The organism is Pseudomonas vanderleydeniana, from assembly GCF_014268755.2.
In the GTDB taxonomy this organism is placed as follows: domain Bacteria; phylum Pseudomonadota; class Gammaproteobacteria; order Pseudomonadales; family Pseudomonadaceae; genus Aquipseudomonas; species Aquipseudomonas vanderleydeniana.
Genome location: NZ_CP077093.1, coordinates 5617684 through 5674657, shown reverse-complemented (window position 1 = coordinate 5674657; position 56974 = coordinate 5617684). Strand labels below are relative to the sequence as shown.

The window sequence follows — 56974 nt, the reverse complement described above, 5'->3', positions numbered from 1 at the left end:
GCAGGCTGTTGATCAGCACCCAGGCCAGCGGGGCGATCTCGAACACGATGAAGAACAGGGCGAAAGGTGCCAGGCAGAGCAGGGCGAGCCATTTGCCACGGGTGATTGAATTCACTTCAACAGCTCCCGGCATACAGGTTTGTCGTGGTGAACGCCCAGCAGTTCGCAGATCGTGCCGCACAGCTCGGTCTGCCGGGGCGCGGCATCGGGTTTGAAACTGAAGGCGTCGCCGAGGACGAACAGCGGCACCTCGCGCTCCTCGGCCAGCAGGCCGTTGTGCGAGCGGTCGTTGTTCATGCCGTGGTCGGCGGTCACCAGCACCTGATAGCCGGCATCGAGCCAGCCTTGCAGGTAGTCGGCGAGGATGATGTCGGCCGAGCGTGCGCTGTTGCGATATTGCGGACTGTCCAGGCCGTGCTTGTGGCCGGCGTCGTCGATGTTCATCGGGTGCACCAGCAGGAAGTTCGGCGCGTGTTGCAGGCGCAGGCTTTCGGCGTCGGCGAACAGGTGGGAGTCGGGGTAGTGGTCCATCCAGTAGAAATGCCCGTGCTGGATCGGCAGGCTTTCGTTGTGGGTATGGCGATCACGGGCGGCGACGAAGGGCGAGCGGTTGTACAGCTCGCTGACCCAGTGATAGGCCGCTGCGGCGGTCCGCAGACCGGCGTCGCGGGCGTAGTGGAACACGCTGCGCTGGTTGGAAAGGCGCGTGACGTGGTTGTGCACGATGCCGCTGTGGATCGGTGCGACACCGGTCAGAATGCATTCGTAGAGCGGTCTCGAGAGCGAGGGCAACTCGCATTCCAGTTTGTACAGCGCTGCGCGTCCTGCGCCTGCGTAAGCCTGGAGATGGCCCATGGCGTGCCGGGCGACCTCGTGGTTCAGGCCATCGAGCACGACCAGGATGACGTTGTGCTGCATAAGCCAGGTCTCGGTCAGTGGGGGTATCAATCGATCCCCTGTGGAAGCGGAACTCCGTGGGCGCCGCACCGCCGGCTCCCACAAAAGCCCGCTTCCAGTGGGGCTGGAGCGTTACTGCATGTTGATGATGACTTCTTCCTGCCACTTCTGCGGCAGTGCCTTGGAGGTCTTCTCCCAGGCGTCGGCATCCTTGATCGGGGTGACGTGCTTGTACTGCTCGTTAGGCAGCAGCTTGGCCTTCACGTCTTCCGGCAGCTTCAGGTGCTCGGCGCGGATCGGACGGGCATTGCCACGGGCCAGGTTGATCTGGCCGGCATCGCTGAAGATGTACTCGCGCGCCAGCTTGGCCGCGTTCGGATGCTTGGCGTACTTGTTGATGATGGTGGTGTAGCCGGAGATCACCGAGCCGTCGGATGGGATCAGCACGACGTAGTCGTCGGGGTTGGCCATCTTGGCCTTGTAGCTCAGGCCGTTGAAATCCCAGACCACGCCGACTTCCACTTCACCCTTTTCCATGGTGGCGATGGTCGGGTTGGCGAGCGACAGGCGGCTTTGCTTGGCGATATCGGCGAACAGCAGCAGTGCCGGCTGGAGGTTCTTCTCGTCGCCACCGTTGGCCAGTGCCGCGGCGAGCACGCCGTTGGCGGCCTGGGCGGCGGTGCTCACGTCACCGATGGAAACCTTGTACTTGCCGGTCTTCAGGTCAGCCCAGCTCTTGGGAACTTCGGAACCGTGCAGCAGCTTCTTGTTGACGATGAAGGCGATGGTGCCGGTGTAGGCCAGCGCCCAGTTGCCGTCCTTGTCCTTGGCCCAGGCCGGAACCTGTTCCCAGGTGCTCGGCTTGTAGGGCTGGGTCACGCCCTGCTTGGTCGCGATCGGGCCGAAGGCCGCGCCGACGTCGCCGATATCGGCGCTGGCGTTGTCTTTCTCGGCGGCGAACTTGGCGATCTCCTGGGCCGAGCTCATGTCGGTGTCGATGTGCTTGAGGCCGTACTTGTCGCTCAGGTCCTTCCAGGTACCGGCCCAGTTGGCCCAGTCGTCGGGCATGCCCACGCTGTTGACGGCGCCTTCTTTCTTGGCGGCGGCCTCCAGGGCCTGCAAGTCGGTATCGGCGGCCATGGCGCTGGTGCACAGGGCGATGGTCGAACCTAACAGTGATGCCAGGAAAAGCTGTTTCATCCGAAGCTCCTTTGGGCGTTTTTCAACGCGAAGATCTTGATCGACAGTTTTTATATGCGTAGTGCGGCGGTTGGACGTTTGGTCTAGGTCAGCAATACCTGAGCCAATTTAAGCCTGCTGGATGACACTTTGATGTCGGCATCAGTCCTGCAAGGTTTTTTTCCGGTGGCACCCGTGACCGCCGAATTAAGCGTAGACCATTTGTAACTAGCTGATATTTAACGGCTAAATGGTTGTTGGACGGCCGTTCCAGTGCACCGTTTCGTCGCTTTGTCACATATCAGTCATGTGCATTGCCTAGGCTGGGTGCTGCAACCGGAGACCGTGGCGCTGCACGGTTTTGCCCTGAAATAGTGCTGGACTAGTCCAGATAGGTAACGTTGATGCGCGAAGAGGCACCAAAGGCGGTGACAGCCATCGGGCTGGCGCTCCATGAGCAGATCGAGCACGGGCTTTTGCCTGGGGGCAGCAAGCTGCCGGCCGAGCGCAAGCTCAGCGAACTGTTCAGCACCACCCGGATTACCGTGCGCGAGGCGCTGCTGCAGTTGGAAGCCCAGGGGTTGATCTACCGTGAGGAGCGGCGGGGCTGGTTCGTCTCGCCGCCGCGGCTGGCCTACAACCTGATGCAGCGCAGTCACTTTCACGCAATGGTCAGCGCTCAGGGGCGGGTACCGTCCACCCAGGTGCTGTCGGCGCGCTTGCAGCCGGCGTCGGCGGCGGTGTGCGACTGGTTGCAGCTGCCGGCGCTGTCGAGCGTGATCCAGATCTGCCGGGTGCGGCGGATCGATGAGCGGCAGGTACTGTATGTCGAGCATTACCTCAACCCGCAGTACTTCCCGGGGATCCTGGAGTTCGACCTGAACCAGTCGATCACCGAGCTGTATGCCCGGCACTACGACCTGCACTACGGGCGGGTGCGCTTCGAAATCGTACCGACCTCACTGCCGCAGGAGGCCGCCGCGGCGTTGCGGGTGTCTTCCGGCAGCCCGGGCTTGCGGATCGCCCGGGTCAACTACGATCAGCACCAGCGCCTGATCGACTGCGACCTGGAGTTCTGGCGGCATGATGCGATCCATGTAGGCGTGGATGTGGTTTAGCTGCCGATGACGAATGGGCTGTCGTGGCGAGCGGGCTTTTGTGAGAAACGAGCTTTTGTGGCAGACGAGCTGTTGTGGCGAGCGGGCTTGCCCGCGCTCGACTGCACAGCAGTCGCAAAACCTGACGCGCTAATCGACCTGATGTACCGGGTAGGCTGATTTGGGGGGCTTTGCCCCCAACGCGGGCAAGCCCGCTCGCCACAAAAGCCCGCAAGCCATAACAGTCTGCACGCCCTGCAGGCAGGCTTGGCATTATCTGGCTATTCCTTCTGTTCGCCACCACCGGCCGTCACCACCTGCACGCTCAGGCGTGGGGTCGCCAGGTCGAGGCCGGACTCGTCCATGGTCCGTTTCAGTGCCAGGTTGAATGCCCGCGACACTTCCCACTGCTTGATCGGCGCGGTCTTGAAGCGCGCACGCAGGATCGCGCTGCCGGACTCGAAGCTCTCCACGCCCTGGATTTCCAGGGGCGACCAGATGTTGCGCCGCTGCAACGGATCGGTACGCATCTTCTGCCCGACGTCGCGCATCAGCTTGATCGCATCGTCGATCGCCATGTTGTAGGGGATCGCGACCCGGAAGATCGCGTAGCCGAACTCCCGCGAGTAGTTCTTGATGCTCTTGATCTCGCTGAACGGGATGGTGTGGACGATGCCGTCGATGTCGCGCAGCCGAACGGTGCGGATGGTCAGGCCCTCGACGGTGCCGAGGTGGCCGCCAACGTCCACGTAGTCGTCGATGGCCAGGGAGTCCTCGATGATGATGAACAGGCCGGTGATCAGGTCCGCCACCAGCGACTGGGCACCGAAACCGATGGCCAGACCGATCACGCCGGCACCGGCCAGCAGGGGCGTGACGTTCATGCCCATGTTTGCCAGGGCGACGATCAGGGCGATGATGAAGATCGCCACGAACAGCACGTTGCGGATCAACGGCATCATGGTCTGCGCACGGGCGTTGGCCAGGCCCTTGCGCGAGCGGGTCAGGGCGTGGTGCACGGCGGTGTCGGCGAGGATCCACACCAGCCAGGCGAAAAGCAGCGTACCGCCGAGGCCGAACAGGCGGACACTGACTTCGCGGCCGTCGCCCTCGGTGAAGCGAATCAGCGACATCCCCCAGACCCGCAGGCCGAGTTCGATGAAGAACAGCCAGACCGTCAGGTGCACCAGGGTGTAGCAGAAGCCTTTCAGGCGTTCCGAGTACAGCGCATGGCGTTTGTGCCCGCGCTGCGGCTTGGCGGCATGGCGGCGGACCAGGCCATTGATCACCATGCACAGCACCACCAGCACGGTGCAGATCAGCGATTGGCGCAGGGCGGTGCTGGTATCGCCGGCGGAGAAAAAGGTCGCGAACAGCGAGATCGCCACCAGGATCAGTGCGGGGACGAACCAGAAGCTGCCGAGGATATCGATGGTGTCGCTCAGGGCACGGCGGGTCAGGCGCCGGGACAACGGCTGGTTGCGGATCAGGTGTGCGATGGGGCGGCGGAAACGCAGGATGAACAAGCCGGTGGACAGGGCGGCCATCACATTGACGAAGGTGGCGGCGGTGTGGGCCAGGTGGCTACCGAGGCTGGCGATCAGGCGCGGGTCGCTCAAGGCCTCGCCGAACGCGGCGAAGCTGCCGATCAGCCAAAGGGGCCGGAAGGCCCGGCGGCGCAGGATGTGCAGCGCTTCATGGCGATGCGGGCCGTCGAGCAGCGAGAAGGCGATCACGCAGATCGCCGAGAAGCAGGTACCGACCACCAGCGCGTAGGCCAGGGCCATCGCCAGGTCCTTGCCCAGGGACGAGGGCAGGGCATAGGTCATGTAGACGGTGATCAGCAATGCGATCATCCACGGGCCTAGCTTGCGCAAGGCGAAACGCAGCAGGTCGACGGTACGCGGGTGTTGGGGCAGTTCCTCGGTGAGCCCGAAGCGCAGGCGCACCCGGTGGCCGAGCCAGATCATCGCCCAGGCCAGGCAGCTCCAGAGCAGCAGGATCAGGGCAAAGGCGGAGATGATCGGCAGCCACTCGCTGGCCGGCAGCATCAGCGCCATCATTTCCTGCTTGGCCTGGTCGAACTCCAGCGACCAGCGATTGAGCGGACTGTCACTGCCGGTGAACTGCTTTTCGAAGTCGGCCAGGGTGCTGCCGATCAGGCCCAGTACCCCTTCCTCGGTGGTCGGCTGGGCCTTTTTCGTGCTGTCGCGGAGCTTCTTCAGGTCGCTCAGCAGCTTGCTGCGTTGCTGGTCGTTCTCCAGGTTCTTGATGACTTCGTCGAGTGACTGGGCCAGGGGTTCGGTGGGTTGTGGCTGGGTTTTCTCGGCGCTGCCCAACAGGCTGGGCAGGCCCACGGCCTGGGCGGGGGCCAGGGGCAGCAGGGCCAACAGGCAAATGAGCAGATAGCTGGGCAGGGCAAAAAGACGGGCGAACACTAGGCAGTCAACCATATGCGGAATGCGGATCGACCGAGTGTACGCCAGCCTCGGGCGGCGCGCATTTATTCAGCCAGTTTGGCGAGGATCTTGTAGACCACCGTCGCGAGGATCAACAGCATGCCGAGCCACATCAGCAGCGGACCTGCGCGGTTTTCCCGGAAGTTGAAGCCCAAGGCCAGCAGTAACATGCCTCCCAGGATCGGGATGAGCATCGAGTGGAACTCGAATGATGTGATCATGACGACGGCCTTGTCGAAGGGATGTACCTTCAGTCTAGGTCGCTTTGTTGGGGATGCGTTGATGTGTATCAGGAGTGATCAGACCGGATGATGGAGTCTGATGAAGAGGGGGGAGATCGCTGATCGTTCCCACGCTGTGCGCGGGAACGTCTCTCTGGACGCTCGGTGTCCGCTCCTGTGACGCAGAGCGTCACCGGCTGCGTTCCCACGCGGAGCGTGGGAACGATCACCAGTCCGGCTCGGGGGTTGCCTTCGGACTCAGGGCAGTTCGTGGCTGGCGTAGAACGCGCTCAACACCTTAACCAGGTGCGCCAGGTCATGGCTGCCCGCCAGTTCGCGGATCGAATGCATGGCGAAGGTCGGCAGGCCGATGTCCACGGTGCGTACGCCCAGGTGGCTGGCAGTGATCGGGCCGATGGTCGAGCCGCAACCCATGTCGCTGCGCACCACGAAGCTCTGCACCGGGACTTCCTCGGCCATGCACAGGTGGCGGAAGAAGCCGGCGGTTTCGCTGTTGGTGGCGTAGCGCTGGTTGTTGTTGACCTTGATCACCGGGCCGGCGTTGAGTTTCGGGCCGTGGTTGGCGTCGTGCTTCTCGGCGTAGTTGGGGTGTACGCCATGAGCGTTGTCCGCCGAGACCAGCAGCGATTTCTGAATCGTGCGCACATAGTCTTCGCCGTCCGGCAGCAGGCGGCGCAGGGTCTGTTCGAGCATCGGGCCGTCGGCGCCGCAGGCGGAGCAGGAGCCGACTTCCTCGTGGTCATTGCAGACCAGCACGCAGGTTTCCTCGCCGTCGGCGTTGAGCAGTGCCTGCAGGCCGGCGTAGCAGGACAGCAGGTTGTCCAGGCGGGCGCCGGCGATGAAGTCGCCATTGAGACCGATCACGGCGGCACTCTGGGTGTCGTAGAAGCTCAACTCGTAATCGAGCACCACATCGGCGCTGAGGCCGTGTTCACGGGCCAGCTGGTCGGTGAGTACGGCGCGGAAGTCGACGCGCTCGTCTCCGGCGAACTGGGCCAGGATCGGTGGCAGTTCGTTCTGCGGGTTGATCGCCCAGCCCTGGTTGGCTTCACGGTTGAGGTGAATCGCCAGGTTGGGAATGGTCGCGATCGGTGCCTTGAAGTCGATCAGCTGGCTTTCGACCTTGCCGTCGCGGCGGAAGGTCACGCGACCGGCCAGCGACAGGTCGCGGTCGAACCAGGGGGCGAGCAGGGCGCCGCCGTAGACTTCGACACCCAGTTGCCAGAAGCCCTGGCGTTGCAGTTCGGGCTGCGGCTTGACCCGCAGGCACGGGCTGTCGGTGTGGGCGCCGACCATGCGGATGCCGGCCAGCAGCGGCGAGGCGCGACCGAGCCTGATGGCGATGATTGAAGAGTCGTTGCGGGTCACGTAGTAGCGACCGTTGGCCTCGGTGTGCCAGGTCTCGCGCTCGTCGAGACGCTGATAGCCTGCCGCTTCCAGACGCTGGACCAGGCTGGCGGTGGCATGAAAGGGGGTGGGGGAGGCCTTGAGGAAGTCGATCAGGCCTTGGTTCAACTCTTCGCGCATAAGTGGCTCCAGACAGCAGTGTCGGGAGTTTACCGTATCTTGTAGGCGCCGGCTTGCCTGCGGTGAGGGCGAGGGGCAGGCAAGAAGGCTTGCTGGTGGCGAGGGGGCTTGCCCCCGCTGGGCTGCAAGGCAGCCCCAAAAAAGGCGACCGTGTTGTGTCTGGGGGACGAGTCAGCCGGGTTGCGACTGCTTCGCAGTCGCCGGCAAGCCGGGCTCCTACAGGACGTTTGTGGCGAGGGGGCTTGCCCCCGCTGGGCTGCAAGGCAGCCCCAAAACAGACGACCGTGTTGTGTCTGGGGGACGAGTCGGCCGGGTTGCGACTGCTTCGCAGTCGAGCGGGGGCGAGCCCCCTCGCCACACAGTCTGCGTATGTCGTTCAGAACGGCGCCGGGCACTCGAAGCGCAGGCGCTCGCCGCTCTGCGGATGGGTGAAGCTCAGCATGCTGGCGTGCAGGCACAGCCGCGGCCAGGCCGCCAGGGCCTGCGGATGGGCATAGAGCCCGTCGCCCAGCAGCGGATGACCGATGGACAACATGTGCACCCGCAGTTGATGCGAGCGTCCGGTGATCGGCGTCAGTTCTACCCGACACCAGTCGGCGTGGCGTTCGAGCACCTTCCAGAAGGTCAGGGCATGCTTGCCGAACTCGTGGTCGACCACGTGCCGCGGTTTGGTCGGCGGGTCGTAGCGCAGCGGCAGGTCGATGCTGCCGCTGTCCAGTTCCGGCTGGCCCCAGCACAACGCGGTGTAGGCCTTCTCGGTTTCGCGGTCATGGAACTGGCGTGACAATTCGCGATGGGTATCGGGGTCGCGGGCCAGCAGGATGATGCCCGAGGTTTCCCAGTCCAGCCGGTGGACGATCAGGGCTTCGGGGTAGCCGTTTTCCTGCAGGCGGGTGATCAGGCAGTCCTTGTTGTCATCGGCCCGGCCCGGGACGGAGAGCAGCAGGGTCGGCTTGTCCACCACCAGCACGGCGGCGTCCTGATGGATGATGCGGATATTCGACAGCGGCATTAAAACGGTCTCGTAACAAACGCCAACGGCGGCCCGATGGTGCTCACACTTCCGCTCTTGTGGGAGCCGGCTTGCTGGCGATAGGGCCAACGCGGTTCATCAGATAAACCGCGTCGAGACGATCGCCAGCAAGCCGGCTCCTGCAACTGCGTTGCGTGTGAACATCACCGGGCCGCCGTGGCTCCGGCCGGATCGATCAACGATCAGGCAGGGTGATATTGAGTTCCAGGATCGAGCAACTGCCCTGGTTTTCCAGGGCGACGTGCACGTCATCGGACCCGATATTGACGTACTTGCGGATCACTTCCACCAGCTCCTGCTGCAGGGCGGGCAAGTAGTCCGGGGTGCTGCGTTGGCCGCGTTCGTGCGCCACAATGATCTGCAGACGCTCTTTCGCGACCGACGCGGTGCTTACTTTTTTGCTGGCACGAAAGAAGTCAAAAAGGTTCATTGCTTAGTTGCCTCCAAACAGGCGCTCGAAGAATCCCTTCTTCTGTGCATCGAGGAAACGATGCTCGACGGTCTTGCCCAGCAGGCGGTCAACCGCATCGCTGTAGGCCTGGCCCGCATCGCTCTGGTCGTCGAGGATGACCGGTACACCCTGGTTGGATGCCTTGAGCACCGCCTGGGATTCCGGGATCACGCCCAACAGGGTCACGGCCAGGATTTCCTTGACGTCCTCGACGCCAAGCATTTCGCCCTTGCTCACGCGCTCCGGGTTGTAGCGGGTCAGCAGCAGGTGTTCCTTGATCGGCTCGCCGCCCTGTTCGGCACGGCGCGACTTGCTGGCCAGCAGGCCGAGCATGCGGTCGGAGTCACGGACCGAGGACACCTCAGGGTTGGTCACGACGATCGCCTCGTCGGCGAAGTACATCGCCAGGTGGGCACCGGTCTCGATACCGGCCGGGGAGTCGCAGACCACGAACTCGAAGGTTTCCTTGAGTTCCATCAGGACCTTTTCCACGCCTTCCTTGGTCAGCGCGTCCTTGTCACGGGTCTGGCTGGCTGCCAGCACGTACAGGTTTTCCAGGCGCTTGTCCTTGATCAGGGCCTGCTGCAGGTTGGCTTCGCCATTCACGACGTTGACGAAGTCGTATACCACGCGGCGCTCGCAGCCCATGATCAGGTCGAGGTTACGCAGGCCGACGTCGAAGTCGACGATCACTGTCTTGTGGCCGCGCAGCGCGAGGCCGGTACCGATGGCGGCGCTGGTGGTGGTCTTACCCACACCACCCTTGCCGGATGTAACCACGAGAATCTTGGCCAAGGTGTTTCACCCCTAAGGAAAAAGGACTCTGTTTTAGCCCCTGAAGAACGTCGCTGAAAAACAACTGTAGTCGTACGACTTGGGTCGGAAAGCGACGAAATGTGCAAAGTACCGGCGGTAATTTTTACATTTCGTGTTTTCCTAAGCCCTTTAAGCCATTTTCGCTACGAAGAAGGCGACATTTCGGAAATGGCGGCAAGTATCCGTTAAAGACGGATGATGTTCAACACATCGCCGGACAAGCTGATCTGAACGCCCGAACCCCACAGCGGATCGCGGCGCAAATCCTCGGAAACCTTGTACTGGCCGGCAATCGAGACCAGTTCGGCGCTCAGTTGCTGGCAGAAAATCCGTGCCTTGGTGTCGCCCTTGACGCCTGCCAGGGCGCGACCACGCATCGGTCCGTAAACATGGATGTTGCCATCGGCCAGAAGTTCCGCGCCGGGGCTGACGGAAGAGACCACCACCAGGTCGCCACCCTTGGCGTAGACCTGCTGGCCACCGCGCACCGGGGTGGTGATGATCCGGGTCGGCTGGACGGTTGGCTCCGGTGGTTTTTCCGGGACTTTCTTCACTTCGCCTTCGGTCGGGTCGACTGGCCGTTCGCGGGCACCGGAGGGTGGCAGCACGGGCAGGTCGATGGCGATCGCGGCAGCGATGTCTTCGATACGGTTGGCGCGGATCGCCAGGGTGCGCAGGCCGTGCTGGCGGCAGACGCGCATCAGCCCGGGCAGGTCGACGGCGCCCTGGTCGGCGGGCAGTTTGTCTAGGGCCAGCACCAGCGGGGTGTTGCTGAAGAAATTGGGCGCCTGGACGACCTTGGCCGCCAGTTGGCGATCGAGGGCTTCAAGGTTGTTCTGCGCCAGTTCCAGCACCGTGATGGCGAGCATGCTGCCCTTTAGCTGGAACACGGGATCCTGGTCTAGCGGTTCGGTTTGGCTCATGGTCGGCATTACGTGGCTTGTCGCTAAAAGTGCCGAGACTTATAACGAGAACGCCCGCGCCCCGCAAGCCGCGCCGAACCGTTGTAGAATGCGCGACCCCTGTGTCTGTCCGGAATCATTAATGGATCGCCCGCGTTTTCAAGCTGCTTTTTTTCATCCGCGTTATTGGCTGCTCTGGTTGGGGCTGGGGTTGCTCTGGCTGATCGTCCAGTTGCCCTACTGCGTCCTGCTGCGGATCGGCCGTGCGCTGGGATTGGCGATGTACCGTGTGGCCGGTGAACGCCGGCGGATTGCCGCGCGCAACCTGGAACTGTGTTTCCCGGAGAAGTCCGTCGCCGAGCGTACCCGCCTGCTCAAGGAAAACTTCGCTTCCACCGGCATCGCCTTCTTCGAGATGGCCATGAGTTGGTGGTGGGCCAAGCCGCGCCTGGCGCGCCTGGCCCATGTCGAAGGCCTCGAGCACCTGCAGCAGGCCCAGCGCGAAGGCAAGGGGGTGATCCTCATGGCGCTGCACTTCACCACGCTGGAGATCGGCGCGGCCTTGCTCGGCCAGCAGCACACCATCGATGGCATGTACCGCGAGCACGGCAATGCGCTGTTCGACTTCATTCAGCGCCGTGGGCGCGAGCGGCACAACCTCGACTCCCTGGCGGTGGAGCGTGACGATGTGCGCGGCATGCTCAAGCTGCTGCGTTCCGGGCGAGCGATCTGGTACGCCCCGGACCAGGACTACGGGATCAAGCAGAGCATTTTCGTGCCGCTGTTCGGCATCCAGGCCGCGACCGTCACCGCGACCAGCAAGTTCGCCCGGCTCGGCAAGGCTCTGGTGGTGCCGTTCACCCAGGAGCGCCTGGCCGATGGCAGCGGCTACCGGCTGGTGATCCATCCGCCGCTGACGGACTTCCCGGCCGAATCCGAGGAAGAGGACTGCCTGCGGATCAACCGCTGGGTCGAGGTGTCGCTGCGCGCCTGCCCCGAGCAATACCTATGGACCCACCGTCGTTTCAAGAGCCGGCCGGCGGGAGAGCCTCGACTCTACGACAAAAAGCGACGATAAACCGGGGACGCCTCTTGCTGTCGAGGAAGGGCCTGGTGTAATCAGATAGCTAGCTGACTGATGGAGTTGTCACGATGAGCCCAGCGGAACCGGTGACCGGCCTGATACTGTCAGGAGGGGGCGCACGAGCTGCGTATCAGGTGGGGGTACTGGCGGCGATCGCCGAATTGTTGCCGCCGGGGGCGAGCAACCCGTTTCCAGTCATCGTCGGCACCTCGGCGGGGGCGATCAATGCGGTCAGCCTCGCCAGCGGAGCGATGAACTTCACGGCTGCCGTCGAGCGCCTCAGCGCCTTCTGGCAACATTTTCGCAGTCACCGGGTGTTGCGCAGCGACTGGCCTGGCGTGATTCACCAGGCCGCCCGGTTCTTCGGACACAGCCTGCTGGGCCTCGGGTCCCAGGTGCCGGTGGCCCTGCTCAACAGTTCGCCGCTGCGCGACCTGCTCAACGAAAAAATCCATCTGCCGGGGATCGAACAGGCCATCGAGCACCAGCATCTGCGTGCGGTGGCGGTGACGGCCTTCGGCTACGAGTCGGGGCAGGCGGTGACTTTCTACCAGGGCAAGGGCGCCATCGATTCCTGGCTACGCCATCGGCGCATCGGCGTGCCGACCCAACTGACCGTCGATCACCTGCTGGCCAGTTCGGCCATTCCGTTGCTGTTCGCACCGGTCAAGCTGGATCATGAGTACTTCGGCGATGGGGCGGTGCGCCAGTCGGCGCCCATCAGCCCGGCGCTGCACCTGGGCGCCAGCCGGGTGCTGGTGGTCGGGGTCAGCGGCAACTCGCGCGGCCTCGATCCCCGGGCGGTTGTCGAGCGTACCTTCACGGGCCAGCAGCCGAGCCTGGCACAGATCAGCGGGCACATGCTCAACAGTACCTTCATCGACAGCCTGGAAAGCGACATCGAACTGTTGCAGCGACTGAACCAGTTCAGTCGGATGCTGCCTGCGCACCAGCCACGGAGCCTGGGGTTGGCGCCGGTGGATGTGCTGGTGATCGCACCCAGCCGGCCACTTGACGAGATTGCCGCACGGCACCGGCATGAATTGCCGCCGGCGTTGCGTACCTTCCTGCGTGGTCCGGGGGCGACCCGGACCAGCGGTGCAAGCGTGCTCAGCTACCTGTTGTTCGAGGCGAGTTATTGCAGCGAGCTGATCGAGCTGGGGCGTCGCGATGCCTTGGCCAAGCGCGATGAGCTATGCCGCTTCCTCGGCTTGCCGCATGCGGTGATGTTGCAGACGGCTTCAGCCAGTTGAGTCAGAGCATGGCCGGCGAGGGATCGTTGATCGTCTGCCGACGGCTCAGCCCAGCAGGTTGGTCGACAGGTAGCGGGCCACCGCCTCCTCGGTGCAGGCACCGATGGTTTCGTGCCGCGGCAGCGCCGCTGTCACCTTGTGATGGGCGGTGCCCATGACCAGGCCCTTGCCGGCCACGGTGAGCATTTCCACGTCGTTCATGCCGTCACCGAAAGCGATGCACTGGCTCAGCGGGATCTCCAGGAACCCGGCGAGCCGTTTCAGCGCATTGCCCTTGGATACCGTGCTGGCCATGAACTCCAGGCACAGTGGTGACGAGAACGTGCTGTGTACGCGTTCACCGAGCAGAGCCTTGAGTCGCTCGTCGAGCTCCACCAGGGCTTCGTGGTCACGCCCCGTGTGAATGAAGAAGACCTTCTCGACTCCCCGCAGAGGAAAGTCCCTGGCATCGAGGATCGTGGGTGGGAAGTCGGTCTGCAGATTGAAGGTGGCGAGCAGTGCGCGATCGGCATTGGTGATCCAGCGCGAGTCGCAGTAGGCGTTGATCATCAGCCCCGGGGTTTCGACCGTGGCCTCAAGCAGGCTGCGGACCACGTCCTCGTCCAGGTACTCGCAGGCGACCAGGCTCCGGCAGGCGCTGGTGATGCAGGCGCCATTGGAGGTGATCAGGTGCACTGGCAACGGGTAGTCGTGCAGGATCGCTTCGACCTCGGCGCGGCTGCGGCCGGTGGCGATCACCACGTGCCGGCCGGACTCGACCAGTTGGTCGAGCACCGAGCGGGAATACTCGCCTATACGGTCGTCCGGAAGCAGCAGGGTGCCGTCGAGGTCGGAAACGATCAGGCTGTACATGGCTTGTCCTTATGTCGGGTCCGGCCCCTTGGGCGAGCGGGCTCGCGCAAGGGGGGCTCCATGGCCTCCCGCGTTACTCGGCGATCTGCAACTTGCGGGCCTCGGTGTAGACGTAGCGCACCTTCTCGTATTCGAACGGCGAGTTCAACTGGCCATAGCGGAAACTGGTGGTGTAGCGCTTGTCGATGGCGCGCAGGGCGTAGATCTCCGGATGATTCTCGCTGGTCTGGGAGACGTTGAGGAAGTTGATCTGCGATTCTGCGGCGAAATCGAACACCAGGCCAGTGGTGTCACGCAGGTTCGATGGGCCGAAGAACGGCAGTACCAGGTAGGCTCCGCCCGGCACCCCGTAGAAGCCCAGGGTCTGGCCGAAGTCTTCGGTCTGGCGTGGCAGCCCCATCTTGGTCGCCGGGTCCCACAACCCGGCGATACCGATTGTGGTGTTGAGCAACAGGCGCCCGGTGGTTTCCAGCGAGCGCTTGCCCTTGAGCTGCAGCAGGCTGTTCAGCAGGTTGGGCACATCCCCCAGGTTGCTGAAGAAGTTGCTCACGCCACTGCGCACGAAGCCCGGGGTGATGTAGCGGTAGCCATCGACCACCGGCAGGAACACCCACTGGTCGAAGCGATAGTTGAAGTGGTAGACGCGGCGGTTCCACGATTCCAGCGGGTCGTAGACATTCAGCGCGTTGAGCGTCGAGCGCTCGAATTCACGCTGATCCAGGCCTGGGTTGAACTTGAGTTTCTTCAGCGGCTCGGTGAAACCGTCCGCATCGGGTACGACCGGGTCATGGGCCTTGCTGTTATCGGCCTGGGCATAGCCGGCGCAGAGCAGGGCGGCGATGAGCATCAGATGTTTAGCCACGGAAGAACTCCAGCATGGCGTCGGCGTTGACGCGGTAATTGAGGTTGCCGCAGTGGCCGCCGTGAGGGTAGACGGTCAGGCGATTGCCGAAGGTGCTGCGCAGGAAACCCAGGTCGCCGGGGCCGAGGATGACGTCGTCGGCGTTGTGCATCACGGCGATTTTCGGGCTGTCGTGCAGGTAGTCCTTGAGGGCGTAGAGGCTCACCTGGTCGATCAGTTGCAGCAGGCTGCCACCGTCGGTACGGGCGCGCCACATCGGGATCACCTGGTCGGTCAGGTAGCAGTCGAAGTCGCATTGCAACGCACGCTTGAGCATCGGTGTCAGGCTGGTGCCCTCGGTGATCGGGTACTTGGGCGGGGTGATCAGGCCGCGGCGGTTGATCAGGTCCGAGGTGAAGGCGATGTCCGCCGCCGAGAAACGGAAGGAGGTGCCGATCAGCATCGCCATCTGCTCGTTGGTCAGGTGCTGCTTGGACTGCTGGAAGTCGTAGAGCAGGGCGTCGTTGAGGTCGATGTAGCCCTTCTGCTGGAAGTAGCGAGTCAGCTTGGCCAGTACCAGTTCATAGAACGTGGTGCTGTTGTTGATGCCCTTGACCTCGGTCTGGACCAGCTTGTCGAGGTTGGTGACGGAGGTGTAGAGGTTGACCGGCGGATTGAGCAGCAGCACTTTCTTGAAGTTGAAACTGCGCCGGGTTTCGTCCAGCTTGCTGACGAAGGCGGCATCCAGTGCGCCGAGGCTGTAGCCGCTCAGGTAATAGTCGGTGACCGGCAGTTTCGGGTTCTGCGCGCGTACGGCCTGCATGACCCGGTACATGTCCTCGGCATCCTCCTTGGTCACCCCGGGGGTGGCGAAGCGCGAGGCGGCGCTCATGAAGTCGAAGCTGGTGGGCGACGACAGCTGGACCACGTGGTAGCCGGCCTTGTAGTAGAGCTTCTTCAGGTATTCGTTGAGGCTGCTGTCATAGCGCGCTCCGGTGCCGGCGATCAGGAAGATCAGCGGCGCGGCATGGTCCTGGCGAGCGATGCGGTAGGTGAGCTTCTTCACCGCCCAGAAGTTGTCCGGGAGGATGAACTCGCGCTCCGGGCGCAGTTTCAGGCTGTAGTCCGACTGGTCGATGTCATCGTCGTCGGGCAACTGCGGGCGCAGGTCCGGCGGGGTGGTGGCGATGGTCGCCTCGAACGGGTTGGTCAACGGGTAGCCATAGCTGGCGGCGTCGACATCCACCGCCAGCGCGGATGCACTCAGGATGAGACCGCCGACGAAAGTGGCGAGGCGCAGGGAACGGAGCATGACTACATCCTTTAAAAGGAAATGCTGAAATGGGAGTCGCAGGCTATGACCACTGGGGTACTGCCGAAGTGCCATGTCTGCAGACGAAAAAATGCAGTCTGCCGCATTCATCCAGACAATAGCTCACAGACGATACACTTTGCCTCAGTTTGCTGACCAGTTAAGCCTTGTTAAAGCTTGCAAGCGCCGCCTTGGCGATTATGCTGAGCGCCGTTTTCGCCTATCGGAGTCATTCATGTCCCGCCGTTTGCCGCTGATGTTGCTGCTTCTGATTCTGCCCCTGTGGCTGGCCGCCAGTTATGGCGTGCGTTATGGGCTGATGGAGGATGGACAGTGGGTCGGCCTGTGCGTCGATGAGGCGCTGCGTTGGCAATGCCAGGCGCGTTCGAACCTGGGCTGGCTGATTCACTTCAAGGTGCTGGGCTGGGTGGCCCTGGGAACCGCGCTGCTGGCGTTCGTGTTGCCGCGTCGCAGCGGTTGGGGGCTGGCGGTGCTGGCGCTGCTGGTCGGGTTTCCCGCACTGGCGCTGTACAACACCAGCCTGGCGGTGTTCGCGGTGGTGATCGCCGGCCTGCGGCTGGTGCGGGCGGGCTGAGGACCGGATACAAAAAAACGGGCTGTGGGAGCCGGCTTGCTGGCGATCCGCCGAAGGCGATCATCCAGCAACGGTATGTGGCGTTCATGAGAACGCTATCGCCAGCAAGCCGGCTCCCACAGGGGCTCAGGGGGCAATTCTCTGGTCAGCGGCGAACGCGCAGGCTGCGCCACAGCGCCGCGACCATCAGCAGGCTGACTGCCGCCCAGCCCCAGGCCTGTGGGTTCTGCAGCCCTTCGCGATAGAGCTGGGGGACGATACCGGCACCGATGATGAACGCCAGCAGGGCGATCTCTCCCCGTGGCGCTCGAACCGGGCGCAACAGGAACGCCAGCGCCGGCAACAGCAGCGCCGCGCTCGGGAAGCTGCGGTAGCGTGGGTCCAGCGCCAGCTCCAGCATCATCACCGCTCCCGCGAAACCGGCGGCGGCCAGCAGCCAGCCGGCACGATGCTCCAGCCATGCGAAGACGCCGTGGCGCCAGCCCGAACGATCACCCAGGGCCAGGGCCGCGTGGCTCAGTACCAACAGGTTCAGGCCCAGCAACAGGCCGGCCCAGATCCATTCGCCGGCAAAGCGGCTGGTCACCCGCGCCAGTTCGCCCCAGGCGCCGATGGAGCAGGCCGCGAGCGCGCCCAGCAGCGGCAGGAGCAGCGCGGCGCGGGGTGTGCGTACACGTCCGCCGACCAGCAGGGTGGCGCCGAACAGCACGGCGGCGAAGGCCAGCCATTGTGGCCAGAACGGCAGGTTCGATACGGGGCCGGCGAGGATGCCCTTGTCCTGGCGATCGGCATCGAACAGCCCCCAGTAGCCGCCGACCGCACCTTCGCTGCCGCGTTTCCACGGTTGGTCGAACGCCTCGATCAGGTTGTAGTGCCAGCCGTTCTGCTCGGCCAGGTTGACGAAACCACGAATGAAGCGGGCTTCGTTGACCCGGCTCGGCAGGGCGGTTTCGCGCTGGCGACCTTCGCTCGGCCAGCCGGTTTCACCGATCAGGATGTCCTTGGGGGCGAAGCGGTTGCCGAAGGTCTGGCGGATCTGCGCGACATGCTCGATGGCCGCATCGATCCCGGCCGGGTCGTCTTCCCAGTACGGCAGCAGGTGGATGGTCAGGAAGTCCACCGCTGGTGCGACCTGCGGATGGCTGAGCCAGAATTCCCAGACATCGGCGTAGGTCACCGGCTGCTTCACATGGGCCTTGACCTTGTGGATCAGCTTGACCAGTTGCGCCGCCGTCACTTCCTTGCGCAGCAGCGCCTCGTTGCCGACGATCACGGCAGTGACCACGTCGGCGTTGGCGTTGGCCGAGGCGATCAGTGCGTCGACTTCCTTTTCGGTGTCCACCGGATTGCTGTTGACCCAGGCGCCGATCATCATTTTCAGGCCATGCTTGCGCGCCAGTTCCGGCAGGGCTTCGAGCCCGGTCATGGAGTAGGTGCGGATGCACTCGAAACGGGTCGACAGAAGTGCCAGGTCGGCGTCCATGCGGGCAAGGCGAGGCTTGAACGGCTGGTCGAACGGCGATTGGTCCTTGTCGAACGGCGTATAGGACGCGCATTGCAGCTTGTGCGTTGGTGTCGCGGCATCCGGCAGGATCACCGGCTGGCCGAGGCCGTACCAGAATCCGCAAAGGGCCAGGAGACCCAGCAGGCAGGCGAGCAGATAGGGCAGTAGCGGGAAGCGGGCGGTGGCGGGCATGGTCGGGCTGTCTGGGAACAAAGCCGCGCATATTACCCGGAATTGCTCTGGCCTTGGGCTTGCGCAGCATTTTGTCATGCAAAGTCCGCTGGCGTTGGATGAGGCGCATTCCCAACCGAGTAATTGCTGGCTTTCTGATGTCGCTTCTCGCTGTCTTGATGTCGCTGTCAGATCAGGTTGGGAGGCGGGCTGGGTTGATGATCGACGTATCAGTACTCCGCTGATGATCGAACGGGTTTGGCCGTGAGGCGTGAAGGGGGCGCCGTGCACCATAACTATACGTTGATGCCGCCCGGCATCCGTCGGGCGCAGCACTTTCGGGGAAGTAACGATGAAGATGCGACGACTCTTAGGCGCAGGTGCCGCTCTGGTGCTTGCGATCAGCTCCAACCTGGCCAGTGCCGAAACCAAGACCGTGACCATCGGTTACGTCGACGGCTGGTCCGATAGCGTAGCCACCACCAACGTGGCCGCCGAGGTCATCAAGCAGAAGCTGGGTTATGACGTGAAGCTGCAGGCTGTCGCCACCGGGATCATGTGGCAGGGGGTTGCCACCGGCAAGCTCGATGCCATGCTTTCCGCCTGGCTGCCGGTGACCCATGGTGAGTACTGGGCCAAGAACAAGGACAAGGTGGTCGACTACGGCCCCAACTTCAAGGATGCCAAGATCGGCCTGATCGTGCCTGAGTACGTCAAGGCCCAGTCCATTGCCGATCTCAAGACCGACGAGAGCTTCAAGAAGAAGATCGTCGGTATCGATGCCGGCTCCGGTGTGATGCTCAAGACCGAGCAGGCGATCAAGGACTACGCGCTCGATGGCTACAAGCTGCAGGCCAGTTCGGGTGCGGCGATGATCGCCGAGCTGACCCGCGCCGAAGAGAAGAACGAGTCGATTGCGGTCACTGGCTGGGTACCGCACTGGATGTTCGCCAAGTGGAAGCTGCGTTTCCTCGAAGATCCCAAGGGCGTGTATGGCGCGGCCGAGACCGTCAACAGCATCGGCAGCAAGGAGCTGGACAAGAAGGCGCCGGAAGTGGCGGCGTTCCTGAAGAAATTCCAGTGGGCGTCGAAGGATGAAATCGGCCAGGTCATGCTGGCGATCCAGGACGGCGCCAAGCCTGAAGCGGCTGCCAAGGACTGGGTCGCCAAGCACCCGGATCGCGTAGCCGAGTGGACCAAATAATCCACCGAAGGCTCTAGCTCGCAGTACCCGAGGCCGCCCGGCGTTTTCGCCCGGCGGCCTTCGTGTTTCCGTTCGTTGAATATGGTCTCGCGCACCGGTGAAGGTCACGCAAGTGAACTAATGTCGTTCTAATACTAAGGTCGTCTGGTGTCGGTTGCAGAGCCGCCTAAAGTGAAAAATGTTTCATCTCATCTGTGCTGCGAGGATAAAAACAATGAACGACAGCATTTACCTCTCGATCCAGAACAGCCCGCGCTTCAAGGAGCTGGTCAGGAAACGGGAACGATTCGCCTGGATTCTCTCGGCGGTCATGCTTGGCTTGTATTCGGCTTTCATTCTTCTGATTGCGTATGGACCGCAGGTACTGGGCGCCAAGCTCAGTCCGACGTCATCGATCACCTGGGGCATACCGCTGGGTGTCGGCCTGATCGTCTCGGCCTTCGTCCTGACCGCCATCTACGTGCGTCGCGCCAACGGCGAATTCGACGACCTGAACAATGAGATCCTCAAGGAGGCCCAGCAATGATCCGGCGTCTATCCGCGGCATTGGGCCTGATGGCCTTCGCCCCCGCTCTCTGGGCAGCCGATGCGCTGACCGGCGAAGTGCACAAGCAACCTCTCAATATCCCGGCGATCGTGATGTTCATCGTGTTCGTCGGGGCGACCCTGTGCATCACCTACTGGGCTTCCAAGCGCAACAAGTCGGCCGCCGACTACTACGCGGCGGGTGGCAAGATCACCGGCTTCCAGAACGGCCTGGCGATCGCCGGTGACTACATGTCGGCGGCCTCGTTCCTGGGTATTTCCGCGCTGGTGTTCACCTCCGGCTACGATGGTCTGATCTACTCCATCGGCTTCCTGGTGGGCTGGCCGATCATCCTGTTCCTGATCGCCGAGCGCCTGCGCAACCTGGGCAAGTACACCTTTGCCGACGTGGCGTCCTACCGCCTCGGGCAAACCCAGATCCGCTCGCTGTCGGCCTGCGGTTCGCTGGTGGTGGTGGCGTTCTACCTGATCGCGCAGATGGTTGGTGCCGGCAAGCTGATCCAGCTGCTGTTCGGCCTGGACTACCATGTGGCGGTGATCCTGGTGGGGATCCTGATGTGCCTGTACGTGTTGTTCGGCGGCATGCTGGCAACCACCTGGGTGCAGATCATCAAGGCCGTGCTGTTGCTGTCGGGCGCTTCGTTCATGGCGCTGATGGTGATGAAGCACGTCAACTTCGACTTCAACATGCTGTTCTCCGAGGCGGTCAAGGTTCACCCCAAGGGTGAGGCGATCATGAGCCCTGGCGGCCTGGTGAAAGACCCGATCTCGGCGTTCTCGCTCGGCCTGGCGCTGATGTTCGGTACTGCTGGCCTGCCGCACATCCTGATGCGCTTCTTCACCGTGAGCGACGCCAAGGAAGCGCGCAAGAGCGTGCTGTACGCCACCGGCTTCATCGGCTACTTCTACATCCTGACCTTCATCATCGGTTTTGGCGCGATCCTGCTGGTCAGCACCAACCCGGCGTTCAAGGATGCCGCGGGCGCCCTGCTGGGCGGCAACAACATGGCTGCGGTACACCTGGCCAACGCCGTGGGTGGCAGCGTGTTCCTCGGCTTCATCTCGGCGGTGGCCTTCGCGACGATTCTCGCGGTGGTGGCCGGCCTGACCCTGGCCGGAGCCTCGGCGGTGTCCCATGACCTGTACGCCAGCGTGTTCCGCAAGGGCAAGGCCAACGAGAAGGACGAGATCCGCGTCTCGAAGATCACCACTGTCGCCCTTGGCGTGCTGGCGATCGGCCTGGGCATTCTGTTCGAGAACCAGAACATCGCGTTCATGGTCGGCCTGGCGTTCTCCATTGCCGCCAGCTGCAACTTCCCGGTGCTGCTGCTCTCGATGTACTGGAAGAAGCTGACCACTCGCGGTGCGATGGTGGGTGGCTGGATGGGGTTGGTCAGTGCGGTTGGGCTGATGGTTCTTGGTCCAACCATCTGGGTGCAGATCCTGCACCATGAAAAGGCCATTTTCCCCTACGAGTACCCGGCGCTGTTCTCGATGATCATTGCCTTCATCGGGATCTGGTTCTTCTCCATCACCGACAAGTCGACCGCGGCTGAAAACGAGCGGGCGCTGTTCTTCCCGCAGTTCGTGCGTTCGCAGACCGGCCTGGGGGCGAGCGGGGCGGTTTCCCACTGAGGGGTTGTATAGGCCTCCATATATAAGCTGCGAGCAAGCCAATGCCCTGGTCGAAAGACCGGGGCATTTTTATTCCTGACAGGTGAGCTGGCTTCTGTAGATGGGATGAGCCTTCATGGGGGCGGACTCTGTGGCGAGCAGGCTTGCCTGCGCTCGGCTGCAAGGCAGCCGTAAATCCGCTGGGCCCGTTGTGCCTGATACGACCGTGGTGGCAGGTTTTGGGGCCGCTGCGCGGCCCAGCGCGGGCAAGCCCGCTCGCCACAATGGCGGATGCCGCAACCTGGCTGAATGAAAAGCGCTCCTGGTCGAAAGGCCGGGGGCGTTTTTTGGAGAGAGGTGTCGCGGGCAATGCCGATCGCCTCACAACACAAATGAAAACGGCCTCTGGGGAGAGGCCGTTTCCGGTGCAGCAAAGATGTTACGCGAGGCAGACCTTACTTGCGGTCTTCCAGCTTGGTGATGTCACGCGACTCGTAGCCGGTGTACAGCTGGCGTGGACGGCCGATCTTGTACGGGCTGGAGAGCATTTCCTTCCAGTGGGAGATCCAGCCGACGGTCCGCGCCAGGGCGAAGATCACGGTGAACATGCTGGTTGGAATGCCGATCGCCTTGAGGATGATCCCCGAGTAGAAGTCGACGTTCGGGTACAGCGAGCGCTCGATGAAGTAAGGATCGGTCAGGGCGATCTCTTCCAGGCGCATGGCCAGTTCCAGTTGTGGATCGTTCTTGATGCCCAGTTCCTTCAACACTTCGTCGCAGGTCTGCTTCATCACGGTGGCACGAGGGTCACGGTTCTTGTAGACGCGGTGACCGAAGCCCATCAGCTTGAACGGATCGTTCTTGTCCTTGGCCTTGGCGATGAACTTGTCGATGTTCGAGACATCGCCGATTTCATCGAGCATGGTCAGTACCGCTTCGTTCGCACCGCCGTGGGCAGGGCCCCACAGTGCGGCGATACCGGCGGCGATACAGGCGAACGGGTTCGCACCCGAAGAGCCGGCCAGGCGCACGGTGGAAGTCGAGGCGTTCTGCTCGTGGTCGGCATGGAGGATGAAGATCCGGTCCATGGCCTTGGCGAGTACCGGGCTGATCGGTTTGATCTCGCACGGGGTGTTGAACATCATGTGCAGGAAGTTTTCCGCGTACGACAGGTCGTTGCGCGGGTACATCATGGGCTGGCCCATGGAGTACTTGTAAACCATCGCTGCCAGGGTTGGCATCTTGGCCACCAGGCGGACCGCCGAGATTTCGCGGTGCTGAGGGTTATTGATGTCCAGGGAGTCGTGGTAGAAGGCCGACAGGGCGCCAACCACGCCGCACATGACGGCCATCGGGTGGGCGTCGCGGCGGAAACCGTTGAAGAAGCTCTTCAGCTGCTCGTGAACCATGGTGTGGTTCTTGACGTTGCTGACGAACTTGGCCTTTTGCTCGGCAGTCGGCAGTTCGCCGTTGAGCAGCAGGTAGCAGGTTTCCAGGTAATCGGATTTTTCGGCAAGTTGCTCGATCGGGTAGCCACGATGCAGCAAGATGCCGTTATCGCCGTCGATATAGGTGATCTTCGACTCGCAGGAAGCGGTCGACATGAAGCCAGGGTCGAATGTGAACCGGCCCGTGGCCGTCAGGCCCCGCACGTCGATTACATCGGGACCAACGGTGCCGGTTAAAATGGGCAGCTCGACGGGGGCTGCGCCCTCGATGATCAACTGCGCTTTTTTGTCAGCCATGTGGCCTCCTATTTATGCTTGAAATCATCTGACAGGCCCCCCACGCAGGGCCCGCATCACTATAGAGAGATAAATTCGAAAGTCAATTTGCCAAAAGTCTTACGCCAGAAGGCTTTGAGCAGTGCTTTTCCTCGAAATTGACGGCTATTTACGCCTTTTGCGCGGCTAACGCAATGCACCATTGGGGGTAGTCCTTTGCGTTGTCATTAGTAGCCTAACTGTCTATACTCGGCGTCCGACCGCCAAGGGCTTTTGGGCCTGATTTATTGGGGGTCGTCACTCCCTGGGTGGTGGGTACCTGACCAGTGCACTTGCCCAACAACTTTGCCCTGATTGTTAGGGGCTCTTCAGTGTGAAAAAAGCCGTGAAAAGCCAACGACCTGTAAACCTAGACCTAAGGACCATCAAACTCCCAGTCACTGCTTACACGTCCATTCTTCACCGTATTTCCGGTGTCATCCTCTTTGTCAGCCTGGCCATCATGCTCTACGCATTGGACAAGTCGCTGAGCTCCGAGGAAGGCTTCGGTCAGGTGAAAGCGTGTCTGACCAGTCCGCTAGCCAAGCTAGTGATTTGGGGCATCCTGTCCGCCTTGCTGTATCACCTGGTCGCCGGTGTGCGCCATTTGATCATGGACATGGGCATCGGTGAGACGCTGGAAGGCGGCAAGCTGGGCTCGAAAATCGTTATCGCCGTTTCCGTGGTGGTAATCGTTCTGGCAGGAGTTTGGATATGGTAACTAACGTCACGAACCTCTCGCGTTCGGGCCTCTATGACTGGATGGCACAGCGCGTGTCGGCGGTTGTTCTCGCGGCATACTTCCTGTTCCTGATCGGATACATCATCGCGAACCCAGGCCTTGGCTATGGTCAATGGCATGAGCTGTTCTCTCACGGCTGGATGCGCATCTTCAGCTTGCTGGCCCTGGTGGCCCTGGGCGCTCACGCCTGGGTCGGCATGTGGACCATCGCGACCGACTACCTGACGCCGATGGCGTTCGGCAAGTCCGCGACTGTTGTGCGTTTCCTTTTCCAGGTGGTATGCGGCGTTGCAATGTTCGCGTACTTCGTCTGGGGTGTGCAGATTCTCTGGGGTATCTGATTCATGGCTAACATTCCAACGATTTCTTTCGATGCCATCATCATCGGCGGCGGCGGTGCGGGCATGCGCGCCGCGCTGCAGCTGGCTCAGGGCGGTCACAAGACAGCCGTGATCACCAAGGTGTTCCCGACCCGTTCGCACACCGTATCCGCCCAGGGTGGCATCACCTGCGCCATCGCTTCGGCCGACCCGAACGACGACTGGCGCTGGCACATGTACGATACCGTCAAGGGTTCCGACTACATCGGTGACCAGGACGCTATCGAATACATGTGTCAGGAAGGCCCGGCTGCGGTCTTCGAACTGGACCACATGGGTCTGCCGTTCTCCCGTACCGAATCCGGCCGTATCTACCAGCGTCCGTTCGGTGGCCAGTCCAAGGACTTCGGCAAGGGCGGCCAGGCTGCACGTACCTGCGCGGCGTCCGACCGTACCGGTCACGCACTGCTGCACACCCTGTACCAGGGCAACCTGAAGGCCGGTACCACCTTCCTGAACGAATACTATGCCGTTGACCTGGTGAAAAACCAGGAAGGCGCGTTCGTCGGTGTGATCGCCATCTGCATCGAAACCGGCGAAACCAGCTATATCCGCTCCAAGGCCACCGTCCTGGCCACCGGCGGCGCCGGTCGTATCTACGCTTCGACCACCAACGCCCTGATCAACACCGGTGACGGCGTTGGCATGGCCCTGCGTGCTGGCGTACCGGTACAAGACATCGAGATGTGGCAGTTCCACCCGACCGGTATTGCCGGCGCCGGTGTACTGGTGACCGAGGGTTGCCGTGGTGAAGGTGGTTACCTGATCAACAAGCACGGCGAGCGTTTTATGGAGCGTTATGCTCCGAACGCGAAGGACCTGGCGGGTCGCGACGTGGTTGCCCGTTCGATGGTGAAGGAAATCATCGCCGGCAACGGTTGTGGCCCGAATGGCGACCACGTGATGCTCAAGCTCGACCACCTCGGCGAGGAAGTGCTGCACAGCCGCCTGCCAGGTATCTGCGAACTGTCCAAGACCTTCGCCCACGTCGACCCGGTCGTTGCTCCGGTTCCGGTCGTTCCGACCTGCCACTACATGATGGGCGGCGTTGCCACCAACATTCATGGCCAGGCCATCACCCAGAACGCCGACGGCGAAGACACCATCATCCCTGGCCTGTTCGCAGTAGGTGAAGTGGCTTGCGTATCGGTTCACGGCGCCAACCGCCTGGGCGGCAACTCGCTGCTCGACCTGGTGGTCTTCGGCCGTGCTGCCGGCCTGCACCTGGAAAAGGCGCTGACCGACGGTATCGAGTACGACGACGCCACCGAAGCCGACATCAACGCGGCCCTGGCCCGCCTGTCCGCGCTGAATGCGCGTACCGATGGCGAGGACGTGGCGACCCTGCGTCGCGAGCTGCAAAGCTGCATGCAGAACTACTTCGGTGTATTCCGTACTGGCGAATACATGCAGAAGGGTATCGCCCAGCTGGCCCAGCTGCGCGAGCGTATCGCCAACGTCAAGATCAACGACAAGTCGCAGGCGTTCAACACCGCCCGTATCGAAGCACTGGAACTGCAGAACCTGCTGGAAGTGGCCGAAGCCACCGCCATCGCTGCCGAAGTGCGTAAAGAGTCCCGCGGTGCCCACGCCCGTGAAGACTTCGAAGATCGCGACGATGAAAACTGGCTGTGCCACACCCTGTACTTCCCGGGTGAGAAACGCGTTGCCAAACGTGCTGTTAACTTCTCGCCAAAAACCGTACCGGCTTTCGAGCCTAAAGTCCGGACTTACTAAGGGTGGCCGCCATGTTGCAAGTCGAAGTTTATCGTTACAACCCCGACACCGACTCGGCCCCGAAAACCCAGGTATTCCAGGTCGATACCGGTGGCAAGGACCTGATGGTCCTGGACGTGCTGGCGCTGATCAAGGAACAGGACGAGGGTTTCTCCTATCGTCGTTCCTGCCGTGAAGGCGTTTGCGGTTCCGATGGCATGAACATCAACGGCAAGAACGGCCTGGCGTGCATCACGCCGCTGTCTTCCGTGGTCAAGGGTAACAAGCTGGTTGTTCGTCCTCTGCCAGGTTTGCCGGTTATCCGTGACCTGGTGGTCGATATGAGCATCTTCTACAAGCAATACGAGAAGGTGAAGCCATTCCTGCAGAACGATACGCCGGCTCCGGCCATCGAGCGTCTGCAGTCGCCGGAAGAGCGTGAGAAGCTGGACGGTCTGTACGAGTGCATCCTGTGCGCCTGCTGCTCGACCTCCTGCCCATCCTTCTGGTGGAACCCGGACAAGTTCCTGGGTCCAGCTGCCCTGCTGCAAGCCTACCGCTTCCTGGCAGACAGCCGCGACACCAAGACTTCCGAGCGCCTGGCTTCGCTCGATGATCCGTTCAGCGTATTCCGCTGCCGCGGCATCATGAACTGCGTCAACGTATGTCCCAAGGGCCTGAACCCGACTAAGGCCATTGGTCACATCCGTAACATGCTGCTGCAAAGCGGCGTGTGACACAGCTGTTGTAACCGTAGGACCGCAACACCCGTAGAGGCTGCGGCGCAGGCTTCAACCAGCGCCGCAGTTTAACCAGGGCAATGGCTTACAAGGCTGTTGCTCTTATTTTGAAGAAATGAAGACCAGCAGGGGCATCCGGGCTGGTACCCGGACTATCAGCGTGATTCTGAGTGGCTTGTTTTGGTCGCTGTATTCCGACTGCTTCAAGCTTGCTTGGTGTATTCGCCGGTGGTGTCCCCTAACCGAGGGTGACCAAGCATGCAAGAAAGCGTGATGCAGCGCATGTGGGAAAGCGGCTATCTTTCAGGTGGTAACGCAGCCTATGTGGAAGAGCTCTATGAGCTCTACCTGCACGACCCTAACGCTGTGCCAGAAGAATGGCGCACCAAATTTCAGACGTTGCCTTCCGACGGCAACTCTGCCACTGATGTATCGCACTCGACAATCCGCGATCATTTCGTGTTGCTGGCGAAGAACCAGCGCCGCGCCCAACCGGTTTCCGCCGGCAGCGTGAGCAGTGAGCACGAGAAGAAGCAGGTTGAAGTGCTGCGATTGATCCAGGCCTTCCGGATGCGTGGCCACCAGGCATCCCAGCTCGATCCGCTGGGACTCTGGCAGCGTCCTGCACCTGCTGACCTGTCGATCAATCATTACGGCTTGACCAATGCCGATCTTGATACGACCTTCCGTGCCGGCGACCTGTTCATCGGCAAGGAGGAAGCGAGCCTACGTGAAATTCACGAAGCGCTGCAGCAGACATATTGTCGCACCATCGGCGCCGAGTTCACGCACATCGTCGACTCCGAGCAGCGCCAGTGGTTCCAGCAGCGTCTGGAAAGCGTTCGTGGCCGTCCGACCATTTCCGCCGATGCCAAGAGCCACCTGCTCGAGCGCGTGACCGCGGCTGAAGGTCTGGAAAAATACCTGGGCACCAAATACCCGGGCACCAAGCGTTTCGGTCTGGAAGGTGGCGAGAGCCTGATTCCGATGCTGGACGAGATGATCCAGCGCTCCGGTTCCTACGGCGCCAAGGAAATCGTCATCGGCATGGCCCACCGTGGCCGTCTGAACGTGCTGGTCAACACCTTCGGCAAGAACCCGCGCGAGCTGTTCGACGAGTTCGAAGGCAAGAAGAAGGTCGAGCTGGGCTCCGGTGACGTGAAATACCACCAGGGCTTCTCTTCCAACGTGATGACCACCGGCGGCGAAGTCCACCTGGCCATGGCGTTCAACCCGTCCCACCTGGAAATCGTTTCCCCGGTGGTCGAAGGGTCGGTACGCGCTCGCCAGGACCGTCGCAACGACGCCAGCGGTGACAAGGTTCTGCCGATTTCCATCCACGGTGACGCTGCGTTCGCAGGTCAGGGCGTGGTCATGGAAACCTTCCAGATGTCGCAGACCCGCGGCTTCAAGACTGGCGGCACGATCCACATCGTGATCAACAACCAGGTCGGTTTCACCATCAGCAACCCGCTGGACTCGCGTTCCACCGAGTACGCTACCGACGTCGCCAAGATGATCCAGGCGCCGATCCTCCATGTGAATGGTGATGATCCGGAAGCCGTGCTGTTCGTGACCCAGCTGGCCGTCGACTACCGCATGCAGTACAAGCGTGATGTGGTGATCGACCTGGTCTGCTACCGCCGTCGCGGCCACAACGAGGCCGACGAGCCAAGCGGCACTCAGCCGCTGATGTACCAGCAGATCACCAAGCAGCGCACCACCCGCGAGCTGTACGCCGAGCGTCTGGTCCAGGCCAAGGTGCTGGACGAAGCCCGCGTCCAGGCCAAGGTCGACGAGTACCGCAACGCCCTGGACAATGGCCTGCACGTGGTGAAGAGCCTGGTCAAGGAACCCAACAAGGAACTGTTCGTCGACTGGCGTCCATACCTGGGCCACGCCTGGACCGCGCGTCACGACACCCGTTTCGACCTGAAGACCCTGCAGGAACTGTCCGCCAAGCTGCTGGAAACCCCTGAAGGCTTCGTGGTTCAGCGCCAGGTCGCGAAAATCTACGAAGACCGCCAGAAGATGCAAGCCGGCGGCCTGCCGATCAACTGGGGCTACGCCGAAACCATGGCGTACGCGACCCTGCTGTTCGAAGGTCACCCGATCCGCATGACCGGCCAGGACATCGGCCGTGGTACGTTCTCGCACCGTCATGCCGTACTGCACAACCAGAAGGATGCGACTACCTACATCCCTCTGCAGAAGCTGTACGACGAGCAGCCACGTTTCGACCTGTACGATTCGTTCCTGTCGGAAGAGGCGGTACTGGCCTTCGAATACGGTTACTCGACCACCACGCCGAACGCGCTGGTGATCTGGGAAGCCCAGTTCGGCGACTTCGCCAACGGTGCCCAGGTCGTGATAGACCAGTTCATCACCAGTGGCGAGCACAAGTGGGGCCGCCTGTGCGGTCTGACCATGCTGCTGCCGCACGGTTATGAAGGCCAGGGTCCGGAGCACTCCTCCGCGCGTCTGGAACGCTACCTGCAGCTGTGCGCCGAGCACAACGTCCAGGTTTGCGTGCCGACCACCCCGGCCCAGATCTACCACCTGCTGCGTCGTCAGGTCATCCGTCCGCTGCGCAAGCCACTGATCGTGCTGACTCCGAAGTCGCTGCTGCGTCACAAATTGGCCATCTCCACGCTGGAAGATCTGGCGGAAGGTTCGTTCCAGACCGTTATCCCGGAAATCGACACCCTGGACCCGAAAAAGGTCGAGCGCGTCGTTCTGTGCAGCGGCAAGGTCTACTACGACCTGCTGGAAAAACGCCGTGCCGAAGAGCGTGACGATATCGCCATCGTGCGTATCGAGCAGCTGTATCCGTTCCCCGAGGACGACCTGGTCGAAATCCTCGCTCCGTACACCAACCTCAAGCATGCGGTCTGGTGTCAGGAAGAACCGATGAACCAGGGCGCCTGGTACAGCAGCCAGCATCACTTCCGCCGTATCCTCAGCGGTCACAACAAGTCCCTCGTACTCGAGTACGCCGGACGTGACGCCTCCGCTGCACCGGCGTGTGGTTATGCCTCGATGCACGCTGAGCAGCAGGAAAAACTGCTGCAAGATGCCTTTACTGTTTAACGCCTCGCGCACCTGAAACCGAATTTAAGGAACCACAGATAATGGCTATCGAGATCAAAGCCCCCCAATTTCCGGAATCGGTTGCCGATGGCACCGTTGCCACCTGGCACAAGAAGCCGGGCGAAGCGGTCAAGCGCGACGACCTGATCGTCGACATCGAAACCGACAAGGTCGTACTGGAAGTCCTGGCTGAGGCCGACGGCGTCCTGGGCAGCATCGTTGCCAACGAAGGCGACACCGTGCTGTCCGCGCAAGTACTGGGCATCATCGAGGAAGGTGGTGTAGCCGCCGCTCCTGCCGCTGCCGCTCCAGCTGCCGCCCAGGCTGCTGCTCCTGCCGCCGCTGACGGCGAAGATGACCCGATCGCTGCACCGGCTGCCCGCAAGCTGGCTGAAGAGAACGGCATCAATATCGCTTCCGTTGCCGGCACCGGCAAGGGCGGTCGCGTGACCAAGGAAGACGTGGTGGCTGCCGTTGCTGCGAAGAAGGCCGCTCCTGCTGCCGCTCCGGCCAAGGCTGCTGCTCCGGCTGCCGCCGCACCGGTCTTCGCCGCTGGCGACCGCACCGAGAAGCGCGTACCGATGACTCGCGTACGTGCCACCGTGGCCAAGCGCCTGGTCGAAGCACAATCGAACATGGCGATGCTGACCACCTTCAACGAAGTGAACATGAAGCCAATCATGGACCTGCGTTCGAAGTACAAGGAACTGTTCGAGAAGACCCACAACGGCGTGCGCCTGGGCTTCATGTCGTTCTTCGTCAAGGCGGCCACCGAAGCGCTGAAACGCTTCCCGGCGGTCAACGCTTCCATCGACGGCGGCGACATCGTCTACCACGGCTACTCCGACATCGGTGTAGCCGTGTCCAGCGACCGCGGCCTGGTGGTACCGGTTCTGCGTAACGCCGAGCTGATGAGCCTGGCCGAAATCGAGAACGGCATCGCCACCTTCGGCAAGAAGGCCCGTGACGGCAAGCTGTCCATCGACGAAATGACCGGCGGTACCTTCACCATCACCAACGGTGGTACATTCGGTTCCCTGCTGTCGACGCCGATCGTCAACCCGCCACAAGCGGCCATCCTGGGCATGCACAACATCAATGAGCGCCCGATGGCGGTCAAGGGTGAGGTCGTCATCCTGCCGATGATGTACCTGGCACTGTCCTACGATCACCGCCTGATCGATGGCAAGGAAGCCGTGTCCTTCCTGGTCACCATCAAGAACCTGCTGGAAGACCCGGCTCGTCTGCTGCTGGATATCTGATTTCAGCCGACGGAGGCGGGGCGCTAGGCCCCGCTTTCGTGCGGATATCAGCTCCATCCCACGACGGTTCCCAAAAGGGACCGTCCGGTTTGATTCGATAAGGAATGACACATGACTCAGAAATTCGACGTGGTAGTGATCGGTGCGGGTCCTGGCGGCTATGTAGCTGCAATCAAGGCTGCGCAACTTGGCCTCAAGACTGCCTGCATCGAGAAGTACCAGGATAAAGAGGGCAAGCTGGCCCTCGGCGGTACTTGCCTGAACGTTGGCTGCATTCCTTCCAAGGCGCTGCTGGACAGCTCCTGGAAGTATCACGAAGCCAAGGACTACTTCGGTGTCCATGGCATCACCACCACTGACGTGAAAATCGACGTCCCCGCGATGGTCGGCCGCAAGGCCAACATCGTCAAGAACCTGACCGGCGGTGTTGCCACCCTGTTCAAGGCCAACGGCGTGACTTCGATCCAGGGCCACGGCAAGCTGCTGGCTGGCAAGAAAGTCGAAGTGACCGGTCCCGATGGCGTTGTCCAGGTGCTGGAAGCCGAGAACGTGATCCTGGCTCCAGGCTCGCGTCCGATCGACATCCCGCCTGCTCCAGTGGACCAGAACGTGATCGTCGATTCGACCGGCGCCCTGGAATTCCAGGCCGTGCCGAAGCGTCTGGGCGTGATCGGTGCTGGCGTGATCGGCCTGGAACTGGGTTCGGTCTGGTCCCGCCTGGGTGCTCAGGTTACCGTTCTGGAAGCGCTGGACACCTTCCTGGTCGCTGCCGATACCGCCGTTTCCAAGGAAGCGCTGAAAACCCTGACCAAACAGGGCCTGGACATCAAGCTGGGCGCTCGCGTCACCGGTTCGAAAGTCAACGGCGAAGAAGTCGAAGTGACCTACACCGACGCCAACGGCGAACAGAAGATCGTTTTCGACAAGCTGATCGTAGCCGTTGGTCGCCGTCCGGTGACCACCGACCTGCTGGCGGCCGACAGTGGCGTGACCATCGACGAGCGTGGCTTCATCTTCGTTGATGACCACTGCGCGACCAGCGTACCGGGCGTCTACGCCATCGGCGACGTGGTTCGCGGCATGATGCTGGCACACAAGGCCTCGGAAGAGGGCATCATGGTGGTTGAGCGCATCAAGGGCCACAAGGCCCAGATGAACTACGACCTGATCCCTTCGGTTATCTACACCCACCCGGAAATCGCATGGGTCGGTAAAACCGAACAGGCCTTGAAAGCTGAAGGCGTTGAAGTTAACGTCGGCACCTTCCCGTTCGCCGCCAGTGGCCGTGCCATGGCAGCCAACGATACCGGCGGTTTCGTCAAGGTCATCGCCGATGCCAAGACCGACCGCGTACTGGGCGTCCACGTGATCGGCCCAAGCGCTGCCGAGCTGGTTCAGCAAGGTGCGATCGGTATGGAATTCGGTACCAGCGCCGAAGATCTGGGCATGATGGTCTTCTCCCATCCGACCCTGTCCGAAGCGCTGCACGAAGCGGCGTTGGCAGTGAATGGCGGTGCCATCCACATTGCCAACAAGAAAAAACGCTAAGCTCTGTTCGCAAACTCGCCGAGCGGCGATCAGGCAAGGCAAAAACAGGCGAGCAAGCGCAGTGTAGGTGTCTACATGAGCATTGCGAGCCTGTTTTTAACGCGGCCTGATCGTCGCGCAGGCAGTTTGCGTGTAGAGCTTGAGGATAATAAGAAACCACGGCGGATCGCCCGTCGCGAGCCTTGTGCGCAAGACTCACCGCGGAACATCCGCTGGACGCAGTCTTGCGTCGTTGCACCGGGCAACCGGAAGGCGATGCAAGCAGCAGTCACAGGTGGTGCGGCCCTGGTCACCAGAGCAGCACCGAACGCGCAGTACCTAACGAAGACGGTAAAAAGCATGAATCTTCACGAGTATCAGGGTAAGCAGCTGTTCGCTGAATACGGCCTGCCAGTATCCAAAGGCTACGCGGTAGACACCCCGGAAGAAGCAGCAGAAGCTTGCGACAAGATCGGTGGTTCCGAGTGGGTAGTCAAAGCCCAGGTCCACGCCGGTGGTCGCGGTAAAGCGGGCGGCGTCAAGCTGGTTCGCAGCAAAGAAGACGCCAAAGCCTTCGCACAGCAGTGGCTGGGCAAGCGTCTGGTGACCTATCAGACTGACGCCAATGGTCAGCCGGTCACCAAGATCCTGGTTGAATCGTGCACTGATATCGCTAAAGAGCTGTACCTGGGCGCTGTCGTAGACCGTTCGAGCCGTCGCATCGTGTTCATGGCTTCCACCGAAGGTGGCGTGGACATCGAGAAAATCGCTCACGACACCCCTGAGAAAATTCTCAAGGCCACTATCGATCCACTGGTTGGCGCCCAGCCATTCCAGGGTCGCGAGCTGGCATTCCAGCTGGGTCTGGAAGGCAAGCAGGTTGCTCAGTTCGCCAAGATCTTCGTAGGTCTGGCCAAACTGTTCCAGGACCACGACCTGGCCCTGCTGGAAGTCAACCCGCTGGTGATCAAGGCCGACGGCGACCTGCACTGCCTCGATGCCAAGATCAACATCGACGCCAACGCCATGTACCGTCAGCCTAAGCTGAAAACCTTCCACGATCCGTCCCAGGACGATCCGCGCGAAGCCCACGCTGGCAAGTTCGAACTGAACTACGTCGCGCTGGAAGGCAACATCGGCTGCATGGTCAACGGTGCCGGCCTGGCCATGGGTACCATGGACATCGTCAACCTGCACGGCGGCAAGCCAGCCAACTTCCTCGACGTAGGTGGTGGCGCTACCAAAGAGCGCGTGACCGAAGCGTTCAAGATCATCCTGTCCGACACCAACGTCGCTGCAGTACTGGTCAACATCTTCGGCGGCATCGTTCGCTGCGACATGATTGCCGAAGGCATCATCGGCGCCGTGAAAGAAGTCGGCGTGAAAATCCCGGTTGTTGTGCGCCTTGAAGGCAACAACGCTGAACTGGGCGCTAAAGTACTGGCAGAAAGCGGTCTGAACATCATCGCTGCTACCAGCCTGACCGACGCTGCTCAACAAGTTGTCAAAGCTGCGGAGGGCAAATAATGAGCGTCCTGATCAATAAAGACACCAAGGTTATCTGCCAGGGTATCACCGGTTCGCAGGGTAGCTTCCACACCCAGCAAGCCATCGAATACGGCACCCAGATGGTGGGTGGCGTCACTCCGGGCAAAGGCGGTACCGAGCACCTGGGCCTGCCAGTGTTCAACACCGTGAAGGACGCTGTAGCTGCCACTGGCGCCACCGCCAGCGTGATCTACGTTCCAGCTCCTTTCTGCAAGGACTCGATCCTGGAAGCGGCCTTCGGCGGCATCAAGCTGATCGTCTGCATCACCGAAGGCATTCCTACCCTGGACATGCTGGATGCCAAGGTCAAGTGCGACGAGCTGGGTGTTACCCTGATCGGCCCTAACTGCCCAGGCGTCATCACTCCGGGCGAGTGCAAGATCGGCATCATGCCAGGTCACATCCACTTGCCAGGCAAGGTCGGTATCGTTTCCCGTTCCGGCACCCTGACCTATGAAGCCGTCAAGCAGACCACCGACGCCGGTTTCGGCCAGTCGACCTGCGTGGGCATCGGTGGTGACCCGATCCCAGGTTCGAACTTCATCGACATCCTGAAGCTGTTCCAGGAAGACCCGAAGACCGAAGCGATCGTCATGATCGGCGAGATCGGCGGTTCGGCTGAAGAAGAAGCGGCGGCCTACATCAAGGCTAACGTGACCAAGCCGGTTGTTTCCTACATCGCTGGTGTGACTGCTCCTCCGGGCAAGCGCATGGGCCACGCAGGTGCAATCATCTCCGGCGGCAAAGGCACTGCAGACGAGAAATTCGCTGCTCTGCAAGACGCAGGCGTGAAAACCGTGCGTTCGCTGGCCGACATCGGCAAGGCCCTGGCCGAGCTGACCGGTTGGGAAGTGAAGAAGTAAGCTTCGGCTGACTTTTCGCTTCAGGCAAAGGCCACCTTCGGGTGGCCTTTGTGCTTTCTGGCACTGTGCTGATAACTGTAGGAGCCGGCTTGCTGGCGATAGCGATTGGACAACCAACCCCGTTGTCGCCTGACACGCCGCTATCGCCAGCAAGCGGAGCGCCGCCCGGCCGTCTCCTGCAGGACCGCCAGGGGAAATGTTTGCGGTTTCATATGAAATCGCGACAGCAAAGTGTCGCTTATCGGACAACTCGCCCTCAAACAGTGCGTTTTTTGTGCAAATTCGGTACTCTGGCAGCCATTTTGCGTTTGCGCCCCAAAAGGGTGGCTGCGCGCTAAACGGGTCAACCCCATACGGGTCGACAGCATTTCCCTAACCCTACGGGAAATCCCTCTCTAAATTCCGATTCAGCAGTGTGGTATTTCCTTAAATGAAAGTGTTGAAAGGCCAGGACATCCTGGCACTTGGCTTTATGACGTTCGCGCTGTTCGTCGGCGCCGGCAATATCATCTTCCCACCTATCGTCGGTTTGCAGTCCGGGCCTAACGTCTGGATGGCGGCGCTGGGCTTCCTGATCACCGCAGTCGGCCTGCCGGTCATCACCGTCGTGGCCCTGGCCAAGGTCGGCGGCGCCATGGACGATCTGAGCAGTCCGATCGGCAAGGTCGCCGGCGGCCTGCTGGCGGCGGTCTCCTACCTGGCGGTCGGCCCATTGTTCGCCACCCCGCGTACCGCGACCGTGTCCTTCGAAGTGGGCCTGGCGCCGCTGACCGGCGAAAGCCCGCTGGCGTTGTTCCTGTACAGCTCGGTGTACTTCCTGCTGGTGTTCTTCATCTCGCTGTATCCAGGTCGTCTGCTGGACACCGTAGGGCGCTTCCTCGCACCACTGAAGATCATCGCCCTGGCAATCCTCGGCATCGCCGCGTTCGCCCTGCCTGCCGGTGACATCGGTAGTGCCACGCCCGAGTACGTGGCCGCACCGTTCTCCCAGGGTTTCATCAATGGTTACCTGACCATGGATACCCTCGGTGCGCTGGTGTTCGGCATCGTCATCGTCAACGCCATCCGCTCGCGCGGTGTCGAGTCGCCGCGGCTGATCACCCGTTACGCGGTGATCGCCGGCCTGATCGCCGGTGTCGGCCTGGCGCTGGTGTACATCAGCCTGTTCCGCCTGGGGGCGGGCAGCCATGAAGTCGCGGCTGGCGCCACCAATGGTGCAGCGGTACTGCACGCCTACGTGCAGCATACCTTCGGTTCGCTGGGCAGTGGTTTCCTGGCGGTGCTGATCTCCCTGGCATGCCTGGTCACGGCGGTCGGCCTGACCTGCGCTTGCGCCGAGTACTTCAGCCGTATCCTGCCACTGTCCTACAAGGCCCTGGTGATCATCCTGGCGGCGTTTTCGCTGCTGGTGTCGAACCTTGGCCTGACCAAGCTGATCGCCTTCTCGATTCCGGTGCTGACGGCGATCTATCCGCCGTGCATCGCATTGGTGGCGCTGAGCTTCTGCAAGGAGTTCTGGCACTCCCAGGGCCGTATCGTCGGCCCGGTGATGCTGGTGTCGCTGGTGTTCGGCATGATCGATGCGCTCAAGGGCGCCGGCCTGGCGGACTGGCTGCCTGCACAACTGTCGCACCTGCCGCTGAGCGAGCAGGGGCTGGCCTGGCTGGTGCCGTCGGTGGTGATGCTGGTGGTGGCGGTGGTCATCGACCGGATGCTGGGCAAGCCAAGCGAGGCGATGGCCTGATGTAAGGTGCGTCGTCCGCCTGTCATGAGCAGGCCGTGATGAAACCGGGAGCCCCGTGTCCGATACGACATGGGGCTCTTCTTTTGGGGTTGTGGATATGTCTCGAGGCAGACAAAGTTTCCACCAGCGCCGTTGACCGGTACTTCTGCGTTATCCACAAGCAAACACTTAACTAACGGTCAGTGTTTCGAACGCATAAAAAATAAGCCCGCACATGGCGAGCTTATTTTGGCTACATGAGTTTTCCTCGATAGGAAAAACTTCCGTGACTCAGGAACCGGTCGCTTCCTTGGCGCTTTCCTCGGCCGCAGCCTTGTTCGATTCAGCCTGAGCTTTGGCAGCTTCGGCGTTTTCCTTGGCGGCCTCGTTCACTTTATCCTGAGCTTCGTTCATTTTTTGCTGAGCCTGCTCGGCGTGCTGGTTTGCGTCTTGAGCTTTGTCCTCGGATTTCTTATCGCAGGCAGCGAGACCCAGGGAAGCGGTCAGCATCAAGGCAATAGCTAAAGTCTTACGCATGGGGGTATTGCTCCTTTGTGGAAATAGTGACTACTGGCCTTTTGAACGCCGGCCAATGGCTTAAGTTCCTTTATTTCCAAAGATATATAAGTGCTTGAGCTACGGAACTTTTTTCGGTGTCCAGAATTTGTCGCTGCCAGTTCCCCGATGAGGATTGTCATTCATGAGCCAAACCGCCGCCTTTGAGCGTGCCACGCGTTTTCTCGGTGCCCTCAGGCATTGCCAGGTCCTCGGCCTGCAACTGCACAGTATCGATGAGCGCGGGCTGACCCTGGTCCTGCCCTATAGCGCCGAGATCGTCGGTGACCCCACGAGCGGCGTGATCCACGGCGGAGCGCTGAGTTCATTGATGGATACCGCCTGCGGTATGGCCACGTTGTGCGTGCTGCCCGAATTCGAGGTCTGCCCGACCCTCGACCTGCGCATCGACTACATGCACCCGGCCGAGCCCGGCAAGGCTGTCCACGGCTTCGCCGAATGCTACCGGGTGACCCGCGACATCATCTTTGCCCGCGGGCACGCCTATCAAGACGATCCGGCCAATCCCATCGCCCATGTGGTCGGGACCTTCATGCGCATGGGCAAGGGCATCAAGGGCAGTCGCAGCTTCGGCAGTTCGATCAGTGGTGGTGCCGCATGAACCAGGACTTCAAGGCGCAGCTCCAGCAAGCGCACCAGCAGGGCGACTATGGGCAGATCCTGCAGCGGATCCCCTACGCCAAGCTGATCGGCATCGAGTGCTCGCGCCTGGGCGACGAACTGCTGTTTCGCCTGCCGGCCAACAAGGACAACATCGGCAACCCGCTGTTGCCGGCAATCCATGGCGGGGTCATTGCCGGGTTCATGGAACTGGCGGCGGCGCTGCATCTTCTGCTGTTCACCGGCTCGCCGGGGGTGCCCAAGGTCATCGATTTCTCCGTCGACTACCTGCGGGCCGGGCAGTTTCGCGATACCTACGCCAAATGCCAGGTCTGTCGCCAGGGGCGACGGGTGGCGAACGTCGCCGTCACTGCCTGGCAGAGCACCGAGGCCGAGCCGATTGCCACCGCACGGGCCCACTTCAAGATCGAGGAAGCATTGCCGGGCTCTTGAAATCCCCGACACCGTCCCCAACTCTGATGACAACCCGCCGCCAACGCTTGAACGGGCGGCCACTGCCATCCAATTGGAGTTTGATGACCATGAGTGTGGAAACTCAAAAGGAAACCCTGGGCTTCCAGACCGAGGTGAAGCAACTGCTGCACCTCATGATCCATTCGTTGTATTCGAACAAGGAGATCTTCCTGCGCGAACTGATCTCCAACGCCTCCGACGCCGTCGACAAGTTGCGTTTCGAAGCCCTGTCCAAGCCCGAGTTGCTGGAAGGTGGCGCCGAACTGAAAATCCGCGTGAGCTTCGACAAGGACGCCAAGACCGTCACCCTCGAAGACAACGGTATCGGCATGAGCCGTGACGATGTGATCACCCACCTGGGGACCATCGCCAAGTCGGGCACTGCCGATTTCATGAAAAACCTCTCCGGCGACCAGAAGAAGGACTCGCACCTGATCGGTCAGTTCGGTGTCGGCTTCTACTCGGCCTTCATCGTCGCCGACCAGGTCGAAGTCTTCAGCCGTCGTGCCGGCCTTGCCGCCAGCGAAGGCGTGCACTGGTCGTCGAAGGGCGAGGGCGAGTTCGAAGTCGCCACCATCGACAAGGCCGACCGCGGTACCCGTATCGTCCTGCACCTGAAGTCCGGTGAAGAAGAGTTCGCCGACGGCTGGCGCCTGCGCAACATCATCAAGAAGTACTCCGACCACATCGCCCTGCCGATCGAAGTGCCGAAGGAAGCTTCCGCCGCCGAAGGCGAGGAGAAGCCGGCGCAGGAGTGGGAAACCGTCAACCGCGCCAGCGCGCTGTGGACTCGTCCGCGTACCGAGGTCAAGGACGAGGAATACCAGGAGTTCTACAAGCACATCGCCCATGACTACGAGAACCCGCTGAGCTGGAGCCACAACAAGGTCGAAGGCAAGCTGGAGTACAACTCGCTGCTCTACGTGCCGGCCCGTGCCCCGTTCGACCTGTATCAGCGCGAAGCGCCGAAGGGCCTCAAGCTCTACGTGCAGCGCGTGTTCGTCATGGACCAGGCTGAATCCTTCCTGCCGTTGTACCTGCGTTTCATCAAGGGTGTGGTCGACTCCAACGACCTGTCCCTGAACGTCTCGCGGGAAATCCTGCAGAAAGACCCGATCATCGACTCGATGAAGTCGGCGCTGACCAAGCGTGTCCTCGACATGCTGGAAAAACTGGCGAAGAACGAGCCCGAGCAGTACAAGGGCTTCTGGAAGAATTTTGGCCAGGTCATGAAAGAGGGCCCGGCCGAAGACTTCGCCAACAAGGAAAAAATCGCCGGCCTGCTGCGCTTTGCCTCGACCCAGGGCGAGGACGGTGAGCAGGTGGTGTCCCTGGCCGAGTACCTGGCTCGCGCCAAGGAAGGCCAGGACAAGATCTACTACCTGACCGGCGAGACCTACGCCCAGGTCAAGAACAGCCCGCACCTGGAAGTCTTCCGCAAGAAAGGCATCGAAGTGCTGCTGCTGACCGATCGCATCGACGAGTGGCTGATGAGCTACCTCAACGAATTCGATGGCAAGAGCTTCGTCGACGTGGCTCGTGGCGACCTCGACCTGGGCAACCTGGACTCGGAAGAGGACAAGAAGGCTGCCGAGGAAGTCGCCAAGAGCAAGGAAGGCCTGGTGGAGCGCCTCAAGGCCGCGCTGGGCGATTCCGTCAGCGAAGTGCGGGTTTCCCATCGCCTGACCGATTCGCCGGCGATCCTGGCGATCGGTGAGCAGGACCTGGGCCTGCAGATGCGCCAGATCCTCGAAGCCAGCGGGCAGAAGGTGCCGGACTCCAAGCCGATCTTCGAATTCAACCCGAGCCATCCGCTGATCGAGAAGCTCGATGGCGAGCCGGACGAGGACCGCTTCGGCGACCTGTCGCACATCCTGCTCGACCAGGCGGCCCTGGCGGCTGGCGATAGCTTGAAGGACCCGGCGGCCTATGTGCGCCGGCTGAACAAGCTGCTGGTCGAGTTGTCGGCCTGATAACGCTGTAGAAAAGCCCGCTTCGGCGGGTTTTTCTTTTTTGGGATGTCCTTGCGGAGTATGTAATGAGCCAAATCACTGTCAGTTCCGTTGTCTATCAGATTGATGGCCAATCCTACGAAGGCCGTCTGGCCTTCGATGCCAGCCACAAGGGGGCACGCCCGGGCCTGCTGATGGCGCCCAACTGGATGGGCGTCAGTGCCGGGGCGGAAAAAATCGCCCAGTCGGTGGCAGCCAAGGGCTATGTGGTCTTGATTGCTGATCTCTATGGTCAGTCGGTACGCCCGCAGAATGGCGATCAGGCGGGCGCGGCGATGATGCCGTTGAAGAATGATCGGGCCGAGCTGCGCAAACGCATGCAGGCAGCGTTCGAAGCGTTGCAGGGGCAGGTCCTGGCGCCGGTCGATACCGCGAAGCTGGCCACGTTCGGTTTCTGCTTCGGTGGCTGCTGCTCGCTGGAACTGGCTCGCACCGGTGCACCGGTGAAGGCGGCCGTGTCGTTCCATGGCACGCTGGACACGCCGAACCCGGCGGACGCGAACAACATCAAGGGGGCGGTGCTGGTGCTGCACGGAGCTTCCGATCCATTGGTACCGCGCGAGCAGTTGCCGGCCTTCGAAGAGGAAATGAATGCTGCCGGTGTCGACTGGCAACTGCTCAGCTATGGCGGAGCGGTGCATTCGTTCACCGATCCGCATGCCAATGTGCCGGGCAAGATGATGTACGACGCGAAGACCGCCAGCCGGTCCTTCACGGCCATGCACAACCTGCTGGAAGAAGTGTTCGCCAGCTGAGACTCCTGCCACTCCTGTGGGAGCCGGATTCATCCGCGAAGAGGCCCTAAAGGCTTCGCGGATAGATCCTGTCCCCACAGGCGCTCTCTGCCAAGCATGGCCATTTATGCCTCAAGGCCTTGCAGGCAACTCGATTCGCCCGGTTTCCCCAGGTACCTTCGGCCAGTCCCCGGCGGCCCAGCGCGCACGGGCCTGATCGATCAGCGCCGGATCGCTGGCCACGAAGTTCCAGTTCATCCGCCGTGGTCCATCCAGCGGCGCTCCGCCGATCAACACCAGGTGCACCTCGCCCTCGGCCGCCAAGGTCGGGCTTTCGCCGCTGGGCAGAACCACCAGGCTGCGCGGCTCCAGGCGCTCGCCATCCAGCTCGACTTCACCTTCCAGTACATACAGCGCCCGTTCCTCATGTTCATCGGGTATCAGCAGAGTGGTCGCCGGCTCCATCAGCACCTCGGCATAGACCGTCGGCGACAGCACGGGGACCGGTGAGCTCAGGCAGAAACCGCTGCCGGCGATCAGGCGGATCTTCACACCCAGGTTTTCGCTGGTCGGCAGGCTGCTGGCCGGGTGATGACTGTAGTGCCCGGAGCCTTGTTCATGCTCTTTCGGCGAGGCCAGCCAGACCTGCAAGCCATGCAGCGTAGAGCCACTGGCGGTCAGCTCGGCCGGTGTGCGCTCGACATGGGCGATGGCGCTGCCGGCGGTCATCCAGCTGACTTCGCCAGGGCCGACCTGCTGGTCCGAGCCCAGGCTGTCCTTGTGCTGCAACTGGCCCTCGAACAGGTAGGTCAGGGTCGATAGCCCGATATGCGGGTGCTGTCGGATATCCATGCCGTGGCCCGGCGGATAGCGGGTCTCGAGCATGTGATCGAAAAACACGAAGGGGCCGACACTGCGGCACTGCGCCGAGGGCAGGGGACGCAGGATGGGTTGACCTTCGACATCCTCGGCACGAGGACGGATCACCAACGGTGTATTCATGGGGCTTCCTGGCTGGGCGGGCAATGCGCAGAGCATAACCCGCTTTTGCCTGGTTGCCCTTACTGGCTGAAAGCGCCTTCGGCCAGCAGGGTTTCGATGCTGACTTCGGTGGTGGTCATCAGCTTGTGGATCGGGCAGCGGTCGGCGACGTTGTGCAATTCCTCGCGCTGCGCGTCGCTCAGCACGCCCTTGAGGGTCAGTTTCACCAACAGGCCATACTTGCCTTTCTGCTCCTGGCTGCTGTCGCGCTTGACCTCGACGGTGACGCCGGTCAGCGGAATGCCTTTCTTCTGCGCGTAGAGCTTGAGCGTCAGGGCCTTGCAGGTGCCCAGCGCGGCGTCGAAATAGTCGTGGGGCTCCGGTGCGGAGCCTTCACCGCCAATGCTCTTGGGCACGTCGGTGAACAACTGGTGGTCATCGATCTGCACGCTGTGACGAAAACCTTCGCTGGATTCGGTGTTGATGGTGATGGTCATGGCCTACCTCCTGGAAAACGTGACGGGAAAACCCTTGAATCTTAATAGAACGCTGCGCGATGAGGGTGTTCAGCTTCATTTCGCGGCGCGACTCCGTCGCGGTGTCTGCATCGGAGGGTCAAGATGCTTTGATATCACTGTTTCGTCCCGTGCAAAACTGCCCATTGCCTCGGGTGTTGCCCGGCTGGGTCCAAGTCGATATCACGGGCAAAAAAAACGCCCCGAACCGGTCGGGGCGTTTTTCATGTGGCGATCAGGCCGGGCTTACTTGCCCTGCCAGCGCTTCAGGACCAGGGTGGCGTTGGTGCCGCCGAAGCCGAAGCTGTTGCTCATCACGTTGTTCAGCTTCACGTCTTCGCGAGTCTTGGTCAGTACCGGCAGGTCGGCGACTTCCGGATCCAGCTCTTCGATGTTGGCGGAGCCGGCAATGAAGTTGCCTTCCATCATCAGCAGGCAGTAGATCGCCTCGTGCACGCCGGCGGCACCCAGGGAGTGGCCGGACAGGCTCTTGGTCGAGCTGATCAGTGGCGCCTTGTCACCGAAGACTTCACGCACGCCTTTCATTTCCGCGACGTCGCCGACTGGAGTCGAGGTGCCGTGGGTGTTCAGGTAGTCGATCGGGCCGTCAACGGTGGACATCGCCATCTGCATGCAGCGCACTGCGCCTTCACCGCTAGGGGCAACCATGTCGTAGCCGTCGGAGGTCGCGCCGTAGCCAACGATTTCGGCGTAGATCTTCGCGCCACGGGCCAGGGCGTGTTCCAGTTCCTCGACCACAACCATGCCGCCACCGCCGGCGATGACGAAACCGTCACGCTTGGCGTCGTAGGCACGCGAGGCTTTCTCAGGGGTGTCGTTGTACTGGGTGGACAGGGCGCCCATCGCGTCGAACAGGAACGACTGGCTCCAGTGCTCTTCTTCACCGCCACCGGCGAAGACGACGTCCTGCTTGCCCATCTGGATCTGCTCCATGGCGGTACCGATGCAGTGGGCACTGGTGGCGCAGGCGGAGGAGATCGAGTAGTTCAGGCCCTTGATCTTGAACGGAGTGGCCAGGCACGCGGAAACGGTGCTGCCCATGGTCCGGGTCACGCGGTATGGACCGACACGCTTGACGCCTTTTTCGCGCAGGGTATCCAGCGCTTCCATCTGGTTCAGGGTCGATGCGCCGCCAGAGCCGGCGATCAGGCCGGTACGCGGGTTGGACACCTGCTCTTCGGTCAGGCCGGAGTCGGCGATCGCGTCTTTCATCGCCAGGTAGGCGTAGGCCGCCGCATGGCCGACGAAACGATAGATCTTGCGATCGATCAGTTCTTCGAGGTTGAGGTCGATGGAGCCGGAAACCTGGCTACGCAGACCCATTTCGGCATATTCCGGGTTGTAGCGGATGCCAGGGCGGCTTGCACGCAGGTTAGCGGAGACGGTCTCTTTGTCATTGCCCAGGCAAGAAACGATGCCCAGACCAGTGATAACGACGCGGCGCATGCGGATAACCCTTAGAAATTGTCAGTGGAGGTGAACACGCCGACCCGTAGGCCTTCGGCGGTGTAGATTTCGCGTCCGTCGACACTGACCGAGCCATCGGCGATGGCCATGTTCAGCTTGCCTTTGAGGACGCGCTTGATATGAATGTTGTAGGTGATTTTCTGGGCGGTCGGCAGCACCTGACCGAAGAATTTCACTTCGCCCGAGCCCAGGGCGCGGCCACGACCCGGCAGGCCCTGCCAGCCGAGGAAGAAACCAACCAGCTGCCACATGGCATCCAGGCCCAGGCAGCCCGGCATCACTGGGTCGCCTTCGAAATGGCAGGCGAAGAACCACAGGTCCGGGTTGATATCCAGCTCGGCGACCAATTCACCTTTGCCGTACTTGCCACCCTCCTGGCTGATATGGGTGATGCGATCCACCATCAGCATGTTCGGGGCGGGCAGTTGCGCGTTACCTGGGCCGAACAGCTCACCGCGACTGCAGCGCAGCAGTTCTTCCCGGGTAAAGGCGTTTTGTTTGGTCATGCGAGCTCCTCAATAGTTCCATGCGGCAGGGTGGGGTGTATCTCCCCGGCCGACCGAAGCGCTCATGCCTCGAATCGACAGCCTACTCATAGACTATTGCGTTGTAGTGAAAGTCACAGCACAAGGGACATGAATGTACACTTGTGCACTGAAATTTTAAATCAAGCCGTTCTCGCGGCTCGTTCGGGTGCCTAAGACTGCCGCACTTTCGCCTTTCACGCCAGTCGCACATCGTGTTCAGGGCACCCAACGCTGCAGAATTCGCTGCAGATCGGCGCGTTTGAACGGCTTGGCCAGATAATCGTTCATCCCCGCCTGCAGGCACTGCTCACGGTCGCCCTGCAGGGCATTGGCGGTCAAGGCGATGATCGGCAGTTGCGCACCGTCGGGCCACTGGCGGATCTGTCGGGTGGCTTCATAGCCGTCGACGAGCGGTAGCCGGCAATCCATCAGGATGGCGGCGAACGTGCCGTTTCTCACATTCTCGACCGCCTCGACGCCGTCATGGGCCAGGCTGACCTCGAAGCCCAGGCTGCGCAACATCGCCTCGATCACGGTCTGGTTGACCGGGTTGTCCTCGACCAGCAGCACCTTGCGCCCTTCGCCGTGCCCGGCCAGCAACTGCGGCAGGTGCTCCGGTTCGGCCACGCGATGCAGGGCCAGCGGGATTTCCAGGGTGAATACCGAACCCTGGCCCTCTTCGCTGCGCGCGTGCAAGGTGCCGCCCATGCGCTCGGCCAGGGTGCGGGCGATCGGCAGACCCAGGCCGGTGCCGCCATAGCGCCGGGAAATCGAGCTGTCGGCCTGCTGGAAGGCGTCGAACATCAGTTCCAGGCGTTCGGCGGAGATACCGATGCCGCTGTCGCGCACCGTGCAACTGAACCAGATCACCTCGTCGTCCAGGCTCTGCCAGGCCGGTTCGATGCTGACGCTGCCGTGCTCGGTGAATTTCAGTGCGTTGCCCACCAGGTTGACGAGAATCTGCCGGATCCGCGTCGGGTCGCCCTTGACCTGCAGCCGTTCCAGGCCTGGCGGGAACTGCAGGTTCAACTGCAGTCCGCGCTGCACGGCGTTGTGCTGGAAGGCCTGGACGCAGCTGCTGATCAGTTCGCCGAGGTCGAACGGGATATGCTCCAGCTCCAGGGCCGAGCGCTCGATCCGCGAGAAATCGAGGATATCGTTGATGACCTTGAGCAGGTGCTCGGTCGACTCCGACGCCAGTGCCGCGTATTCGGCCTGTTCCTCGCTCATCTGCGTGGTCTCGAGCAGTTGCAGCATCCCCAGTACACCGTTCATCGGTGTGCGCAGCTCATGGCTCATCATCGCCAGGAAGTCGGACTTGGCGTTGTTCGCCCGCTCCGCCTCCTCGCGCGTCTGGATCAGTTGTGCAATGGCCTGGTGCTGCTCGCGGCTGGCCTGTTCCAGGCCGCTGGCGAGGTTGTTGATGTGCCGCGCCAGGTCACCCAGCTCGGTGTCGTCCGGCACCGGAAGCGGGGTCTTGTAGTCGCCCTGCTGGATCGCCTTGACCGCGTTGCCCATGGCGCTGATCGGCTGCGACAGGTTGGCGGCCAGGCGGCGGGCCAGCAGGAAGGTGAAGAGCAGGGCGAACAGCGCGAGGATCCCGGCCTTGAGCAGGATTTCCTGCTGGCGCTGGTTGAAGGCGCCGTTGGACATGCCGACGATCACGCGGCCGAGGTAGTCCTCGCCGGTCACCGTGGTATTGGCATAGGCGCCCTGCAGGAAATCGCTGTCGAGCTTGATCCGTTGCAGGCGCACCGGGGCCTGGAAAATCTCGACCTGTTGGGCGCGGCTGTGGCTTTCGGCCGGTTGCTCGACGTACACCAGGATGTTGTTGCTACGGTCCTGAACCTCTAGAAAGCGCACGTGGGGCGTCGCCAGGCTGGCTTTCATCAGGGTTTCGAGCACGTCATTGTTACCGGATATGACGCCGTACTCCGTGGCCGGCGCCAGCTGGTTGGCGATCAACTGGCCGGTGTGGTTGAGCTCCTGGCGCAGGTCCTGGATCCGCACGAAGGTGAAGAAACTGATCAGCAGCAGGGTCAGCAACAGCGCCGGGCCGAGGCTGATCATCTGGGTTCGGGCGTTGATGCCCCAGTGCCGGCGAAGATTCATGGGTGGGGTTCTCCTTCGGCCAGCCGAGAGGCGACGGACGCTTCGTCGATCATCTCGAGGCTCAGCGAACGGGCAACCTGTGGATTGCTCAGGATCTTGAAGCGTGAGGGATAGAGCGCCCGCGGCCAGGTGGAGGGTGGCTGGTCGAGCAGGCCGTCGAGGATCGCCAGCCAGTCATTCTGGTCGCTGTAGCTGCTGGCCAGGCTGCCAGCCCTGACGAAGCCGGCATTCGGACCGATCAGCGCCAGTTGCCGGGCATAGCTGCTGAGCAGCAGGTTCTTTGCGGTCTTGGGGTTGTACAGTGTCGAATCATCGATCCCCAGCAGCACGTCGCTGTTGCGTAGCAGGTTTTGCAGCGGACGGCTGTCGGCGGTGTCATCCCAGCGCTGGGCGACGATTTCCAGGTCCAGCGGCTGTGCCGCATGGCGCAATTCGGCGAGCAGGAACTCGCTGTCGCTGTCATAGAGCACACCGACGCGGTGGGCCTGGGGCAGCACGGCACGGATCAGTCGCAACTGCCGCCACGGTGGTGGGTCGCTCCAGAGCAGGCTGAGCTGGTGTGGCTGTTGTTCTCCCAGGCGCTGGCGGGCTTGCAGGCGGCTGATACGCAGCACCAGGGTCGGTGGGCCCTGGCGGTCGGCCAGGCGCCAGTCGAGGCTGGGCGGGTCGAGCAGGATCAGCCGCGTACTGGCCGGCAGCTTGCTCGGCGGCGGCAATTGCCCGAAGGGCACGAAGCGTACCTGGTCCTCGGGACGCTGTTGGGCCAGGGCGCTGGCGAAGCCCTGCACGCCAGGGCTGTCCTCGGCACCGGTCAGCAGTACGTCTGCGGCCCGGGCCTGCGGCAGCGTGTGGCAGACCAGCAGGGCCAGCACGCATGCCGCCAGCCTTGGCAGCCAGCCCATGCAGACCCGTGTCATCCTTGACCGACTATCGCTCATGCTCAGAATTCCAGCTCGGCGCTGAAGTAGAGAACCTGGCGCTGGTCATAGTTGTTGTCAGGCCAGGTCAGGGGCTGGTCATCCAGGCGCTGTTGCATCACCCCGGCCAGTTCCAGGCTGGCCCGGTGCAGGGGGATGCGCTTGGCGACACGCAGGTCGACCCGCTCGAAACGGTATTGGTTGATCGCGTCGTCGCCGTAGTAGAACAGCGAGCTCGACCAGCCCGAGCCCCAGTCGCGCATCCAGCCGGCCGAACCGCTGTTGCGGGCGGTGAACTGGGTGTCGGCAGGGTTGCTCGCCTGCACATCGACGTAGGCGTAGGTCAGGCGCAACCGGTCGGCGCTGCCCAGGCGCCAGTCGAGCTGGGTTTCGCTGCCGGTGAAGCGCGCGCTGTTGGCATTGCTGGCGATGAACTGGTTGTTGCGCAGGGGCGTGCTGACCATCGAGGTGATTTCGTCGTAGAACAGCTTCACATCGAGGTTCAGCCCGATATCGACGAAGTAGCCGTTGTAGCCCAACTCCCGCGAGCGCATCAGTTCCTTGTCGAGGTTGCCCGGGCCCCGGGTCTTGACGAAGTACTGGCCGCTGTTCTGGCCGTAGGTCGGCGAGTCCAGGTTGGTCACCCGGTAGCTCCAGTTGACGTTGTTCTCGAACATGTCCGGCGAACGGATGGCTTCCGAATACACGGCGCGCAGGCCATGACGCGGATTGATCAGGTAGTTGACGGCAAAGCGCGGGGTCAGCGAGTCGCCGGTCAGCTGCGTGTATTCGTACATGGCGCCACCCTGGAGTAGCCAGTGCTCGCTGGCGCGCCATTCGAGCTGGCCGAACAGGCGCCAGGTGTTGTCGTCGAGGGTTCCGTTGAAATAGGTTTCGGAGTCTGCCCGGTCGTAACGATAGTTCATGCCGCTGACCAGGCGTAGGCTGTCCGACAGGCTCAGGGTGTCCTGTACTTCCAGGTCGTAGCGGGTTTCGCGGGTACTTTGGTCGATATCGCCGCAGACCGTGTTGCTGCCGCCGTTGCTCCATTGATCCAGGACCTGGCTGGCCAGGGCCTGTTCGGCGGCACTGCCGGCCGGTGGGCTGCCTGCCGAATAGCTGGTCATGTGGCGCGCGAGGTTTTCCGCATAGTTGGGGTTGAGCTGCCACAACTGGGTCAGTTGCGGGCTGAACGACACCTTGGCGTCACAGGCGCGCCAGACCTGCTGGCGGTCCCAGTGCTGCGCCGAGCCCTGGACGTACAGGCTGTGCTGCGGGCTGAGGTCGAGGTTCCAGCGCAGGGAGCCGGCATAATCCTTGGCCACCACGTCGGAGTTGTTGCCGGCTTCCTGGACGTTGGGAAACACCGCCTTGTAGGTGTAGGGCCGCTGGTTGGTGCCTTCCTTTGCGTTCAGCTGCCAGTCGATGCTCTGGCTTTCGTTGAGCATCTGGCTGACCGACAGATTGAAGCGGTTCAGTCGGCGGCTATCGCGGTAGTCGGCACCGAGGCGATCGCTGTCGAAACCGTCGTCCTGCTGGCCGGACATCGACAGGCGCAGGTCGCCGGTATCCCAGCCGAGGCCCTGGCTGGCGTACCAGTCGTTGATACCGCGCTCGCCACGGGTGACCTTGAGCCGCGAGCCATGGGTGCTGCCCGGCGACTTGGTGAGGATGTTGACCACGGCCATCAGCGCGTTCGCGCCGTAACTGACCGTGTTCGGGCCGCGGAAGACCTCGATGCGCTCGATGTCTTCCATGGCTACCGGAATGTCGCTCCAGTCCACCGTGGCCAGGCCCGCCCGGTACACCGAGCGGCCATCGATCAGCACCTGCATGCGTCGCGCGTTGGCGGCGTCGGTCCCGTGATAGTTGATCGCCGCCTGGTTGCCATTGGTGTAGCCGACCATCATGCCCGGTACCAGGCGCAGCAGTTCGGCAATGTCACGGGCGCCGCTGGCCTTGATCAGCTCGTTGTCGATCACGGTCATGCTGCCGGGCACCGACGCCGGGGATTGTTTCAGCCGCGTGGCGGTCAATACCTCAGGCAGCGGCTGGTTCTCCAGGAACAGATCGTCGGCCAGCACGGGAGTGCTGAACAGCAGTGCCAGGAGTACGGGGGAGCGGTGAAATGGGGGGCCAGAGGACACGGATCAGCCTTGATCGCAGGTAATAGCCGCCCATGTTAACCGAGCTGGACGGGTTTGCCATGGCACAGAGCCTGCATTCCGTCCGCGAAAGTGGAAAAATCCTCGCGTCAGAGCGTCGCGTGCCGAATGCGTTTGGGACTGGCTGCCGCCCGGTGGCTCCGTATAATGCGGCCATCGCCATTGGTAAAAACGGATTGCATATGACTGAACAGCACCCTATTGCGGTCCTGGGGGGCGGGAGCTTCGGAACCGCCGTGGCGAATCTGCTGGCCGAGAACGGTCATCGGGTGCGTCAATGGATGCGTGACCCGGAACAGGCCGAGGCCATTCGTGTCAATCGCGAAAATCCGCGCTATCTCAAGGGGATCAGGATCCATCCGGCGGTCGAGCCGGTGACCGACCTGGCCGCGACGCTCGACGGCTGCGAGCTGTTCTTCGTCGCCCTGCCGTCCAGTGCCCTGCGCAGTGTGTTGGCCGAGCACGCCGAGCGTCTGCGCGGCAAGCTGCTGGTCAGCCTGACCAAGGGCATCGAGCCCCAGACCTTCAAGTTGATGAGCCAGATCCTCGAGGACATTGCGCCGCAGGCGCGGATCGGCGTGTTGTCGGGGCCGAACCTGGCTCGTGAAGTGGCTGAGCATGCCTTGACCGCCACCGTGGTCGCCAGCGAGGACGAAGAGCTCTGCAGCCGGGTCCAGGCGGCCCTGCACGGCAGCACCTTCCGCGTCTATGCCAGCGCCGACCGCTTTGGCGTCGAACTGGGCGGGGCGTTGAAGAACGTCTACGCGATCATTGCCGGCATGGCGGTGGCCCTGGGCATGGGCGAGAACACCAAGAGCATGCTGATCACCCGGGCCCTGGCCGAGATGACCCGGTTTGCCGTGAGCCAGGGGGCCAACCCGATGACCTTCCTCGGCCTGGCCGGCGTCGGCGACCTGATCGTCACCTGTTCCTCGCCCAAGAGCCGCAACTACCAGGTCGGTTTCGCCCTGGGCCAGGGCCTGAGCCTGGAGGAGGCGGTCAACCGCCTGGGCGAAGTGGCCGAAGGCGTCAACACGCTCAAGGTGCTCAAGGCCAAGGCCCAGGAGGTGGGTGTCTACATGCCGCTGGTGGCCGGCCTGCATGCGATCCTGTTCGAAGGTCGTACGCTCGACCAGGTGATTGCCTTGCTGATGCGTGGCGAGCCGAAGACCGATGTCGACTTCATTTCCACCAGCGGTTTCAACTGATTCCACGCAACAGGAGCAAGACATGAACGAAGCGAAATATGAATCCATCGTGCTGCGCATACTGTGGATGCTGGTGTTCCTGCTGGTCTGGCAGGTCGCCCAGTTCATCCTCGGTGCCGTGGTGCTGATCCAGCTGGTCTACCGGCTGTTCTACGGAGCACCGAGTGGAAACCTGATGAACTTCGGCGACAGCCTCAGCCAGTTCCTGGCCCAGATCGGTCGCTTCGGTACTTTCCACAGTGACCAGAAGCCCTGGCCGTTCGCCGACTGGCCGGCTCCCCGCGCGCCGGAAGGCGAGGCTGCGCACAGCGTGCCGCCAGCGTCGCATCCGGCGCGTGACGAGGAGCCCAAGCTGTGAAGCTCTGGGTGTTGCGCCATGGGCAGGCCGAGCCCCAGGTGAGCAGTGATGCCGAGCGCAACCTGACCGCCCATGGTCGCCAGGAAGTGCTGCGCAGCGCCGCTCATCTGATCGACCAGCCGCTGGCGGCGATCTATGCCAGCCCCTATGTGCGGGCCCAGCAGACTGCGCAACTGGTGCGCGAGTTGCTGGGGTTCGAGCCGCCGATCATCACCGTGCCGTGGTTGACCCCCGACAGTCACCCGGCGCGGGTGCTGGAGCAGCTCGACACGGCCGACAACCTGTTGCTGGTCAGTCACCAGCCCCTGGTCGGCAGCCTGATCAGCCTGCTCGAGGCTGGCCACCTGCGCAGCCCGCAACCGATGAACACTGCCAGCCTGGCGGAGCTGGAAGGGGACTGGCCACTGGCTGGGGCCATGACGCTCAACGCCGTTCATCACCTCTGATCGGACTCACGGGGTCAGCACGGCCCCGTTCAGCTCGCAGCGGGCTTGCTTGAGGGCCACGCTGTTGACCTTCGCGCCCTTGAAGGTGCACTGCTCGAAGTAGCCCGAGAGCATGGCGTGGCGCAGGTCGCAGTGGTTGAAGTTGTTGCCCTTGAAACCACTCGAGAGCATGGCGCCATTCAGGTTGGCGGCCATGAAGTTCGCCTCGTGGTACTGGCCGAAGAACCGTACGCCAGCCAGGTCGCCTCCGCTGAGGTCGACGCCGGTCATGTTGACGTTGGTGACCTGCAGCGAGCGCAGTACCTGGCAGATCGCAGGTTTGCTCCAGCCCCTGAAGGGCTGGCGGGTGTCGATCCCGGCGAACGGCAGTGCCAGGGTAGCGCCCTCGAGGTTGGCCGCGATGTTCAGGGCGCAATTCTTCAGGGCCTTGGTCAGTACCGGCGACAGCGTGGTCGGCACGCGCAGGTCGAACAGCTTCTTCTGTACATGCAGCGATACCCGGCCGCCGCCTTCCAGGGCCACGCCGTCCCAACTGCGCAGGATGTTGGGAAACCTCACGGTGCTCGCCACCATCAGCTCCAGCAGGCCGTACAAGGGGTAGACCCGTAGTGTGGGGCTGGCGCCGAGGAAATCCCGTGCCGCTTCCAGCGAGTCCTTGAGTCCCAGCAAGGTCAGGTCTCTTTCGATGAGCGCGGGTTCCGACGTCGGCAACTGTCCCGGCCAGGACTGTCGGTGCGGATTCGTTCCGGCCATCAGGGGGGGCTGTCCTGCCGCTGGGCGGCTGCGCAAGGGAATGAAGCTTCGCAAGAGATTGCCTATCGTCGACATGATCGCCTCGTAAAGGGCTGGGAAACCGGGAATTCGATCCCAGCCGCCGCGACGCGGCTATCAGATTCCACCCTCTACGGCTGGTTTCCCTTGCCTGGCGCCATGGCTGTAAGGGATGGGCTTGCAGTGTCGTCGTGCTCATGGAATAGTCAGCCAAGCAAGTGCTTGGTTGGTTTGCTCCGGAATAAAAACAAAAGGGAGGGAGTCTCATGTCTGCCGCTTTTCGTTTGCCGCTGGAAGTCTTCTATGAGCGCGAAGCTCGTCATCCGCATCAGCCCTATCTGGTCCAGCCGGTCGGTGGTGGCGAGGTTCAGACGCTGAGCTGGTCGGAGGTTGGCCACCAGGCCCGCTGCGCGGCCCATTGGTTGCGTGAGCACGAGTTGCCGCCAGGCAGCCATGTCGCAATCGTTTCGAAGAACTGTGCCCACTGGATCATTGCCGACCTGGCGATCTGGATGGCCGGGCATGTCTCCGTACCGCTGTATCCCAATCTGACCGCGGACTCCGTCGCCCAGGTGCTTGGACACGCCGAGGTGGCCCTGGCATTCATCGGCAAGCTTGACGATTGGCCGGGAATGTCGGCGGGCGTCCGGCCCGGCCTGCCAACCATCAGCCTGCCGCTATGCCCATCGGGGGATTTCGATTTCCGCTGGAGCGACCTGCAGGCCTGTCCACCGATCCAGGACGATCCGCGGCCGGCGGCGGAACAACTGGCCACGGTGATCTACACCTCCGGCACCACCGGCCAGCCCAAGGGCGTGATGCACAGCTTCGCCACCCTGTCGTTCGCCGCCAACAACGCCATTGGCCTGTTTGGCCTGGGCGAGGGCGACCGGGTGCTGTCGTACCTGCCGCTATGCCATGTGGCCGAGAGGATGTTTGTCGAGCTGGCGTCGATCTTCACCGGACAGACGGTATTTTTCGCCGAAAGCCTGGAAACCTTCCTGACCGACCTGCGACGTGCACGCCCCACGGCGATGTTTGGCGTCCCGCGGATCTGGAGCAAGTTCCAGATGGGGGTCTATGAAAAGGTCGCGCCGACGCGGCTGGATTTTCTGTTGAGGCTGCCGCTGATCGGGCGGCGGGTCGGGCACAAGGTGTTGGTGGGGCTGGGGCTCGATGCGCTGCGTATCGCCCTGTCCGGCGCGGCACCAGTGCCTCGCGAGTTGTTGCAGTGGTACCGGCGCCTCGGGCTGGAGGTGCTCGAGGTCTATGGCATGACCGAAAACAGCGGTTATTCGCATATCTGCCGCGTGGGGCGACACCTGCCGGGGTGGATCGGCGAGGCGTGTCCGGGCGTCGAGGTGCGGATCGACGAGCAGGGCGAGGTCCTGGTGCGTAGCGGGGCGACCATGCTCGGTTACTACAAGGACCCGCAGAAAACCGCCGAAGCCCTCACTGTGGACGGTTTCCTGCGAACCGGCGACAAGGGTGAACAGGACGCCGGTGGCAACCTGCGCCTGACTGGGCGACTCAAGGAAATCTTCAAGACCAGCAAGGGCAAGTACGTGGCCCCGGCGCTGATCGAGAACCGCCTGGCGGCCAGTGCCTGGCTCGAGCAGGTCTGCGTGGTGGGCGATGGCCTGCCGGCCCCGCTGGGGTTGTGCGTGCTCTCGGCCAGTGCCACCCAGGCCCCGCGGGCAAGCCTGCAGGCCGGGCTGGCGGCGTTGCTGGAGGAGGTCAACCAGGCGCTCGACAAGCATCAGCGCTTGCGCGCGCTGGTGGTGGTGAAAGATAGTTGGGCGGTGGAAAACGGCTTTCTCACGCCCACGCTGAAGATCAAGCGGCCGGTGATCGAGCAACGCTACGGCCCGCGTTTCCAGCTCTGGAGCGAGCACGGGCAGCCGGTACAGTGGCAGGATTGACCAACAATAATCTTAAGGAGTGCAAGATGGCCTTGTGGCGTACCGTTCCGAATATCGACCAACTCAACGCCTCGGCGAAGAACACCATCAGCGAAGTGCTGGACATCCGCTTCGAGTCTTTCGACGACGAGTCGCTGACGGCCAGCATGGTCGTCGACCATCGCACCCACCAGCCGTTCGGCCTGCTGCATGGAGGGGCCTCGGTGGTACTGGCCGAAACGGTCGGATCGATGGCCAGCTACCTGTGCGTCGATACCAGCCAGTACTACTGCGTGGGCCTGGAAATCAATGCCAACCACCTGCGCGGTGTGCGCAGCGGACGAGTCACGGCTGTGGCGAAAGCGATCCATATCGGTCGCAGCACCCATGTCTGGGACATCCGCCTGAGCAGCGACGATGGCAAGACCAACTGCGTCTCGCGCCTGACCATGGCCGTGGTACCGCTGGGGCAGACCCCGCCGAGCCGCTGAGCGGCGCCATAGCCGTGACCGGACTGTCATCATTCCTGGCAGTTACGGTCATTGCTGGCGGCGGGTCTCCTGCCGACAATGAACACCTGTTTTTCATGGAATGGTTCCGGTATGTCGCAGCACGTGTTCTTCGCCCACGCCAACGGTTTTCCCTCGGGCACCTACGGCAAGCTGTTCGCCGCCCTGTCGCCGGAGTATGAGGTTGCCCATCTGCAACAGCATGCCCATGACCCGCGTTTTCCGGTGGACGACAACTGGCGCAACCTGGTCGACGAACTGATCCACCACCTGGAACAGCAGCCCGGCCCGGTCTGGGGCGTAGGCCACTCCCTGGGCGGCGTCCTGCACCTGCATGCGGCGTTGCGGCAGCCGCAGCTCTACCGGGGGCTGGTGATGCTCGACTCGCCAGTGCTGACCCGCACCGACCAGTGGGTGATCCGCGCGGCCAAGCGGCTGGGCTTCATCGACCGGCTGACCCCGGCCGGCCGCACCCTGGGCCGGCGCGAGGAATTCAGCGACCTGGAAAGCGCGCGCCAGTACTTTGCGGGCAAAAGCCTGTTTCGCGGGTTCGACCCGGATTGTCTCGACGCCTACCTGCAGCATGGCCTGCGTGCCGAGGGTGATCGCCTGCGCCTGAGTTTCGATCCGGACACCGAAATCAGGATCTACCGTGGCGTGCCTCATACCAGTCCTGGCCTGGCCCGGCATCTGAAGGTGCCATTGGCGGTGGTGCGTGGTCGTTCGAGTCGCGTGGTGATGCGCCATCACACCCGGGCCGTGAGGCAACTGCCCCATGGCGAATCCCTGAGCATGCCCGGAGGCCACATGTTTCCGCTGGAGCGACCGCAGGACACCGCGCAACTGCTCAAGGAGATCTTCAGCCGCTGGGAGCGAGGCGCCAGCCAAGGGGCGCAATCATGAGTGCGGCAATCGAGGAGATACGCCTGAGCCTGCCGCATATCGAGCTGGCGGCCCACCTGTTCGGTCCGGAAGACGGGCTGCCGGTGATCGCCCTGCACGGCTGGCTGGACAATGCCAACAGCTTCGTGCGCCTGGCGCCGAAGCTGAAGGGCTTGCGTATCGTTGCCCTCGACATGGCCGGCCATGGGCATTCCGGGCATCGTCCGGTGGGGGCCGGCTACGCGCTCTGGGATTACGTGCATGACGTGTTGCAGGTCGCCGAACAACTGGGCTGGCAACGTTTCGCCCTGCTTGGGCACTCGCTTGGCGCCATCGTTTCGGTGGTACTGGCCGGTGCGTTGCCCGAGCGGGTTTCGCACCTGGCGTTGATCGACGGCGTGATCCCGCCGACCGCCCCGGGGGAAAGCGCGGCCGAGCGCCTGGGTATGGCCCTGCAGGCGCAGATGCGGCTGCCGGACAAGCGCAAGTCCCTGCACCAGAGCCTGGACCAGGCTGTCGAGGCGCGGATGAAGGGCCTGGTCGCGGTCAGTCGCGAGGCCGCCGAATTGCTGGCGCAGCGCGGCCTGATGCCGGTTCCCGGTGGCTACACCTGGCGCAGCGACAATCGCCTGACCCTGGCCTCGCCCCTGCGCCTGACCGAAGAGCAGGCCATGGCCTTCGTTCGGCGGGTGGCCTGCCCGGCGCAATTGGTGGTGGCCGAGGCGGGCATGCTGGCCCAGCACCGCAGCCTGCTGGAGCAGCTACCCTTCAAGCAACAGGTGCTGCCCGGCGGTCATCACCTGCACCTGAACGACGAGGCCGGGGCAGCCCTTGTTGCAGACTGTTTCAATCGCTTTTTCGCCAT

At 62.3% G+C, this 56974-nt stretch carries 52 protein-coding genes (2 of these 52 running past the window's edge); 28 read left to right on the top strand and 24 right to left on the bottom strand.

What is annotated here, in order from left to right:
- From HU752_RS25425 to HU752_RS25415, 3 genes are all read right to left on the bottom strand, one after another.
- Positions 1-133: the 5' portion of an ABC transporter permease gene (locus tag HU752_RS25425; RefSeq protein WP_186682220.1), read on the bottom strand. It extends 731 nt beyond the left edge of the window; only the first 133 of its 864 coding nucleotides appear in the window; its start codon is at positions 131-133; its stop codon lies off the left edge, out of view.
- Positions 112-918: an alkaline phosphatase family protein gene (locus HU752_RS25420; protein ID WP_186682221.1), complete on the bottom strand. Its 807-nt coding sequence runs from the start codon at positions 916-918 to the stop codon at positions 112-114. Before HU752_RS25420 ends, HU752_RS25425 begins: the two co-directional genes overlap by 22 nt.
- 111 nt (positions 919-1029) lie before the next feature.
- Positions 1030-2097 carry an ABC transporter substrate-binding protein gene (locus tag HU752_RS25415; protein WP_186682222.1) on the bottom strand — a complete coding sequence of 356 codons (1068 nt, stop codon included), beginning with the start codon at positions 2095-2097 and terminating at the stop codon, positions 1030-1032.
- Between the two features lie 383 nt (positions 2098-2480).
- Between HU752_RS25415 and HU752_RS25410 the strand changes: the two genes are divergently transcribed.
- Positions 2481-3194 carry a UTRA domain-containing protein gene (locus HU752_RS25410; RefSeq protein ID WP_186682223.1) on the top strand — a complete coding sequence of 238 codons (714 nt, stop codon included), beginning with the start codon at positions 2481-2483 and terminating at the stop codon, positions 3192-3194.
- 260 nt (positions 3195-3454) lie between these two features.
- Here the strand turns inward: HU752_RS25410 and HU752_RS25405 are convergent, their stop codons facing one another.
- From HU752_RS25405 to minC, 7 genes are all read right to left on the bottom strand, one after another.
- Positions 3455-5611, bottom strand: coding sequence for a mechanosensitive ion channel family protein (locus tag HU752_RS25405; RefSeq protein ID WP_186682470.1), 2157 nt, complete (start codon positions 5609-5611; stop codon positions 3455-3457).
- Positions 5612-5676: 65 nt separating this feature from the next.
- The gene (locus HU752_RS25400; protein WP_017904735.1) at positions 5677-5853 is read right to left on the bottom strand and encodes a hypothetical protein; all 177 of its coding nucleotides are present in this window, start codon (positions 5851-5853) and stop codon (positions 5677-5679) included.
- A 258-nt stretch (positions 5854-6111) separates the two neighbouring features.
- On the bottom strand, positions 6112-7401 hold the full coding sequence (locus HU752_RS25395) for a M18 family aminopeptidase (protein WP_186682224.1): 1290 nt from the start codon (positions 7399-7401) through the stop codon (positions 6112-6114).
- Positions 7402-7777: 376 nt separating this feature from the next.
- Complete coding sequence (locus HU752_RS25390; protein ID WP_010449126.1) at positions 7778-8413, bottom strand: RluA family pseudouridine synthase; 636 nt, start codon at positions 8411-8413, stop codon at positions 7778-7780.
- A gap of 196 nt (positions 8414-8609) precedes the next feature.
- Complete coding sequence (gene minE, locus HU752_RS25385; RefSeq protein WP_010449114.1) at positions 8610-8864, bottom strand: cell division topological specificity factor MinE; 255 nt, start codon at positions 8862-8864, stop codon at positions 8610-8612.
- Between the two features lie 3 nt (positions 8865-8867).
- Positions 8868-9680, bottom strand: coding sequence for a septum site-determining protein MinD (gene minD / locus HU752_RS25380; RefSeq protein ID WP_186682225.1), 813 nt, complete (start codon positions 9678-9680; stop codon positions 8868-8870).
- Positions 9681-9886: 206 nt separating this feature from the next.
- Positions 9887-10624 (bottom strand): septum site-determining protein MinC, encoded by a 738-nt coding sequence (minC, locus tag HU752_RS25375; protein ID WP_186682227.1) that lies wholly within the window; start codon positions 10622-10624, stop codon positions 9887-9889.
- Between the two features lie 121 nt (positions 10625-10745).
- Between minC and HU752_RS25370 the strand changes: the two genes are divergently transcribed.
- Positions 10746-11681 (top strand): lipid A biosynthesis lauroyl acyltransferase, encoded by a 936-nt coding sequence (locus HU752_RS25370; protein ID WP_186682229.1) that lies wholly within the window; start codon positions 10746-10748, stop codon positions 11679-11681.
- Between the two features lie 74 nt (positions 11682-11755).
- The gene (locus tag HU752_RS25365; protein ID WP_186682231.1) at positions 11756-12940 is read left to right on the top strand and encodes a patatin-like phospholipase family protein; all 1185 of its coding nucleotides are present in this window, start codon (positions 11756-11758) and stop codon (positions 12938-12940) included.
- Between the two features lie 45 nt (positions 12941-12985).
- Here HU752_RS25365 and HU752_RS25360 read toward each other — a convergent pair whose 3' ends face one another.
- From HU752_RS25360 to HU752_RS25350, 3 genes are all read right to left on the bottom strand, one after another.
- The gene (locus HU752_RS25360; RefSeq protein ID WP_186682233.1) at positions 12986-13792 is read right to left on the bottom strand and encodes a Cof-type HAD-IIB family hydrolase; all 807 of its coding nucleotides are present in this window, start codon (positions 13790-13792) and stop codon (positions 12986-12988) included.
- 73 nt (positions 13793-13865) lie between these two features.
- On the bottom strand, positions 13866-14654 hold the full coding sequence (locus HU752_RS25355; RefSeq protein WP_186682235.1) for an MlaA family lipoprotein: 789 nt from the start codon (positions 14652-14654) through the stop codon (positions 13866-13868).
- Positions 14647-15945 carry a serine/threonine protein kinase gene (locus HU752_RS25350; RefSeq protein WP_186682237.1) on the bottom strand — a complete coding sequence of 433 codons (1299 nt, stop codon included), beginning with the start codon at positions 15943-15945 and terminating at the stop codon, positions 14647-14649. The genes HU752_RS25355 and HU752_RS25350 overlap by 8 nt, the downstream gene beginning before the upstream one ends.
- Before the next feature lie 235 nt (positions 15946-16180).
- Between HU752_RS25350 and HU752_RS25345 the strand changes: the two genes are divergently transcribed.
- A complete protein-coding gene (locus HU752_RS25345; protein ID WP_186682239.1) occupies positions 16181-16540 on the top strand; it encodes a hypothetical protein in 360 nt (119 codons plus the stop codon).
- Positions 16541-16685: 145 nt separating this feature from the next.
- Here HU752_RS25345 and HU752_RS25340 read toward each other — a convergent pair whose 3' ends face one another.
- Entirely contained in the window at positions 16686-18236 is a 1551-nt protein-coding gene (locus HU752_RS25340) for a glycoside hydrolase family 17 protein (RefSeq protein ID WP_186682241.1), read from the bottom strand.
- A 331-nt stretch (positions 18237-18567) separates the two neighbouring features.
- Here HU752_RS25340 and HU752_RS25335 point away from each other — a divergent pair, with 331 nt between their 5' ends.
- From HU752_RS25335 to HU752_RS25325, 3 genes are all read left to right on the top strand, one after another.
- Positions 18568-19419 carry a glycine betaine ABC transporter substrate-binding protein gene (locus HU752_RS25335; RefSeq protein WP_186682243.1) on the top strand — a complete coding sequence of 284 codons (852 nt, stop codon included), beginning with the start codon at positions 18568-18570 and terminating at the stop codon, positions 19417-19419.
- A gap of 214 nt (positions 19420-19633) precedes the next feature.
- A complete protein-coding gene (locus tag HU752_RS25330) occupies positions 19634-19945 on the top strand; it encodes a DUF485 domain-containing protein (RefSeq protein ID WP_186682245.1) in 312 nt (103 codons plus the stop codon).
- Positions 19942-21600: a cation acetate symporter gene (locus tag HU752_RS25325; protein ID WP_186682247.1), complete on the top strand. Its 1659-nt coding sequence runs from the start codon at positions 19942-19944 to the stop codon at positions 21598-21600. Before HU752_RS25330 ends, HU752_RS25325 begins: the two co-directional genes overlap by 4 nt.
- A 434-nt stretch (positions 21601-22034) precedes the next feature.
- Here HU752_RS25325 and gltA read toward each other — a convergent pair whose 3' ends face one another.
- Positions 22035-23324, bottom strand: a complete 1290-nt coding sequence (gene gltA / locus HU752_RS25320; RefSeq protein WP_186682249.1) for a citrate synthase — start codon at positions 23322-23324, stop codon at positions 22035-22037.
- A 352-nt stretch (positions 23325-23676) separates the two neighbouring features.
- Here gltA and sdhC point away from each other — a divergent pair, with 352 nt between their 5' ends.
- The 10 genes from sdhC to brnQ all read left to right on the top strand — a co-directional run bounded on the left by sdhC (position 23677) and on the right by brnQ (position 36954).
- Entirely contained in the window at positions 23677-24063 is a 387-nt protein-coding gene (gene sdhC, locus HU752_RS25315) for a succinate dehydrogenase, cytochrome b556 subunit (RefSeq protein ID WP_177057650.1), read from the top strand.
- Complete coding sequence (gene sdhD, locus HU752_RS25310; RefSeq protein WP_017902730.1) at positions 24057-24425, top strand: succinate dehydrogenase, hydrophobic membrane anchor protein; 369 nt, start codon at positions 24057-24059, stop codon at positions 24423-24425. The genes sdhC and sdhD overlap by 7 nt, the downstream gene beginning before the upstream one ends.
- A gap of 3 nt (positions 24426-24428) precedes the next feature.
- On the top strand, positions 24429-26201 hold the full coding sequence (gene sdhA, locus HU752_RS25305; RefSeq protein ID WP_017902729.1) for a succinate dehydrogenase flavoprotein subunit: 1773 nt from the start codon (positions 24429-24431) through the stop codon (positions 26199-26201).
- Positions 26202-26212: 11 nt separating this feature from the next.
- Positions 26213-26917, top strand: a complete 705-nt coding sequence (locus tag HU752_RS25300) for a succinate dehydrogenase iron-sulfur subunit (protein ID WP_040065291.1) — start codon at positions 26213-26215, stop codon at positions 26915-26917.
- Positions 26918-27178: 261 nt separating this feature from the next.
- Positions 27179-30010: a 2-oxoglutarate dehydrogenase E1 component gene (locus tag HU752_RS25295; protein ID WP_186682251.1), complete on the top strand. Its 2832-nt coding sequence runs from the start codon at positions 27179-27181 to the stop codon at positions 30008-30010.
- Positions 30011-30051: 41 nt separating this feature from the next.
- Positions 30052-31272 (top strand): 2-oxoglutarate dehydrogenase complex dihydrolipoyllysine-residue succinyltransferase, encoded by a 1221-nt coding sequence (odhB, locus tag HU752_RS25290; RefSeq protein WP_186682253.1) that lies wholly within the window; start codon positions 30052-30054, stop codon positions 31270-31272.
- A 111-nt stretch (positions 31273-31383) separates the two neighbouring features.
- Positions 31384-32820 carry a dihydrolipoyl dehydrogenase gene (lpdA, locus tag HU752_RS25285; RefSeq protein ID WP_186682255.1) on the top strand — a complete coding sequence of 479 codons (1437 nt, stop codon included), beginning with the start codon at positions 31384-31386 and terminating at the stop codon, positions 32818-32820.
- Between the two features lie 339 nt (positions 32821-33159).
- Positions 33160-34326: an ADP-forming succinate--CoA ligase subunit beta gene (gene sucC / locus HU752_RS25280; protein ID WP_010449065.1), complete on the top strand. Its 1167-nt coding sequence runs from the start codon at positions 33160-33162 to the stop codon at positions 34324-34326.
- Positions 34326-35210, top strand: a complete 885-nt coding sequence (sucD, locus tag HU752_RS25275) for a succinate--CoA ligase subunit alpha (protein ID WP_017902724.1) — start codon at positions 34326-34328, stop codon at positions 35208-35210. The genes sucC and sucD overlap by 1 nt, the downstream gene beginning before the upstream one ends.
- A gap of 430 nt (positions 35211-35640) precedes the next feature.
- Positions 35641-36954: a branched-chain amino acid transport system II carrier protein gene (gene brnQ, locus HU752_RS25270; RefSeq protein ID WP_186682257.1), complete on the top strand. Its 1314-nt coding sequence runs from the start codon at positions 35641-35643 to the stop codon at positions 36952-36954.
- A gap of 270 nt (positions 36955-37224) precedes the next feature.
- Here brnQ and HU752_RS25265 read toward each other — a convergent pair whose 3' ends face one another.
- Positions 37225-37470 carry a hypothetical protein gene (locus tag HU752_RS25265; RefSeq protein ID WP_017902722.1) on the bottom strand — a complete coding sequence of 82 codons (246 nt, stop codon included), beginning with the start codon at positions 37468-37470 and terminating at the stop codon, positions 37225-37227.
- Positions 37471-37633: 163 nt separating this feature from the next.
- Between HU752_RS25265 and HU752_RS25260 the strand changes: the two genes are divergently transcribed.
- From HU752_RS25260 to HU752_RS25245, 4 genes are all read left to right on the top strand, one after another.
- Positions 37634-38110 carry a PaaI family thioesterase gene (locus HU752_RS25260; protein WP_186682259.1) on the top strand — a complete coding sequence of 159 codons (477 nt, stop codon included), beginning with the start codon at positions 37634-37636 and terminating at the stop codon, positions 38108-38110.
- Positions 38107-38562, top strand: coding sequence for a PaaI family thioesterase (locus HU752_RS25255; protein ID WP_186682260.1), 456 nt, complete (start codon positions 38107-38109; stop codon positions 38560-38562). Before HU752_RS25260 ends, HU752_RS25255 begins: the two co-directional genes overlap by 4 nt.
- 89 nt (positions 38563-38651) lie before the next feature.
- Positions 38652-40556, top strand: a complete 1905-nt coding sequence (gene htpG, locus HU752_RS25250; protein ID WP_186682263.1) for a molecular chaperone HtpG — start codon at positions 38652-38654, stop codon at positions 40554-40556.
- A gap of 65 nt (positions 40557-40621) precedes the next feature.
- Positions 40622-41350: a dienelactone hydrolase family protein gene (locus HU752_RS25245; protein WP_186682265.1), complete on the top strand. Its 729-nt coding sequence runs from the start codon at positions 40622-40624 to the stop codon at positions 41348-41350.
- 111 nt (positions 41351-41461) lie between these two features.
- Here HU752_RS25245 and HU752_RS25240 read toward each other — a convergent pair whose 3' ends face one another.
- The 7 genes from HU752_RS25240 to HU752_RS25210 form a co-directional block, all read right to left on the bottom strand.
- Entirely contained in the window at positions 41462-42331 is an 870-nt protein-coding gene (locus tag HU752_RS25240) for a pirin family protein (protein WP_186682267.1), read from the bottom strand.
- A gap of 59 nt (positions 42332-42390) precedes the next feature.
- Positions 42391-42807, bottom strand: a complete 417-nt coding sequence (locus HU752_RS25235) for an OsmC family protein (protein ID WP_186682269.1) — start codon at positions 42805-42807, stop codon at positions 42391-42393.
- 264 nt (positions 42808-43071) lie between these two features.
- A complete protein-coding gene (gene fabB, locus HU752_RS25230; RefSeq protein WP_186682271.1) occupies positions 43072-44292 on the bottom strand; it encodes a beta-ketoacyl-ACP synthase I in 1221 nt (406 codons plus the stop codon).
- A gap of 11 nt (positions 44293-44303) precedes the next feature.
- Positions 44304-44819: a 3-hydroxyacyl-[acyl-carrier-protein] dehydratase FabA gene (gene fabA / locus HU752_RS25225; protein ID WP_186682273.1), complete on the bottom strand. Its 516-nt coding sequence runs from the start codon at positions 44817-44819 to the stop codon at positions 44304-44306.
- 237 nt (positions 44820-45056) lie between these two features.
- Complete coding sequence (locus HU752_RS25220) at positions 45057-46952, bottom strand: ATP-binding protein (RefSeq protein WP_186682275.1); 1896 nt, start codon at positions 46950-46952, stop codon at positions 45057-45059.
- A complete protein-coding gene (locus tag HU752_RS25215) occupies positions 46949-47869 on the bottom strand; it encodes an ABC transporter substrate-binding protein (protein WP_437182388.1) in 921 nt (306 codons plus the stop codon). Before HU752_RS25215 ends, HU752_RS25220 begins: the two co-directional genes overlap by 4 nt.
- Positions 47870-47892: 23 nt before the next feature.
- The gene (locus tag HU752_RS25210; protein WP_186682279.1) at positions 47893-50016 is read right to left on the bottom strand and encodes a TonB-dependent receptor plug domain-containing protein; all 2124 of its coding nucleotides are present in this window, start codon (positions 50014-50016) and stop codon (positions 47893-47895) included.
- A 200-nt stretch (positions 50017-50216) separates the two neighbouring features.
- Between HU752_RS25210 and HU752_RS25205 the strand changes: the two genes are divergently transcribed.
- Genes HU752_RS25205 through sixA form a run of 3 tightly spaced genes read left to right on the top strand, consistent with a single transcriptional unit; the run spans position 50217 to position 52046 of the window.
- The gene (locus HU752_RS25205) at positions 50217-51242 is read left to right on the top strand and encodes an NAD(P)H-dependent glycerol-3-phosphate dehydrogenase (protein ID WP_186682281.1); all 1026 of its coding nucleotides are present in this window, start codon (positions 50217-50219) and stop codon (positions 51240-51242) included.
- A 22-nt stretch (positions 51243-51264) separates the two neighbouring features.
- Positions 51265-51600, top strand: coding sequence for a DUF4389 domain-containing protein (locus HU752_RS25200; protein WP_186682282.1), 336 nt, complete (start codon positions 51265-51267; stop codon positions 51598-51600).
- Positions 51597-52046: a phosphohistidine phosphatase SixA gene (sixA, locus tag HU752_RS25195; RefSeq protein WP_186682283.1), complete on the top strand. Its 450-nt coding sequence runs from the start codon at positions 51597-51599 to the stop codon at positions 52044-52046. Before HU752_RS25200 ends, sixA begins: the two co-directional genes overlap by 4 nt.
- 6 nt (positions 52047-52052) lie before the next feature.
- Here the strand turns inward: sixA and HU752_RS25190 are convergent, their stop codons facing one another.
- Positions 52053-52799 (bottom strand): pentapeptide repeat-containing protein, encoded by a 747-nt coding sequence (locus tag HU752_RS25190; RefSeq protein ID WP_225920069.1) that lies wholly within the window; start codon positions 52797-52799, stop codon positions 52053-52055.
- A gap of 284 nt (positions 52800-53083) precedes the next feature.
- Between HU752_RS25190 and HU752_RS25185 the strand changes: the two genes are divergently transcribed.
- The 4 genes from HU752_RS25185 to HU752_RS25170 all read left to right on the top strand — a co-directional run.
- Positions 53084-54739, top strand: coding sequence for an AMP-binding protein (locus HU752_RS25185; RefSeq protein ID WP_186682284.1), 1656 nt, complete (start codon positions 53084-53086; stop codon positions 54737-54739).
- A gap of 26 nt (positions 54740-54765) precedes the next feature.
- A complete protein-coding gene (locus tag HU752_RS25180; protein ID WP_186682285.1) occupies positions 54766-55209 on the top strand; it encodes a hotdog fold thioesterase in 444 nt (147 codons plus the stop codon).
- A 111-nt stretch (positions 55210-55320) separates the two neighbouring features.
- Positions 55321-56130: an alpha/beta fold hydrolase gene (locus HU752_RS25175; protein ID WP_186682286.1), complete on the top strand. Its 810-nt coding sequence runs from the start codon at positions 55321-55323 to the stop codon at positions 56128-56130.
- Positions 56127-56974, top strand: the 5' portion of a protein-coding gene (locus HU752_RS25170) for an alpha/beta hydrolase (RefSeq protein WP_186682287.1). It continues 7 nt past the right edge of the window; 848 of the gene's 855 nt are visible here — the first part of the coding sequence; its start codon is at positions 56127-56129; its stop codon lies beyond the right edge, outside the window. The genes HU752_RS25175 and HU752_RS25170 overlap by 4 nt, the downstream gene beginning before the upstream one ends.

Excerpts from the sequence above, each read along its gene's own strand:
- HU752_RS25260 (WP_186682259.1), top strand. The coding sequence starts at position 37,634 with ATGAGCCAAACCGCCGCCTTTGAGCGTGCCACGCGTTTTCTCGGTGCC.
- lpdA (WP_186682255.1), top strand. The coding sequence starts at position 31,384 with ATGACTCAGAAATTCGACGTGGTAGTGATCGGTGCGGGTCCTGGCGGC.
- HU752_RS25325 (WP_186682247.1), top strand. The coding sequence starts at position 19,942 with ATGATCCGGCGTCTATCCGCGGCATTGGGCCTGATGGCCTTCGCCCCC.
- odhB (WP_186682253.1), top strand. The coding sequence starts at position 30,052 with ATGGCTATCGAGATCAAAGCCCCCCAATTTCCGGAATCGGTTGCCGAT.
- minE (WP_010449114.1), bottom strand. The coding sequence starts at position 8,864 with ATGAACCTTTTTGACTTCTTTCGTGCCAGCAAAAAAGTAAGCACCGCG.
- HU752_RS25365 (WP_186682231.1), top strand. The coding sequence starts at position 11,756 with ATGAGCCCAGCGGAACCGGTGACCGGCCTGATACTGTCAGGAGGGGGC.
- htpG (WP_186682263.1), top strand. The coding sequence starts at position 38,652 with ATGAGTGTGGAAACTCAAAAGGAAACCCTGGGCTTCCAGACCGAGGTG.
- HU752_RS25240 (WP_186682267.1), bottom strand. The coding sequence starts at position 42,331 with ATGAATACACCGTTGGTGATCCGTCCTCGTGCCGAGGATGTCGAAGGT.
- HU752_RS25390 (WP_010449126.1), bottom strand. The coding sequence starts at position 8,413 with ATGCCGCTGTCGAATATCCGCATCATCCATCAGGACGCCGCCGTGCTG.
- minC (WP_186682227.1), bottom strand. The coding sequence starts at position 10,624 with ATGAGCCAAACCGAACCGCTAGACCAGGATCCCGTGTTCCAGCTAAAG.
- HU752_RS25220 (WP_186682275.1), bottom strand. The coding sequence starts at position 46,952 with ATGAATCTTCGCCGGCACTGGGGCATCAACGCCCGAACCCAGATGATC.
- HU752_RS25360 (WP_186682233.1), bottom strand. The coding sequence starts at position 13,792 with ATGTACAGCCTGATCGTTTCCGACCTCGACGGCACCCTGCTGCTTCCG.
- sucC (WP_010449065.1), top strand. The coding sequence starts at position 33,160 with ATGAATCTTCACGAGTATCAGGGTAAGCAGCTGTTCGCTGAATACGGC.
- HU752_RS25200 (WP_186682282.1), top strand. The coding sequence starts at position 51,265 with ATGAACGAAGCGAAATATGAATCCATCGTGCTGCGCATACTGTGGATG.
- HU752_RS25370 (WP_186682229.1), top strand. The coding sequence starts at position 10,746 with ATGGATCGCCCGCGTTTTCAAGCTGCTTTTTTTCATCCGCGTTATTGG.
- HU752_RS25245 (WP_186682265.1), top strand. The coding sequence starts at position 40,622 with ATGAGCCAAATCACTGTCAGTTCCGTTGTCTATCAGATTGATGGCCAA.
- HU752_RS25180 (WP_186682285.1), top strand. The coding sequence starts at position 54,766 with ATGGCCTTGTGGCGTACCGTTCCGAATATCGACCAACTCAACGCCTCG.
- HU752_RS25395 (WP_186682224.1), bottom strand. The coding sequence starts at position 7,401 with ATGCGCGAAGAGTTGAACCAAGGCCTGATCGACTTCCTCAAGGCCTCC.
- HU752_RS25335 (WP_186682243.1), top strand. The coding sequence starts at position 18,568 with ATGAAGATGCGACGACTCTTAGGCGCAGGTGCCGCTCTGGTGCTTGCG.
- sdhD (WP_017902730.1), top strand. The coding sequence starts at position 24,057 with ATGGTAACTAACGTCACGAACCTCTCGCGTTCGGGCCTCTATGACTGG.
- HU752_RS25190 (WP_225920069.1), bottom strand. The coding sequence starts at position 52,799 with ATGGCCGGAACGAATCCGCACCGACAGTCCTGGCCGGGACAGTTGCCG.
- HU752_RS25300 (WP_040065291.1), top strand. The coding sequence starts at position 26,213 with ATGTTGCAAGTCGAAGTTTATCGTTACAACCCCGACACCGACTCGGCC.
- HU752_RS25215 (WP_437182388.1), bottom strand. The coding sequence starts at position 47,869 with ATGACACGGGTCTGCATGGGCTGGCTGCCAAGGCTGGCGGCATGCGTG.
- HU752_RS25340 (WP_186682241.1), bottom strand. The coding sequence starts at position 18,236 with ATGCCCGCCACCGCCCGCTTCCCGCTACTGCCCTATCTGCTCGCCTGC.
- HU752_RS25185 (WP_186682284.1), top strand. The coding sequence starts at position 53,084 with ATGTCTGCCGCTTTTCGTTTGCCGCTGGAAGTCTTCTATGAGCGCGAA.
- sdhA (WP_017902729.1), top strand. The coding sequence starts at position 24,429 with ATGGCTAACATTCCAACGATTTCTTTCGATGCCATCATCATCGGCGGC.
- fabA (WP_186682273.1), bottom strand. The coding sequence starts at position 44,819 with ATGACCAAACAAAACGCCTTTACCCGGGAAGAACTGCTGCGCTGCAGT.
- HU752_RS25235 (WP_186682269.1), bottom strand. The coding sequence starts at position 42,807 with ATGACCATCACCATCAACACCGAATCCAGCGAAGGTTTTCGTCACAGC.
- gltA (WP_186682249.1), bottom strand. The coding sequence starts at position 23,324 with ATGGCTGACAAAAAAGCGCAGTTGATCATCGAGGGCGCAGCCCCCGTC.
- HU752_RS25415 (WP_186682222.1), bottom strand. The coding sequence starts at position 2,097 with ATGAAACAGCTTTTCCTGGCATCACTGTTAGGTTCGACCATCGCCCTG.
- fabB (WP_186682271.1), bottom strand. The coding sequence starts at position 44,292 with ATGCGCCGCGTCGTTATCACTGGTCTGGGCATCGTTTCTTGCCTGGGC.
- HU752_RS25175 (WP_186682286.1), top strand. The coding sequence starts at position 55,321 with ATGTCGCAGCACGTGTTCTTCGCCCACGCCAACGGTTTTCCCTCGGGC.
- HU752_RS25205 (WP_186682281.1), top strand. The coding sequence starts at position 50,217 with ATGACTGAACAGCACCCTATTGCGGTCCTGGGGGGCGGGAGCTTCGGA.
- HU752_RS25265 (WP_017902722.1), bottom strand. The coding sequence starts at position 37,470 with ATGCGTAAGACTTTAGCTATTGCCTTGATGCTGACCGCTTCCCTGGGT.
- HU752_RS25295 (WP_186682251.1), top strand. The coding sequence starts at position 27,179 with ATGCAAGAAAGCGTGATGCAGCGCATGTGGGAAAGCGGCTATCTTTCA.
- HU752_RS25330 (WP_186682245.1), top strand. The coding sequence starts at position 19,634 with ATGAACGACAGCATTTACCTCTCGATCCAGAACAGCCCGCGCTTCAAG.
- HU752_RS25350 (WP_186682237.1), bottom strand. The coding sequence starts at position 15,945 with ATGCTCCGTTCCCTGCGCCTCGCCACTTTCGTCGGCGGTCTCATCCTG.
- HU752_RS25420 (WP_186682221.1), bottom strand. The coding sequence starts at position 918 with ATGCAGCACAACGTCATCCTGGTCGTGCTCGATGGCCTGAACCACGAG.
- HU752_RS25345 (WP_186682239.1), top strand. The coding sequence starts at position 16,181 with ATGTCCCGCCGTTTGCCGCTGATGTTGCTGCTTCTGATTCTGCCCCTG.
- sucD (WP_017902724.1), top strand. The coding sequence starts at position 34,326 with ATGAGCGTCCTGATCAATAAAGACACCAAGGTTATCTGCCAGGGTATC.
- brnQ (WP_186682257.1), top strand. The coding sequence starts at position 35,641 with ATGAAAGTGTTGAAAGGCCAGGACATCCTGGCACTTGGCTTTATGACG.
- HU752_RS25410 (WP_186682223.1), top strand. The coding sequence starts at position 2,481 with ATGCGCGAAGAGGCACCAAAGGCGGTGACAGCCATCGGGCTGGCGCTC.
- HU752_RS25400 (WP_017904735.1), bottom strand. The coding sequence starts at position 5,853 with ATGATCACATCATTCGAGTTCCACTCGATGCTCATCCCGATCCTGGGA.
- HU752_RS25255 (WP_186682260.1), top strand. The coding sequence starts at position 38,107 with ATGAACCAGGACTTCAAGGCGCAGCTCCAGCAAGCGCACCAGCAGGGC.